The sequence below is a fragment of the Peribacillus frigoritolerans genome, assembly GCF_040250305.1.
GTDB lineage: Bacteria > Bacillota > Bacilli > Bacillales > DSM-1321 > Peribacillus.
Window position 1 is genome coordinate 3,514,188 of record NZ_CP158190.1, and the last position, 57,671, is coordinate 3,571,858.

56 protein-coding genes and 1 riboswitch (2 of these 57 cut by a window edge) are annotated in these 57,671 nt (G+C 40.5%); of the genes, 3 read left to right on the plus strand and 53 right to left on the minus strand.

The features are described 5' to 3' along the window. The 24 genes from ABOA58_RS17160 to ABOA58_RS17275 all read right to left on the minus strand — a co-directional run. On the minus strand, positions 1-22 hold the start of the coding sequence (locus tag ABOA58_RS17160) for a tetratricopeptide repeat protein (RefSeq protein ID WP_350299357.1). The gene continues 1,250 nt to the left of window position 1, outside the view; only the first 22 of its 1,272 coding nucleotides appear in the window; the start codon lies at positions 20-22; its stop codon lies off the left edge, out of view. A 368-nt stretch (positions 23-390) separates the two neighbouring features. Continuing rightward, entirely contained in the window at positions 391-1,677 is a 1,287-nt protein-coding gene (gene aroA, locus ABOA58_RS17165; RefSeq protein ID WP_350299358.1) for a 3-phosphoshikimate 1-carboxyvinyltransferase, read from the minus strand. Positions 1,678-1,700: 23 nt separating this feature from the next. Further along, positions 1,701-2,804 (minus strand): prephenate dehydrogenase, encoded by a 1,104-nt coding sequence (locus ABOA58_RS17170; RefSeq protein WP_350299359.1) that lies wholly within the window; start codon positions 2,802-2,804, stop codon positions 1,701-1,703. Positions 2,805-2,851: 47 nt separating this feature from the next. Further along, the gene (gene hisC / locus ABOA58_RS17175) at positions 2,852-3,964 is read right to left on the minus strand and encodes a histidinol-phosphate transaminase (RefSeq protein WP_350299360.1); all 1,113 of its coding nucleotides are present in this window, start codon (positions 3,962-3,964) and stop codon (positions 2,852-2,854) included. Between the two features lie 82 nt (positions 3,965-4,046). Next, positions 4,047-4,415: a chorismate mutase gene (gene aroH, locus ABOA58_RS17180; protein ID WP_101222417.1), complete on the minus strand. Its 369-nt coding sequence runs from the start codon at positions 4,413-4,415 to the stop codon at positions 4,047-4,049. 25 nt (positions 4,416-4,440) lie between these two features. Then, on the minus strand, positions 4,441-5,520 hold the full coding sequence (gene aroB / locus ABOA58_RS17185) for a 3-dehydroquinate synthase (RefSeq protein WP_350299361.1): 1,080 nt from the start codon (positions 5,518-5,520) through the stop codon (positions 4,441-4,443). A gap of 3 nt (positions 5,521-5,523) precedes the next feature. Then, positions 5,524-6,696, minus strand: coding sequence for a chorismate synthase (gene aroC / locus ABOA58_RS17190; protein ID WP_350299362.1), 1,173 nt, complete (start codon positions 6,694-6,696; stop codon positions 5,524-5,526). 254 nt (positions 6,697-6,950) lie between these two features. Beyond that, positions 6,951-7,724 (minus strand): CheR family methyltransferase, encoded by a 774-nt coding sequence (locus ABOA58_RS17195; protein ID WP_350299363.1) that lies wholly within the window; start codon positions 7,722-7,724, stop codon positions 6,951-6,953. Between the two features lie 190 nt (positions 7,725-7,914). Further along, complete coding sequence (ndk, locus tag ABOA58_RS17200; RefSeq protein WP_034308008.1) at positions 7,915-8,361, minus strand: nucleoside-diphosphate kinase; 447 nt, start codon at positions 8,359-8,361, stop codon at positions 7,915-7,917. A gap of 96 nt (positions 8,362-8,457) precedes the next feature. Then, positions 8,458-9,420, minus strand: a complete 963-nt coding sequence (hepT, locus tag ABOA58_RS17205; protein ID WP_350299364.1) for a heptaprenyl diphosphate synthase component II — start codon at positions 9,418-9,420, stop codon at positions 8,458-8,460. 34 nt (positions 9,421-9,454) lie between these two features. Continuing rightward, entirely contained in the window at positions 9,455-10,165 is a 711-nt protein-coding gene (locus tag ABOA58_RS17210; protein ID WP_350299365.1) for a demethylmenaquinone methyltransferase, read from the minus strand. A 3-nt stretch (positions 10,166-10,168) separates the two neighbouring features. Further along, positions 10,169-10,999 (minus strand): heptaprenyl diphosphate synthase component 1, encoded by an 831-nt coding sequence (locus ABOA58_RS17215; protein WP_350299366.1) that lies wholly within the window; start codon positions 10,997-10,999, stop codon positions 10,169-10,171. Positions 11,000-11,246: 247 nt separating this feature from the next. Then, entirely contained in the window at positions 11,247-11,495 is a 249-nt protein-coding gene (gene mtrB / locus ABOA58_RS17220) for a trp RNA-binding attenuation protein MtrB (RefSeq protein WP_137016024.1), read from the minus strand. Between the two features lie 20 nt (positions 11,496-11,515). Further along, positions 11,516-12,082: a GTP cyclohydrolase I FolE gene (folE, locus tag ABOA58_RS17225; protein ID WP_063233209.1), complete on the minus strand. Its 567-nt coding sequence runs from the start codon at positions 12,080-12,082 to the stop codon at positions 11,516-11,518. 299 nt (positions 12,083-12,381) lie between these two features. Next, the gene (locus tag ABOA58_RS17230) at positions 12,382-12,654 is read right to left on the minus strand and encodes an HU family DNA-binding protein (RefSeq protein ID WP_034308023.1); all 273 of its coding nucleotides are present in this window, start codon (positions 12,652-12,654) and stop codon (positions 12,382-12,384) included. A 503-nt stretch (positions 12,655-13,157) separates the two neighbouring features. Next, positions 13,158-14,636, minus strand: a complete 1,479-nt coding sequence (gene spoIVA, locus ABOA58_RS17235; protein ID WP_101222423.1) for a stage IV sporulation protein A — start codon at positions 14,634-14,636, stop codon at positions 13,158-13,160. Between the two features lie 232 nt (positions 14,637-14,868). Next, complete coding sequence (locus ABOA58_RS17240) at positions 14,869-15,591, minus strand: hypothetical protein (RefSeq protein WP_434547796.1); 723 nt, start codon at positions 15,589-15,591, stop codon at positions 14,869-14,871. 16 nt (positions 15,592-15,607) lie between these two features. Continuing rightward, the gene (locus ABOA58_RS17245; RefSeq protein ID WP_101222425.1) at positions 15,608-15,805 is read right to left on the minus strand and encodes a DUF2768 domain-containing protein; all 198 of its coding nucleotides are present in this window, start codon (positions 15,803-15,805) and stop codon (positions 15,608-15,610) included. Positions 15,806-16,521: 716 nt separating this feature from the next. After that, a complete protein-coding gene (locus ABOA58_RS17250) occupies positions 16,522-17,895 on the minus strand; it encodes a putrescine aminotransferase (protein WP_350299368.1) in 1,374 nt (457 codons plus the stop codon). Between the two features lie 304 nt (positions 17,896-18,199). Further along, the gene (locus tag ABOA58_RS17255; RefSeq protein ID WP_350299369.1) at positions 18,200-20,305 is read right to left on the minus strand and encodes a sigma 54-interacting transcriptional regulator; all 2,106 of its coding nucleotides are present in this window, start codon (positions 20,303-20,305) and stop codon (positions 18,200-18,202) included. Positions 20,306-21,016: 711 nt separating this feature from the next. Further along, positions 21,017-22,354 (minus strand): APC family permease, encoded by a 1,338-nt coding sequence (locus ABOA58_RS17260; protein ID WP_350299370.1) that lies wholly within the window; start codon positions 22,352-22,354, stop codon positions 21,017-21,019. 379 nt (positions 22,355-22,733) lie between these two features. Then, positions 22,734-23,786: an NAD(P)H-dependent glycerol-3-phosphate dehydrogenase gene (locus ABOA58_RS17265; protein WP_350299371.1), complete on the minus strand. Its 1,053-nt coding sequence runs from the start codon at positions 23,784-23,786 to the stop codon at positions 22,734-22,736. A 16-nt stretch (positions 23,787-23,802) separates the two neighbouring features. Then, positions 23,803-25,113, minus strand: a complete 1,311-nt coding sequence (der, locus tag ABOA58_RS17270; protein WP_137016033.1) for a ribosome biogenesis GTPase Der — start codon at positions 25,111-25,113, stop codon at positions 23,803-23,805. 464 nt (positions 25,114-25,577) lie between these two features. Beyond that, on the minus strand, positions 25,578-26,198 hold the full coding sequence (locus ABOA58_RS17275) for a YphA family membrane protein (protein ID WP_350299372.1): 621 nt from the start codon (positions 26,196-26,198) through the stop codon (positions 25,578-25,580). A gap of 112 nt (positions 26,199-26,310) precedes the next feature. Between ABOA58_RS17275 and ABOA58_RS17280 the strand changes: the two genes are divergently transcribed. After that, positions 26,311-26,442 (plus strand): YpzI family protein, encoded by a 132-nt coding sequence (locus ABOA58_RS17280; RefSeq protein ID WP_101222431.1) that lies wholly within the window; start codon positions 26,311-26,313, stop codon positions 26,440-26,442. A gap of 66 nt (positions 26,443-26,508) precedes the next feature. Here the strand turns inward: ABOA58_RS17280 and fni are convergent, their stop codons facing one another. From fni to ABOA58_RS17380, 20 genes are all read right to left on the minus strand, one after another. Then, a complete protein-coding gene (gene fni, locus ABOA58_RS17285) occupies positions 26,509-27,555 on the minus strand; it encodes a type 2 isopentenyl-diphosphate Delta-isomerase (protein WP_350299373.1) in 1,047 nt (348 codons plus the stop codon). A 19-nt stretch (positions 27,556-27,574) separates the two neighbouring features. Beyond that, the gene (gene rpsA / locus ABOA58_RS17290) at positions 27,575-28,714 is read right to left on the minus strand and encodes a 30S ribosomal protein S1 (protein WP_350299374.1); all 1,140 of its coding nucleotides are present in this window, start codon (positions 28,712-28,714) and stop codon (positions 27,575-27,577) included. A 214-nt stretch (positions 28,715-28,928) separates the two neighbouring features. Then, positions 28,929-29,516, minus strand: coding sequence for a lysophospholipid acyltransferase family protein (locus ABOA58_RS17295; protein ID WP_350299375.1), 588 nt, complete (start codon positions 29,514-29,516; stop codon positions 28,929-28,931). Further along, positions 29,513-30,187, minus strand: a complete 675-nt coding sequence (cmk, locus tag ABOA58_RS17300; protein ID WP_350299376.1) for a (d)CMP kinase — start codon at positions 30,185-30,187, stop codon at positions 29,513-29,515. Before cmk ends, ABOA58_RS17295 begins: the two co-directional genes overlap by 4 nt. 362 nt (positions 30,188-30,549) lie before the next feature. Then, positions 30,550-30,735: a YpfB family protein gene (locus ABOA58_RS17305; protein ID WP_133347608.1), complete on the minus strand. Its 186-nt coding sequence runs from the start codon at positions 30,733-30,735 to the stop codon at positions 30,550-30,552. A gap of 66 nt (positions 30,736-30,801) precedes the next feature. Then, positions 30,802-31,461 carry a flagellar brake protein gene (locus tag ABOA58_RS17310; RefSeq protein WP_350299377.1) on the minus strand — a complete coding sequence of 220 codons (660 nt, stop codon included), beginning with the start codon at positions 31,459-31,461 and terminating at the stop codon, positions 30,802-30,804. Positions 31,462-31,624: 163 nt separating this feature from the next. After that, positions 31,625-32,980, minus strand: a complete 1,356-nt coding sequence (ypeB, locus tag ABOA58_RS17315) for a germination protein YpeB (RefSeq protein ID WP_350299378.1) — start codon at positions 32,978-32,980, stop codon at positions 31,625-31,627. Between the two features lie 14 nt (positions 32,981-32,994). After that, entirely contained in the window at positions 32,995-33,834 is an 840-nt protein-coding gene (sleB, locus tag ABOA58_RS17320; RefSeq protein WP_350299379.1) for a spore cortex-lytic enzyme, read from the minus strand. Between the two features lie 126 nt (positions 33,835-33,960). Continuing rightward, on the minus strand, positions 33,961-34,647 hold the full coding sequence (gene prsW, locus ABOA58_RS17325) for a glutamic-type intramembrane protease PrsW (protein WP_350299380.1): 687 nt from the start codon (positions 34,645-34,647) through the stop codon (positions 33,961-33,963). Between the two features lie 97 nt (positions 34,648-34,744). Next, on the minus strand, positions 34,745-35,710 hold the full coding sequence (locus ABOA58_RS17330) for an asparaginase (RefSeq protein ID WP_350299381.1): 966 nt from the start codon (positions 35,708-35,710) through the stop codon (positions 34,745-34,747). Between the two features lie 27 nt (positions 35,711-35,737). Continuing rightward, a complete protein-coding gene (locus tag ABOA58_RS17335) occupies positions 35,738-36,706 on the minus strand; it encodes a YpdA family putative bacillithiol disulfide reductase (RefSeq protein WP_350299382.1) in 969 nt (322 codons plus the stop codon). Between the two features lie 152 nt (positions 36,707-36,858). Continuing rightward, on the minus strand, positions 36,859-38,136 hold the full coding sequence (locus ABOA58_RS17340; protein ID WP_048681753.1) for a Glu/Leu/Phe/Val family dehydrogenase: 1,278 nt from the start codon (positions 38,134-38,136) through the stop codon (positions 36,859-36,861). Between the two features lie 269 nt (positions 38,137-38,405). Further along, positions 38,406-38,981, minus strand: a complete 576-nt coding sequence (locus tag ABOA58_RS17345; RefSeq protein WP_101222440.1) for a genetic competence negative regulator — start codon at positions 38,979-38,981, stop codon at positions 38,406-38,408. 67 nt (positions 38,982-39,048) lie between these two features. Beyond that, complete coding sequence (locus ABOA58_RS17350) at positions 39,049-39,942, minus strand: MerR family transcriptional regulator (RefSeq protein WP_350299383.1); 894 nt, start codon at positions 39,940-39,942, stop codon at positions 39,049-39,051. A 98-nt stretch (positions 39,943-40,040) separates the two neighbouring features. Next, positions 40,041-40,856, minus strand: a complete 816-nt coding sequence (locus tag ABOA58_RS17355; protein ID WP_350299384.1) for a metallophosphoesterase — start codon at positions 40,854-40,856, stop codon at positions 40,041-40,043. A gap of 95 nt (positions 40,857-40,951) precedes the next feature. Continuing rightward, positions 40,952-41,410 (minus strand): YpbF family protein, encoded by a 459-nt coding sequence (locus ABOA58_RS17360; RefSeq protein ID WP_350299385.1) that lies wholly within the window; start codon positions 41,408-41,410, stop codon positions 40,952-40,954. A 142-nt stretch (positions 41,411-41,552) separates the two neighbouring features. Then, positions 41,553-42,347: a LysM peptidoglycan-binding domain-containing protein gene (locus ABOA58_RS17365; protein ID WP_350299386.1), complete on the minus strand. Its 795-nt coding sequence runs from the start codon at positions 42,345-42,347 to the stop codon at positions 41,553-41,555. Continuing rightward, positions 42,325-42,951, minus strand: coding sequence for a CPBP family intramembrane glutamic endopeptidase (locus ABOA58_RS17370; RefSeq protein ID WP_350299387.1), 627 nt, complete (start codon positions 42,949-42,951; stop codon positions 42,325-42,327). Before ABOA58_RS17370 ends, ABOA58_RS17365 begins: the two co-directional genes overlap by 23 nt. Next, positions 42,941-44,446 (minus strand): RecQ family ATP-dependent DNA helicase, encoded by a 1,506-nt coding sequence (locus ABOA58_RS17375; RefSeq protein ID WP_350299388.1) that lies wholly within the window; start codon positions 44,444-44,446, stop codon positions 42,941-42,943. The genes ABOA58_RS17370 and ABOA58_RS17375 overlap by 11 nt, the downstream gene beginning before the upstream one ends. Positions 44,447-44,448: 2 nt before the next feature. After that, a complete protein-coding gene (locus ABOA58_RS17380) occupies positions 44,449-45,510 on the minus strand; it encodes a helix-turn-helix domain-containing protein (protein WP_350299389.1) in 1,062 nt (353 codons plus the stop codon). Positions 45,511-45,800: 290 nt separating this feature from the next. On the opposite strand from ABOA58_RS17380, the gene ABOA58_RS17385 reads away from it, so the two are divergent. Continuing rightward, on the plus strand, positions 45,801-46,049 hold the full coding sequence (locus tag ABOA58_RS17385) for a ferredoxin (protein ID WP_034308087.1): 249 nt from the start codon (positions 45,801-45,803) through the stop codon (positions 46,047-46,049). Between the two features lie 119 nt (positions 46,050-46,168). On the opposite strand, the gene ABOA58_RS17390 is transcribed toward ABOA58_RS17385, so the two are convergent. Beyond that, a complete protein-coding gene (locus tag ABOA58_RS17390; RefSeq protein ID WP_101222448.1) occupies positions 46,169-46,750 on the minus strand; it encodes an ECF transporter S component in 582 nt (193 codons plus the stop codon). A gap of 164 nt (positions 46,751-46,914) precedes the next feature. Continuing rightward, a riboswitch (FMN riboswitch) is annotated at positions 46,915-47,051 on the minus strand. Positions 47,052-47,391: 340 nt separating this feature from the next. On the opposite strand from ABOA58_RS17390, the gene serA reads away from it, so the two are divergent. Further along, positions 47,392-48,966, plus strand: coding sequence for a phosphoglycerate dehydrogenase (gene serA / locus ABOA58_RS17395; protein WP_350299390.1), 1,575 nt, complete (start codon positions 47,392-47,394; stop codon positions 48,964-48,966). A 107-nt stretch (positions 48,967-49,073) separates the two neighbouring features. On the opposite strand, the gene ABOA58_RS17400 is transcribed toward serA, so the two are convergent. From ABOA58_RS17400 to rluB, 8 genes are all read right to left on the minus strand, one after another. Beyond that, positions 49,074-50,297 carry a hypothetical protein gene (locus ABOA58_RS17400; RefSeq protein ID WP_350299391.1) on the minus strand — a complete coding sequence of 408 codons (1,224 nt, stop codon included), beginning with the start codon at positions 50,295-50,297 and terminating at the stop codon, positions 49,074-49,076. After that, positions 50,263-50,823: an RNA polymerase sigma factor SigX gene (sigX, locus tag ABOA58_RS17405; RefSeq protein WP_098370848.1), complete on the minus strand. Its 561-nt coding sequence runs from the start codon at positions 50,821-50,823 to the stop codon at positions 50,263-50,265. Before sigX ends, ABOA58_RS17400 begins: the two co-directional genes overlap by 35 nt. A gap of 213 nt (positions 50,824-51,036) precedes the next feature. Beyond that, positions 51,037-52,830 (minus strand): ATP-binding protein, encoded by a 1,794-nt coding sequence (locus ABOA58_RS17410; RefSeq protein WP_350302907.1) that lies wholly within the window; start codon positions 52,828-52,830, stop codon positions 51,037-51,039. Next, complete coding sequence (locus tag ABOA58_RS17415) at positions 52,827-53,543, minus strand: response regulator (protein ID WP_101222452.1); 717 nt, start codon at positions 53,541-53,543, stop codon at positions 52,827-52,829. The genes ABOA58_RS17410 and ABOA58_RS17415 overlap by 4 nt, the downstream gene beginning before the upstream one ends. 295 nt (positions 53,544-53,838) lie before the next feature. Further along, positions 53,839-55,017 carry a c-type cytochrome biogenesis protein CcsB gene (gene ccsB / locus ABOA58_RS17420; protein WP_350299392.1) on the minus strand — a complete coding sequence of 393 codons (1,179 nt, stop codon included), beginning with the start codon at positions 55,015-55,017 and terminating at the stop codon, positions 53,839-53,841. Next, positions 55,010-56,659, minus strand: a complete 1,650-nt coding sequence (gene resB / locus ABOA58_RS17425; protein ID WP_350299393.1) for a cytochrome c biogenesis protein ResB — start codon at positions 56,657-56,659, stop codon at positions 55,010-55,012. The genes ccsB and resB overlap by 8 nt, the downstream gene beginning before the upstream one ends. Before the next feature lie 18 nt (positions 56,660-56,677). Further along, positions 56,678-57,208 (minus strand): thiol-disulfide oxidoreductase ResA, encoded by a 531-nt coding sequence (gene resA, locus ABOA58_RS17430; RefSeq protein ID WP_144478468.1) that lies wholly within the window; start codon positions 57,206-57,208, stop codon positions 56,678-56,680. A 208-nt stretch (positions 57,209-57,416) separates the two neighbouring features. Next, positions 57,417-57,671, minus strand: the final stretch of a protein-coding gene (gene rluB / locus ABOA58_RS17435; RefSeq protein WP_034308106.1) for a 23S rRNA pseudouridine(2605) synthase RluB. Its footprint extends 486 nt past the window's final position; only the last 255 of its 741 coding nucleotides appear in the window; the start codon falls outside the window, past its right edge; it ends in the stop codon at positions 57,417-57,419.

Below are 57,671 nucleotides of genomic sequence, written 5' to 3' on the forward strand. Positions count from 1 at the left end.
TAACTTGTTCCACTGTGTTCATTGTTGAATCCTTCCTTTTGCATGATAGACTTGGTCCCTAGTCATACACACTCACGCCATAATGTAACATATTCTGCCATTAAGAACAAAATGCCATATAATCGCGAGATGCATAGTAAACAGTATTCATTAGTTTACCATACTGTAGCCCTGTATTCCATTGATGAAGTCCCCTCCCATTCTCATTAAAAAAAGGTTACTAGTTAATTCTCCACACTATGGTAAATCTCCTTTTTGATCATTAACCCCATTTTCATTATTTTCATGATCAATACAGATAGAAAAAGCCCGGATGTTAGCGCTTTCAACGCTTTTCAGCATTTAAAAAAAGTTTACAGACCAAATAAGGTCTGTAAACTTTTTTTATATTCACTTTATCAATTGCGTCAAATGCCCAAAAAATTGTGGATATGATACATCTATGGCATCAGGGTCAGCAAGTTCCACTTCCCCATCCGTAATCAAAGCCGCTACAGCAAGCATCATCCCGATACGATGGTCCCCATGGCTTGTAACCTTACCACCATTCAAGGCTTTACGCCCTTTGATGATCAATCCGTCTGCTGTCGGGGTTATATCTGCGCCCAGGACGGAAAGCTCATTTGCAACGGTATCAATTCGATTCGTCTCTTTCACTTTAAGTTCTGCTGCATCCTTGATTGTCGTTATCCCTTCAGCCTGTGTCGCCAAAAGTGCAATTACCGGTATTTCATCGATGAGACGGGGAATTAAATCACCGCTGATGGTCGTTCCCTTTAGCCGGGAGCTTCTGACAGTGATGTCTCCTGCAGGTTCACCCTCGCTCGTCTTCTTCTCTATCGTAATATCCGCCCCCATCGATTTCATGACTTCGATAATTCCAGTCCTTGTCGAATTAAGGCCGACATTCTTTAATACCACTTCACTATTTTCCGTAATCGCTGCAGCCACCATGAAGAAAGCTGCTGAAGAAATATCACCCGGCACATGGATGGTAGTCCCTTTGAAGACTTGGTTTCCGCTTACTTTAATCGTTTGACCGTCTTTTTCGATTTTTCCGCCAAACTCTTGGATCATTCGTTCTGTATGATCCCGGGTCTCTTCCGGCTCGATAATGATCGTTTCACCTTCTGCCTGTAAACCGGCCAAGATTATCGCTGATTTCACCTGCGCACTTGCCACAGGCAATTCATAGCGAAACCCTTGTAACTTTCCTCCTCTTATGAAGAGGGGGGTGTATTCGGCTCCTTTTCGACCATCAATGACCGCTCCCATTTGACGAAGAGGGTTGACTACCCGGGTCATTGGACGTTTAGCTATCGATTCGTCACCTGCCAAAACGGCCGAAAATTCCTGTCCTGCCAAAATGCCCATCATTAACCTGATCGTGGTACCAGAGTTTCCGACATCCAGTACTGATTCCGGTTCCTTTAATCCATTAAAACCTTTGCCTGCAATTTTGACGTGCTGGCCATCTTGTTCAATATGAACTCCAAGCTGCTTAAAACAGGAAATCGTACTTAAACAATCGGCTCCTGGAAGAAAATTAGTGACTGTCGTTTCCCCCTCGGCAAGGGCTCCGAACATTATCGAACGATGTGAGATCGACTTATCTCCAGGTATTGCAATCGAACCACGTAATGATTGGATGTTCGTTTGTAATTTTTTTGTATTCATAAAACCATCCTTCCCTATAAATGTTATGCCAGGATCGTTTCATAATCTGTATGTCTTGAAATACACGCTGCAGCTTTTATGCGGTCAACATCCGTTTGGAAGCTGATGACCAGCACACCGTATATCTCTTCCCTGGTTTCAATGATCCTTATGTTTGTAATGCTGATACCTTCTTGTGCCAAATATCCGGTAATCTCTGAAATTATTCCGGCATAATCCGGTATATCGATATATAAATCATAAAACGCTGGTATGGCGCCTTTCGCATGCGTTGGCAAATCATCCCTGAAAATCTTGGCATCGGTAAAGAATCGAAGGATTTCTTCACTATCTTCATTCGCAACCAAGCCTTTTATATGCTCCATTTCATTCAGCCAATCATTCATTAATTCAAGTAACACATCCCGGTTATGTAACAAAATGTCACGCCACATTTCCGGACTGCTTGAAGCAATTCTTGTAATATCTCGAAATCCACCTGCTGCAAGCCTTGAGATCAATTTATTTTCCTTACTGTAATTTTCTGCCTGCTTAACGAGCCCCGATGCGACAATATGCGGGAAATGACTAATGACCCCAGTCAGCTTATCATGTGTGGCAGGACTCACAACCAGAAAGTTCGCTCTTGTTCCTTGCAGCCACCCTTTCAGCTGCTCGACTTTTTCTTCTTCGATGGAATCTCCAGGAGTAAGCAAATAAAATGCATGTTCGAATAAATGCAATTTGGCTGCCGCAGCACCGCTTTTATGGGAACCAGCCATAGGGTGCCCCCCGATGAAGGCCACCCCTTTATCTATCAATGGTTTTGCTGCCTTAACGACTGTATCCTTCGTACTTCCTGCATCCGATATGAGGACATCACTTTTTAAATCCATTTCAGCTAATTGAGCTAAAATCTTCACGGTTTCATTGACAGGCACAGCAAGTAGAATCAAATCAGCATCACATGCTCCCGCTTCCAATGATGATACAGAATCATCAATGATCCCCAATAGCATCGATAGTTGAATATTCTTTTCACTTAGGTCCGTACCAACAATCACGGCTTCAGGATGTGCATGGCGCACAGCCATGGCCAATGATCCGCCAATTAGACCTAGACCTATTACAAAAACCTTACCCTTCACTCTTCTCTCCCCCGCATCTTTTATGCTCCTCTAGGTTTGATGAAACGTTAAAGCAGCGAATCAGAAGGTGCCTCAACTTCATTCAAAAAAGCTTTAATAGCGTTAATCATTCCTTCATTTTCTTCCGTAGAACCAACCGTGACCCTTAGGCTGTTAGGAAAACCGAAAGATTTCCCCGACCTTGCAATGTATCCGCGCTCAAGCAAATATTGAAACACCACATCGGCATCCTGTTTAAAATGGATAAAGATGAAATTACCTTGTGACGGGTAATAAGCTAAATTTTCCTTATTGCAAAATTCATAGTACTGCTTGAGCCCTTTTTGATTTTCATCCTTGCATTTTTCAATGAAGGCTTGATCTTCCAAAGCGACGATAGCAATATTCTGTGCGAATGTGTTGACATTGAATGGTTCCCGGGATGGATCTAGTTTCTGGATGATATCCTCATCCGCCAATCCGTACCCTACCCTAAAACTGGCAAGTCCATAGATTTTTGAGAATGTCCGGAGTATGATCAAATTTTTATATTTATTGACCCATTGATTCGTTCTCGGGTAATCCTCAGCCGTTGCATATTCACAGTACGCTTCATCCAAAACGATAAGTACATCTTCCGGCACTCTTTCAATGAATGATAATAAGTCCTGTTCCGAAATGTATTTACCTGTTGGATTATTTGGTGTACAAAGCCAGACAACTGCTGTTTTTTCATCTATAACTTTAAGCATTCCTTCTAGATCATGAGCACCATCAATATGAGGAACTTCCCTGATTTCCGCACCTTCTAGCGTGGCATTATGGCGATACTGTGAAAAAGTGCCTGTTGCCATGACCGTATTCTTTCCAGCTCCCAATAGGCTTCGGGAGATGATTTGAATGTTCTCATCAGATCCATTTCCAAAAATAAGCTGATTTTCTTTCACACCTGTATGTTTTGCAACAGCTTCCCTTAGCATCGTTGCATACCCATCTGGGTAGATGGCAAACGAATGGGTTGAATTCCTAACGGACTCCTTTACTTTTTCCGAACAGCCGAAAGGATTTTCATTTGAAGCTAATTTCGTGATTTTTTCCAACCCGTATAATTTTTTCACTTCATCAGTGGATTTTCCCGGTTGATAAGACTTCAAGGAAAGGACCGCTTCATTCCATTTCATGTCAATCACCTCTATATTTTTTATCACTTTAAAGTAAGAAAGTGTGAGAATAGTATATCATATTCATAGATTTAAAATCATCTTATATCTGCTTTGTCAAATCTGGCCGTAATACCGTAGCCCCTGCCTGGTATACATGCTGTATCTCTTTTTGAGATTTCGTCGTATTTACATGGATCATGACCCGAATGCAAAATGGCAAGGAATTGCTGACCGGTATTTCTTTCATGCATGTAACCGGTACATAAGTCCAGCCTTCGAATTTCCTCAAGGCTTTGGCAGGGAAGACAGAACGAATCTCTTCCGTAGCAGAAAAAAACACAGAAGCTACCATTTCGGGATCAATCTCGTTGACCTGAATGATCTCTGCCATCAACTTTTCGGCAGCGGAAATCACTTCCATTTCCGTGTCTCTTTCTACAGTAGTGGCACCCCTTATTCCTCTTATCACACATAGTCCCCCCTTCTCCTGAACTCTATATCATATCCGCCATTTCCTCCATCAGCTCAGAGTCGGCTATATCCATTAATAGCGGTGACCCCACTTCGTTTAGCAGGACAAAAGTAGCTGAATCATTGACCGATTTTTTGTCTGTTTTCATTAATTCAAGCAGCATTGCATGTTCAAGCCTGGTTGGAATCGTTATTTGATAACCTAAAGAAGATACCCAGCTAATAAACTCATCCAGTTTAAAATCAAGATCCACTTTCTTTCTGCTTAATTTAAGGGCATAAACCATCCCGATTAAAATGGATTCCCCATGCGTAAAGTTTCCGTACCCCATTGAACCTTCCACTGCATGTCCGAGCGTATGACCAAAATTCAAAAAGGCACGAATGCCGTTTTCCTTCTCATCCTCTTCGACAATTTTAGCTTTAATTCCAATCCCTTTTGTAATCATTGTCAGGAATTGCTCATCCGTTATATCATTCAAATCAACAATATTCGACTTTAACCATAGATAAAACTCATTATCGGCTATCAATGAATGTTTAATGACTTCTGCAAAACCTGACCTTAATTCTTTAAGAGGCAGAGTTTTTAAAAATTCAAGATCATAAATGACCGCTTCAGGCTGATGAAAGGCCCCAATCATATTTTTCCCTAGCGGGTGATTGATGGCAACTTTGCCGCCCACTGCACTATCGTGGGCGAGTAAAGTCGTCGGAACCTGTATAAATGGAATCCCTCTCATAAAAGTAGCCGCAACGAATCCAGCCAAATCACCTACTGCACCACCGCCAAGGGCGATAATCAATGATTTGCGATTAATCTGTTGAGTTAAGCAGAAGCTTTGGCATTCATAAAACACATCGAATGTTTTAGCATGCTCCCCTTCTGGCACTACATGATGCAGGACAGGTTTCCCCGTCTTGATCAGGGCGTTTTTCACGGTCTGCAAATGAAGTGCCGCCACTTTCTCATCAGTTATGATCAGAATCTTGTTTAGATGATTTAATTCATGTGATATTAATTCGGGCAATTCATTTATTGCCTTCTTGCCAATTAAAACCGGATATTGCTTGGAAGCCGTTTTTATTTGGATGGATTCCATGATTTAAAACCCCTTTACTTCTTCCCGATATGATCTTACGTATTCCGCTAATTGCTCATAACGATCTGAAGGGAATTGATCAACGATGGCAGCCGCCAGTTCCCATGCTACTACCGCCTCAGCAACCACTGCTGCAGCAGGAACCGCACAACTATCGGAACGTTCGACACTTGCTTCAAACACTTCCTTCGTATCAATATCAACGCTTTTCAAAGGTTTATATAAAGTGGGGATCGGCTTCATCACACCGCGTACAACTATCGGCATTCCAGTTGTCATACCGCCTTCAAAACCGCCAAGGCGATTGGTTTTCCGGTAATAGCCCTGTTCTTCGTCCCATGCGATTTCATCATGGACATCACTGCCAAATAGATGGGCAGCTTCAAAACCAAGACCTATTTCCACCCCTTTAAATGCATTGATGCTCATTATCGCTGCGGCTAGTTTTGCATCAAGCTTACGGTCATAATGCACATAACTTCCTACACCCACCGGCATTCCTTCTACAATGACTTCAACGATGCCGCCGATGGAATCTCCTTTTTGTTTCGCTTCATCAATTGCATCCTTCATCTGCTGTTCTACGTTTTTGTCAAAACATCTAACAGAAGATTCTTCTGTTACTTGTTGCAATTGCTGAATACTTTCGTATTTTGGCGGTTCTGCCTTCACTCCGCCAATTTCCAAAACATGAGATGCCACTTCTATCCCCAATAAAGACAATAGCTTTTTAGCGACAGCTCCTGCTGCCACCCTTACTGTCGTTTCACGGGCTGAAGAGCGTTCCAGAACATTTCTCAAATCGCGGTGCCCATATTTAATCCCGCCGTTCAAGTCGGCATGACCAGGACGTGGCCGGGTGATTTTACGTTTAATTTCTTCAGCTTCCTCTTCTGAAAGCCCTTCGCTTCCCATAATCTTTGTCCAATGCTTCCAGTCATCGTTCTCAACCACCAAAGCAACCGGTGAACCGAGTGTGTAGCCATGTCTGATTCCAGAAGAAATAAAAGCCTGATCTTTCTCGATCTGCATCCTTCTTCCACGTCCATGCCCTTTTTGCCGGCGCCCTAATTCTTGATTGATATCCTCTTTCGAAATCGGCATTCCTGCCGGTAATCCTTCAATGATAGTAGTCAGTTGCGGACCATGTGATTCTCCCGCTGTTAAATATCTCATCTTCCAGCCCCCTTTTAGCACTTTAAAGTGTATATGTATCAATATACCACAATTTTATGAAATGTGGGTATATGTAAAACGTAAAAACCATATTGTTTGAATTTAATCACTTTTCTTTCTATTTTACAAGTACTTAAACATTTTCGATATAGTTTATTCTTTCAAATTAGAGTTCTACTGGAATTGCTATTACACGGCAAACGAAAAGGGACTGAATGCGCACGTGCAGGATCAGTCCCTTTTTTCTAAAGTATTTACTTTTTCTTATAAAAAAATGTGTCGATCGTTTCAAATTGATATTTCCCTGGGGTGAATATTTGTTCTGTACTCCCTACAAAAAATACCCCGTCGCTTTTTAGCGATGCACTGAATTTTTCATATAATAAATTCTTGGCTTCTTCAGTGAAATAAATTAAAACATTGCGGCAAACGATTAAATCGAACCCTTGGTCGAATCGGTCAGCAAGAAGGTTTTGCTTTTTAAATGTCACCCTTCTCTTGATTTCATCATCGACACGATAAAAATCCGCTTTTTTTTCAAAGTATTTCCTTTTAATTTCCTCAGGCACTTCATTTAAGGAACGTTCAGGATACATCCCCAATCTCGCTCGCGCCAATACATTTTCATCGAGATCCGTCGCCAATATCTCTATTTGGCTGAGTGGGACCAGATTGGATAATATCATGGCAATCGTATATGGTTCCTCGCCAGTTGAGCAGGCAGCACTCCAAATTTTCAACTTTTTTTTGCTTTCTAATAACCCAGGCAGGATTTTCCGTTCCAACACTTCCCATCTTTTCGCATTTCTATAAAATTCGGAAACGTTGATTGTCATTCTATCCAAAAACTCATTTAAAACACCGGGATTGGTTTGAATGTCTTTGTAGTATTCACGAAATGAATGATATCCTCTTTTTTCATATAGAGATGTTAGTCGCCTTTTCATTTGCCCTTCCTTATATAATGCCAAATCAATGCCTGTCAGCATTTTGATATTACGAATAAACTCTTCATATTCTTGAGGCATTCCCACGACTCCCCTGCACATAATTATTTTAAGCGGTTCTTCCCTTTATATATATCGGAGAGTGCCATATTTTCTTTAAACTAAAATAATCCCTTACGTTGCTGCTTGAAACTAAAAAAGCAATTAAAAAAAGCGGGTTCCATCGCATAATGACGATGGAACCCGCTTTTTTTTAAAGAGATCGTATTAATTAATAAACCCACTCGTTAACAAGTTTAGAGTACTCAACAAGTTCTTCTTCTTTGAAGAATAAACCGATTTCGCGTACAGCGCTTTCAGCCGAATCAGATCCGTGAATGATGTTTTTGCCGACAGTTACGGCAAAATCGCCACGAATTGTTGCTGCTGCTGCATCTTTAGGGTTAGTGGCACCCATCATTTGACGTGCAGTAGCGATTACGTTTTCACCTTCCCAAACCATTGCGAAGACAGGACCTGAAGTAATGAAGTCCACTAGTTCGCCAAAGAAAGGACGTTCTTTGTGCTCGCCATAATGCTGCTCAGCCAATTCTTGAGAAATGACCATTAATTTTGCTCCTGCAAGAAGGAAGCCTTTCTTTTCAAAACGGGAAACGATTTCACCGATTAAATTGCGTTGAACGCCGTCAGGCTTAACCATTAAAAATGTTCTTTCCATGAATGTCACTCCTAATATGTATCATTGTTATTTGCCTATATAAGGCAATACTTTTAGAATATTACCATTGTTTGATGAGTTTCGCAACTCCCATTATCAAAACTTTCTTTTTCCGATATTTTTCGCGATATCCGATAAAGTTTTTCTAGCTTTAATGGCAGGAAGACCTTTCAACTCGGTAAATGCCTTTTCTAAATACATATCACTGATCCTCGCTGCCTTTTCAATGGCACCGGAAGTTTTTATCGCATGAATTATATGGGACATTTCCTCTTTTGGCGTATCTTCCCGAACTGTTTCGATAAGCTTTTTTAACTTTGGATCTTCCATAGCAATCAATACGGGTAAAGTGATATTACCTTGAATCAAATCACTGCCGGCCGGTTTCCCAAGCTCTTCTTCCGAAGCAGTAAAATCCAATATATCATCAGTGATTTGATAAGACATACCGACATAATATCCGAATTTAAATAGCTTTTGGTGAATTCTCTCTTCAACACCCGCTGAAATGGCTCCCAACTGGCAGCTGGATGCAATGAGCAGTGCCGTTTTCCGTTTGATCCTTCTAAAGTATATCCGCCAATTCTGTTCGAAATTGTATTTATCTTTTATTTGTTCAATCTCCCCAAGACATAGTTCAACCATAGTATCAGCGAGAATTTGATGCGCCAGCGGAGACTCGATAACCGCCATCATTTCCAGTGCACGAGCAAAAATGAAGTCGCCTGTGTACATGGCGACACGATTATCCCATTTTGATTTAATGGTAGCAGATCCCCTGCGTAAATCCGCATCATCCACAACATCATCATGCACAAGGGAAGCTGTATGAATCAGTTCCAAAGTCGCTGCGACATGCTTTACGACATGAATATCATAGTTGCCAAACTTCGCACCCAATAGGACGAATACCGGACGGATCCGTTTTCCACCGGATTGCAGCAAATGCAGGGAAGCTTCCCTTAAAACCGTGGAATCCGCTTCGATTGCGGCTTCCAGTTCTTTTTCTATTAATTGCAAATCTGCATTCAAAAATGAATACATCATTTTAAATTTCATACATTCCACCCAGCTTTGTCCATTGCTATTATGCTTATTTTGAAGGCTTGTACCCGAAATGTGTTGCTGCTACCCCACCGAAATGGGCCTTATAACTGACATTTTCCATTCCCGCCTGCTTGAACATGTTTTCAAGCTTTTTCATGCCAGGGAAATCCCGAGCCGATTCCTGCAGCCATGAGTATTCGCTATAGCTTTTTGCGAATAATTTGCCAAACATGGGCATGATGAAACGGAAATAAAAATAATAGCCCTGTTTAAAGCCAAGCATCGTAGGCTGTGAAGTATCCAGGCAAACGATCATTCCACCCGGCTTGGCTACCCGGTTTAACTCTTTAAGCACTTTCATGTAATCGGGGACATTCCGCAGCCCGAAACCGATCGTGACATAGTCAAAGCTATCGTCCTCAAAAGGAAGCTCCATTGCATTCCCATGCATCAGGGACACTTGCTCCAGATTGAGTTCATTTACCTTTTGTTCGCCGATTTTCAGCATGTTCTTACTAAAATCCAGACCAACAACCTTTCCTTCTGGTCCTACTTCATTAGCAAGGGCAATGGTCCAGTCCGCTGTTCCACAGCATACATCCAGTGCATGGGCGCCTTTTGGGACATTCATGATGGCCATTGTAGCCTTCCGCCATTTAAGATGCTGTTTAAAGCTGATGAGGGAATTCATCTTGTCATAATTTCCGTAGATCTTTTCAAAGACATGATGAACTTTTTGCTCTTTAGACTGCTCCATGATTCACCCTTCTTTCACATATGAATTTGCTATACTCTCTGTTTGTTCCAAGATGGCCTTCACTCTTTCCAGAAGTTCATCATCCAACTTTGCCAGCTTCCGCATCGAGCACTGTACGGATTGCCTGGTATCCCTCAGGCACTTGTCGAATTGGGTGCGTACCTGTTCTTCTTTTTCCGAAATGGTAACTTCCCCGCCAATCGAGTCATCGAGAGGCATTTCCCTTAGGACATCAAAAACTATCGATTGCCCCGACTCCATATAACTGTTCTTCTCGGCATGCAACCGTTTTAAAAGCAGCAGATCTTCCGCTATTTCTATCCAGGCAGGCTCATTATAGTAATCCGCCAGTTTATGAATCAGCGAAGCCTCGATCGCTTTGATCGTCATTAAAAGCGTTGGGACATCATTAATGGACCCTTGTTGGTAAAGAATGATTTTATTGTCATTTATTTTTTTTATCGCGCTCGAAAGTATACGGATCATATCAACATTACCTACACTGGCAAGCACTTGATAATATAAGCCACTATAGTAATCACCGGCAAGCACTTGTAATTGACGATTTTTCAATACCTCGGGCAACTCGGTTCCTTCTCCTGAATTCGAGACGATTTCATGGGTATCCAGAGCTATTTGCACTAACATGGTTGAAATGATGTATTGATTTCGTTTTTCGCTTAAAACGTCCAAATCGTTAAACAATCCCCAAAGCAATATCAGTTTATCTTCGTCCAAGCTTGGCTTTTGTATATACTTCAATAAATATGGATGTTGAGCTTTCGTTTCTATTAATCGCTTTAATTGCCTTATGTCGTCCGTTATGTTTAACAATTGAGATCACCCTTGCATCCCCGAAAGATAATTTTTTTCATACATATTGGTTTCTGTCTGTGTAAAATACACATTATTATACCATAAAAACAATCAGATGAAATGGTCAACGTTTATAAAATGAAACTTCCAAAGGTAAGGAAACCATCGACTTTTGCTCTTCAAAAAATGGATGCGGGAAATTTACAGCTTGTTAAACGTGATATCAGATGATTGATTTACTAATTAACCAAGTATTGAGAAGCTATCATTTCTCAGGTGAATTCTTTTTGGAATCACTTTCTATCTCTCCGAATGGAGTATAGACTTTTGCATGGCCCCTGATTTTAATTGCCGAGGTATGTTCCGTGAATTGTGCGATCATCACCTCTCCTGAGTCTAGTTTTTCGGAGTGATGAAACTTGGTGTCCGTTCCCCTTGTCAACCCGATGACGTTCACACTATCCTCAATGGCTTTGATTACGACAAAATCATTCAAGATCTTTTTTTCATTCATTTTTTCCTGCCCCCATGTCCTTAGTCTTTAATGAATGCCAGCACTTCAGCTCTAGTACGATGATCCTTCGCAAACGTTCCCCTTACAGCTGAAGTCACTGTTTTAGATCCAGGTTTTTTTACACCTCGCATGGTCATGCACATATGTTCAGCCTCTACTACAACCATTACACCATGAGGCTCGAGCTTTTCCATTATCGAGTCAGCAACTGTGGAAGTGATGCGCTCTTGAAGTTGCGGACGCTTCGATACAGCCTCTACTGCCCGTGCCAATTTACTTAAGCCAGTCACTTTTCCGTTTTTCGGAATATATGCTACATGGGCTTTCCCATAAAAAGGGACTAAATGATGTTCACATACTGAGTAAAATGGAATATCCTTTACAAGTACGAGTTCTTCATGGTCCTCTCCAAAAACAGTATCGAAATATTCCTTTGGATCCTGATTAAGTCCAGAGAAAATTTCTTCATACATTCTGGCTACACGGCCAGGAGTATCCAGCAGTCCTTCCCTCGTTGGGTCTTCCCCTACAGCCTCAAGAAGCATTTTAACCGCTTCTTCCAATTTGGCATGATCAACATTAGCCATTTTTGTACCTCCTAAAAAATCAATAATATTATGTATTCAGATAAAAAATCCAAAGCGCGTTGCACCCGGATATCCATAATTGCAATTATTAAAGAAGACCCATACATTGAGCCCTTGAACGGCAGTTTCGCCGGAAGCTGTTTTTGGATGGGCATTTCCCTGTGACGGATTAACCATCTGCAGCGTTTCTAAAATATTCACTGTCTTTTATATTATCACAGATGGAAATTAAGAAGCAAAAAAAGGGCCGCGTTTTCACGCGGCCCTTTTCGGTTAAGCACCCGTATGTAATGGTAGAATTACTTCACTGCATCTTTCAGCGCTTTACCGGGTTTGAAAGCTGGCACTTTGCTAGCTGCAATTTCGATTTCGTCACCAGTTTGTGGGTTACGGCCTTTACGAGCCGCACGTTCACGAACTTCAAAGTTACCAAAACCAATCAATTGGACTTTATCACCGTTTTTTAGAGCTTCTAAGATTGTATCAAAAACAGCATCAACAGCTTTTGTAGCGTCTTTCTTAGAAATTTCAGTTGCTGTAACAACTTCATTAATTAATTCTGTTTTGTTCATGCCATTCACCTCCTCCCAAAAAGGAATCTTTATAAAAAATCATTATTACAACACTATAATAGTGATTTGATATTAGCTTTGGTCCAAAAATTTTCATTCCCTGGCAATCAAGGATTACCAAGCCGAATTAATTTCCAAATAATTCATCCGGAAATTTATAAATAGGTTGAAATCGCTGTTATAACGCGTTTTCTGTATGTAGATTATCACAAATCCTATTAGCTTAGCAAGGGAATTCAAAAAATAATGGGAATCTTTTCATTAATAATTGTATATATTATAAATTTTGTCTTTCGCTATTCATCATTTCCCTTTTTTATAGAAATTAAACTTATTATATTGCTGAAAATCGCTTAACCACAGGGTTTTTTCAAGATTATACTAAAAAACAGCAGATTATTTCAAATTTTAGCGTTCAAAATGAAAATTTTATTGTGATCCTGAGTATTTCGCATGCAAAAAGACCAATCCATAAATGGAGTTGGTCCAGCTTTTAAACGTTTTTATAAGATGATGGCAATCAATCCCCCACTGCCCTCATTAATAATCCTTTCCAGTGTTTCTTTCAATTTGTAGCGGGCATTGTCAGGCATCATCGCTAATTTCACCTGTATGCCTTCCCTTACATAGGAACTTAGGCTTCTGCCAAAAATATCTGAGTTCCAAATGGAAAGTGGATTGTCTTCGAAATCCTGCATCAGATACCGGACTAATTCTTCACTTTGTTTTTCAGTACCGATGATTGGCGAGAATTCTGATTCGACATCGACCTTGATCATATGGATGGAAGGAGCTACGGCTTTCAGCCTGACACCGAACCTGGCTCCCTGACGGATGATTTCCGGTTCATCAAGACTCATATCGTTAAGGGAAGGGGCTGCGACACCATATCCTGTTTGTTTGACCATTCTCAATGCATCGGCCACCTGATCATACTCTGCTTTGGCATACGCAAAGTCCTGCATTAAAGATAATAGATGATCCTTGCCCCGAATCTCCACACCGACAATTTCCTTCAGAATATCATCATAGAGTTCATCAGGGGCGTATAGGTCGATCTCTGCAACACCCTGCCCCATCTCAATGCCTGCAAGCGCTGCACGGTCAATGAACTCGAATTCATTGAAATGACCGACTACACGATCTACATCCCTCAGGCGTTTAATGTCCTTGACGGTCTCTTTAACCGCTTCCTGGTAACTTTCCCTTAACCAATGATCCTCGCGCAGAACCATTACCCAGCTCGGAAGATTTACATTGACCTCGAGAACTGGGAATTCGTACAGGGCCTCGCGGAGTACGCTGTAAACATCCGATTCCCGCATTCCTTCGACACTCATCGCCAATACAGGGATATCATACTTTTCCTGCAGGGATTCCTTCAGGGCTATCGTATTCGGGTGGTGAGGCTGAACGGAATTGACAATCATGATAAATGGCTTGCCAACCTCCTTCAATTCTTCGACAACCCTTTCCTCGGCCTCTAAATAATCACTTCGCGGAATTTCTCCTATCGACCCATCCGTCGTAACGACCACGCCTAATGTGGAATGATCCTGAATTACTTTGCGAGTACCGATCTCAGCCGCTTCATTGAACGGAATCGGCTCTTCATACCAAGGCGTGTGAATCATGCGGGGACCATTTTCATCTTCATACCCTTTAGCCCCAGGTATTGTATAACCGACACAATCAACTAAACGAATATTCACGTCGAGACCTTCAGCCACTTGAATCGATGCTGCCTGGTTCGGTACGAATTTGGGTTCCGTCGTCATGATCGTCTTTCCAGCAGCACTTTGAGGCAATTCATCCTGTGCCCTTGCGCGGTCCGCCTCTGACGGAATATTCGGAATGACGACTAGCTCCATGAATTTTTTAATAAATGTGGATTTCCCCGTCCTGACGGCACCGACCACCCCCAAATATATGTCGCCACCGGTCCGTTCAGCTATATCTTTAAAAATATCTACCTTTTCCAAGGTATCCCCTCCCGAATTAGAGTTTTGGGATTTCGTTTATCCATTTGCATTTATTTAGGACATTATATATCTATGATGTTGTCCTAAAAATTTATTCCAATTATTTCCCTGGTTCAATCCCTTCCTCCACCAGAAATTTTATATAAGGGTTGTTATTTTAAAAGTAAGATGAAATAAAGATAAAAGAAATAACCCTTCCCCTACAATATATTTTGCAGAAGAAGGGTTATGCCTATTTTGTAAGGAATATTGGTTTTTTTGTTTTTTCATCAATTGTATATGGCAAGGAATAGGCAGGGACGAACTCCGAACTCTGCACCAGCAGTTCCCGGATATCTTCACCTGGCTTCATTTCCCCCTCATGCTTCTTCAATGCCTCAATTAAATCCGGGGTATAATCAACAAAAATACTGCCTTGACCATCAACTACGAGATATAAGTCTTTTTGTGAAAATGGACTCGTGACCGTCGGAGCTTCCTTCAGGCCCATTTTTTCATAATCAAGCGTGAAGACATTATCGGATAACCTTTCCTTAAATGGCGGGTATCCGTTGCTTTGCTGATACGCAGTCAATCTCAAGGAAACATCCTGAATCTTCTGCGCCATCCTGACATCCAACAGCTTTACGGTCGGATCATTTTCAACATTAACGAGGATGTATTGAAAGACGCCTCCGGATTCAAATGCATTGTCCGGAGGTTCAGCCATATACCTCGGTGAAATCTTTGAAAATTTTATGACATATTTTTGATAAATCGGTGTACCTGCATCTTTTGTAACGATGGGCAGTATGCCCCCTTCATCTTTCTGAAATTGATCCACTGCACTTTGGACGGATTGTATTTGCTCTTTATAAGGCAATTGGTTTTGCATTTTTTGCTTCTCCGGATATAAGCAGCCAGATAATGATACAGAGATGCAAAATAAACATAATATTTTGAAAAAATTTCTCATCATTTCTCCTCACCTATCAAGTGGTTGGCCCGCTAAGAACAACGATAAGGATGATCAAGCCGGCCAGAATCATAAGTATGTATGCGATAATTGCTGTCAAGACTCTCCAAAAGCCTTTTAATTTATAGCGGCTTAAGTAGATTAGAAATATAGAGATAATCATAAAGCCCATTGCTATAAAGGATATCCACATTTTTTGCAGAGCTGGTGTCATATCTTCATCACTCCTTTTTCCAGAAATTATTATAACATACCAAATTACGTTAAAGGAATTAAATCCTTGTCCAATCTGTATAATTCCCGTTTTCATGACTCATTTTCATGAAAAAATATAAAACGAGAATTAAGTATTGTAAGTTATTAACATACCTCCTATCTCCAAGCAACAAAAAAACAGCCCAAAGGTTGTTTCAGTTTATAAACAAACTCGATAATAATTGAGTTTGTCGACAGTTTTTTAAGGTGTTTAAAATATGACCGTTGATTGGAACGTAGGGCACTCGCTTTCCGCGGGCGGTCCGGGAGCCTCCTCGGCGCTATTAGCGCCTGCGGGGTCTCCCTTGGACCCGCTTTCCCCGCAGGAGTCTCGTACACCCGCTCCAATCAACTTTGTTTTAACAGTAAGATAAGCTCCTTAATTAGAAGGATGAAAACTTGAGGTGATGAGGATACCTTTGATCAGCTTGAAATGTTTACTTTAGACCACCTGGTGCAACGAACCATTTGGTTAGTAAAATGGAGGCTGCCATTAATGTAAAGAAGATGGCCAACTGGACTTGACGAAGGGTAGAAATGGTCTAAATAATGACCTTGGAGAGTTCACTATTCTCTAAAACTGCTACAAATCAAAAAAAATCAAAAAGGTTTCGGAATGAGACCATTCCGAAACCTTTTTATCAAGCCCAAAGGCTGTTTTACTGCTTTTTTAAATTAAGATTGAAGCGTCGGTAAGACCTCTTTAAACGCTTTAATGACTGTATCGACTTCATCCAACTGAATAGTCAATGACGGCTCAATCCTGATTGTTTTGGAATTGATAAGCGTACCTGCCACCAAGATGCCTTTATCAAAGAGGGCTTTTGAGAATTCATAACCCACTTCATCTTTATGGAACTCAATGCCAATCATCAATCCTTGGCCGCGGATTTCCAAGACCTTATCTTTGTGTTCAGCAGCCACTTCCCTTAACCCATTTAAGAAGTATTCACCAACTTCTGCAGCACGCTGCGGTAAGTTTTCTTCCAAAAGTACGTCGATCGTAGCAATGGCCGCAGCACAAGCTAGTGGATTTCCACCAAATGTCGTAGTGTGCATGAATGGATTGTCGAACCAGCTTTTAAATACTTTCTCATTGGCTACGACAGCTCCTGCAGGCATTACTCCGCCGCCAAATGCTTTCGCTAAACAAATAATGTCCGGAACAACATCATATAGCTCAGAAGCGAACATTTTACCTGTCCGTCCCATTCCTGTTTGCACTTCATCCAAGATCAATAACGCATCATATTCGTCACACAATGCCCGAACCTGCTTTAAATAATCTTGCGGAGGAAGAATGACCCCTCCTTCACCTTGAATAGGCTCTAACAGCACAGCAGCAACATCTTCACCGACCAATGCACAACTTTCAAACGTTTTTCTCATCATATCCACATCACCGAATGGTACATGACGCACACCTGGTACCAACGGGATGAACGGTTTTCTGAACATGCCCTTTGCCGTTGCCGATAGGGAACCAAGGCTTTTCCCATGAAATGATTTTGTCGTGGAAATGATCGTGTATTTGTCACTGTACATTTTAGCCAGCTTAAGTGCAGCCTCCACGCTCTCGGTACCGCTGTTCGTAAAGAACGAGTATTTTAGATCTCCCGGCGTGATTTCGGCAAGGATCTTGGCAAGCATTGCACGTAATGGGTCAAGTAAGTCCTGGCTATGAAGGGCTTGTCTTTGTAACTGATCGGTTACTGCCTTTACTACTTTAGGGTTACGATGGCCAACATTATAAATACCAAACCCGCCTAAACAATCAATATATTTTTTTCCATTTACATCCGTAAAACAGGAATCTTGATCAGACCACTCCACCGAAGCGAATTGTGTGTCTTTAGTGACCGTCTTCCGATATTCCAAAAATCCAGGGTTTACATGGTTACGGAAATTCTCGACCGTTTCTTTTGTTACCCACTGCGCATCTTCTTTTGAAATTTCTTTTTGCTCGATTAATTGAAGCACTTTTTTAATATAATCTTGGGTTGCTGATTGGTTAGCTTGAGTGTTTTTACTTTCTACGTTAATTGACATTTTATAAGCTCCTTTTTTTTATAACTTTAGTGGATGGTTAACTGAGATTGCTTATTTTATAAAACTTTGATGCTTACCTCCCTTTTTTCTTATACTTACTAATCAAGCAAGAACCATGCCAAGTTAATTACCCAATAAAACCGCATTCTTTTTGATAAATTACGCTAAAATTATGCAAATTTGCATATCGATATTTCAATTTGCATAATCATCCTTGTAAATCATAAAAAAAAACTTCCCAAATGCTCTTATAAAATAAAAGCCGTTGACGAGTGATTTTTCATCACTCGGCAACGGCTTTTATTCAATATGCATTTTTTTCGATTTTCTTACTCTGTTCAGCTAACACTTTTTGATACTTCCTGCTCACTGACGATTGACTTATCCCGAGCGCTTTTGCCGCTTTGGTCGTGGTTTTATACTGTTTCATGGCAAGCATGATCAATTGCTCTTCGACATGATCCATTGCTTCCTGCAGCGGAAGGATTCTCGTAATGATGGGTTTCGATTGTTTAAAGTCACTGCCCACAGGTATGAACCTTTGAATGAAATCAGCATCGATCATCTCTTCATCTGCAGAAACAACCAATCTTTCAATCATGTTCTGCAATTCACGGATGTTCCCCGGCCATGTATAGACTTCCAGTATATTTAATGCATCGGGGGAAAAGTGGTAATTCCGCTGATACCTTTCATTCAGTTTTTGCAGGAAATGAAAGGCTAGCGGCGGTATATCCTCCGGCCTTTCCCTTAAAGGGGGCACATGTATGGGTATGACGTTTAATCTATAGAATAAATCTTCTCTGAACGTCCCCATCTCAACCATTTTTTCCAGACTCTTATTCGTGGCCGCAACAATTTGAACATCAATGGAAATGGGTGTAGTGCTGCCAATCGGAATCACTTCCTGTTCCTGGAGGACCCGCAGCAGCTTAACTTGCAGGTGTATGGGCATGTCACCCACTTCATCAAGGAATAAAACACCCTTATTGGCCTGCTGAAAGTATCCTACCTTCCCATTTTTATCCGCTCCTGTAAAGGAACCCTTCGTATAACCAAACAATTCACTTTCGAGGAGGTTTTCCGGAATCGCCCCGCAATTTATCTTAAGGAAAGGCTGCTTGGACCGCCTGCCCATTTTATGAATGGCTTCGGCTATCACTTCTTTACCTACTCCCGACTCCCCGTTGATCAATACAGTTGATGAGAAATGAGCGATTTTCTTGACTTGGCTGATGATCTGCTCCATTTTAGGACTTGCAAAAACCAACTCTTTATAAAATTGATCCTGTTTTTTGAATGAATCCAGTTCTTTCCTCATTTCATTTAATTCCGATTTCAATTGTGTCGTTTCCGTTATATCCCTTGATGCAATGACGATTCGATCTATATCCCCTTTTTCATTGAATACAGGGGTGCCGACGGAAAGGACTTTTTTATTCATTTTAGTATCTTGGACAATCGATACTTTCTTTTTTTGTTCAAGGACTAACCGGGTGACCGAAGGATTAAAAATCCCTTCATCTTCTAATTGCAAAAGATTCTTCCCGATATAATCTTTTAAATTCTTCCCCCAGAATCCTGAGATGATGCTGTCACTATAACGCAGCAGCTCTCCTTTTTGATTGACTACAAGTATTTCATCATAGATATTCGCTAAAATGGCATTCAAGTCTTTATTCGAGCTTTTAATCAATTCTATTTCCATGGCCATTTCCTCAACCATCGGTAAATCCTGAACGATGATGATCAGGCCTTCGACTTCTTTTTCATGGTTCAGAATCGGGCTATAGTCGACAAGCACACTCATGACATCAGTAATCTCCAACTGATTCAGAATACTGCTCCCGCTGGCAAACACGCTATGTATATGCTGCTTATTGAAGATGTCCGCAGCAGGTTCATTTAGAACTTGTTCAGAAGGCTTTTTTATCATCTTCAAGCCTGATTCATTGAAGTTCACGATATTTTTTTCTTTATCAGCTACAAAAATCCCCATAGGAATGGAGGTTAAAATAACATTTAGCAGGTCTAAATTTTGTTTGCTGTCCTGCTTGAATAATTCTGCTAACACATCTTCCCTTTTTACATAACCGGTAAGCAGGCCATCATCCGTTTTTATCAGCACGATAGGTTCACCGATAATTTGAAACAGAAGCGGCAAGGATATGTTAGGGGTTAATTTACAGACATTATCAATCGAAAAAGCATACTGTAAAAGCTGATCGACTGTCGTTATTTTTTCATTTAACGGGAGGTCATCCATGCGGATATACGCAAACACTTGATTTTCCTTCATAAGAAAGAAGAAAGGTTCCTGTATCTCATGAATTTTTTGGTCTGATAATGTAGGCTGATCAATTGTTATAGTTATGAATGGTCTTATTTTATCATCCGGAATAGATAACACAGTTTCACTCTCCTTTTGTAACCTAACCTATATTTTATCACAATTCTGAATTGCTAGATAAAAAATTACATGTACGATTACTCATATCCAGCATTTACCTTTATCCATTCCACAACAAAAGGGTCCTTTAACGGACCCTTTTGACCTAAAAACCTGCTATGCACCTTAGACTTATTTTATAAAGGACCGTTCACCTTTTCTTATTATTCCTGATCAGGATTGATAAAACGATGAATATGGCTATGAAAAAGCAGCCATAGTACAGAAGGCAGCCGGTTTCATCCCCATGATATCGATAACCGTCACAATAATCAGTAAATTCAGCACCCATGCAAAAGCCGGTACAAAAGGAAAAGCTGCTGAGAAGAAAAAATGCCGAAAACAAGAAATTGACCATTTAAATGGATAAAAAATCGATCTAAGAAAACCGGCATATGTATTGATAGAACTTTGCGCGTACGCATATACCTAACCTGCCGAAGGAATGACCTTTGCCATCTGTCCATAATATATGCTGTGAAAAGCATCATCATTAAAGCGAACAAGCAGGCCTCCGGAACCATTCCACGTGACATCTCTGCAGCAATTCCATAAGCGCTAAATCACTGTTGCTAATTCCATGACAAAAAACCGAATAGAAAGAGCGTTAAAGACCTTTTCATTTTCTCATCAGCCATATAACAGACTCCTTCGTTCATGAAGTGAGTAAATTCACTGTGCCTCTTCAAAACGGAATAGCGGGGGGGATTCCGTAAACCATTTTGTCCGATACAGAAGATAACCAATCCCAATTACCGCCCATACAATTCCTAGGATCAATGAACTCGTCTCGAGATTAAGCCAAAGGATGAAGACCGATGCAGCACCTAAAACCGGGGACAGAATAGTTGAAAGAAATCCTTTAATCGTTCTGAAGCTTTTGTTTCTTATTGAATGGACGATTACACAAATATTCACGAAAGTAAAAGCAATTAATGCTCCAAAGTTTATGAGGGAAGTGGCGGTAACCAAATCAAGGAATAAGGCAACCAATGATATGGACCCAACAAATATGACATTAAAAAATGGCGTGTTGTATTTTGGGTGGACAAACCCAAATAGTTTTTTCGGGATCATTTGGTCACGTCCCATGACATATAGCAACCTAGAAACACTAGCATGGGATGCAAGCCCGGAGGCAAGTGTACCACATAAAGTTCCTGCAAGAAAGAAGGCTTGAAATAACTTCCCGCCAACAAAAAGGGCAATTTCCGGAGAAGCTGCTTCTGGATCGCTAAAACGGGAAACATCCGGGAAAAATAACTGTGTAAAGAATGATGCCGTCACAAATAAAACCCCTCCGATAAGGGCGGTCAAAAAGATGGCCCGGGGAACCGTTTTAGCTGGATTCGGTGTTTCTTCCGATAAAGTAGTGACAGCGTCAAACCCCAAGAAAGAAAAACAAAGGATTGTAGCACCAGTTATGAGCGTCGACATTTCCATATGATGCCCGAAGAATGGCTGAACCGATAAGACCTCTCCAGTCCCTGCTCCACCCATGACCCCTTTAACGACAAGCGCCACAAATATAACAATCACCAACATTTGAAAAAAAACAAGGAAGCTATTAAAGTTGGCGGCAAAATTAACATTGAATAAGTTAATGCCTGTCATTAAAAGGACAAATGCCACCACCCATATCCACGGGTACACCTCCGGAAAAAGAGCTGTTAAGTATATTTTTGTTAATATGCCATTCACCATCGGTAAAAATAAATAATCAAGTAACGAAGACCACCCGACAAGGAAGCCTAAATGTGGATTGATCGTTTTTTGTGTGTAAGTATAGGATGAACCTGCCTGCGGATAAATTTTTACCATTTTCCCATAACTGGCGGCAGTAAACAACATCGCTAAAAGAGCAATGACATAAGCGGTTGGCACATGTCCCCCCGTTTTTTCGGAAACTATCCCAAATGTATCAAAAACAACCATCGGCGTCATATATCCAACACCAAGCAATACGATATGCCACAAGTTTAAAGACCTTTTCAGATTACCTGTTTGCATGTATCATTCCCCTTCCTTTTTTAGCGAGAAAAGTTAACCAACTTTTCTGGCCTCCCTTATAATTCTTTGGTCATATTACACCTCGCAATTTTCATACCAAAAAAAATAGTCGATTTATAACAAAAAACAAGGAAATATGTAGAATGCTTTATGCAAATTTGAATAACTTATTCAATTATTCATAAGAGAACAGGTAATTTTTTGCCCATAAAAAAAAGCAGAAGATATTAAATATCTTCTGCTCATTTGACTAAATCCCCCGTGCCGAGGTCAAATTACTAGTTTACTTTCGTTGCATTGTATGCTGATACACGGCAAGGCGCATCATCAAATGCCTAATTTAATGAAATTCTTTTATGAAAATCCTCAGATTCGGATTTCAATCCTGCTGTCTGCTATCCAAAATGTTATAAAGTTCTTCCATCTCATTCGTTTTTGAACGATTCATCAAGAGGTCAACTGCCTTTTTCACTTCTTCCCCATTGAATAAAACATCGTACAGGGCTTCAGTGATCGGCATGTTCACTTCGTACTTTTGAGCTAGTTGATAGGCGGCTTTAGTGGTTCTGACACCTTCAACGACCATACCCATGTTTTCCAAAACTTCTTCAAGCTTTTGCCCTTTTCCAAGCATATTTCCAGCTCTCCAATTACGGGAATGTACGCTTGTACAAGTGACGATCAAGTCGCCAATCCCAGCTAAACCTGAAAACGTAAGCGGGTTAGCCCCCATGGCCACCCCTAGACGGGATATTTCAGCCAATCCTCGTGTCATTAATGCAGCCTTGGCATTATCCCCATAGCCTAAACCATCCGTAATTCCGGCAGCCAATGCAATGATGTTCTTTAATGCCCCTCCGATTTCAACACCAATCAAGTCCGGATTTGTATACACACGGAAATTATTATTGATGAAGATGTCCTGAACCCTTTCGGCAGCCTTCATATTCTTTGAAGAAACGGCAACTGTTGTCGGGTGACGTAGACTGACTTCTTCAGCATGACTCGGTCCTGAAAGAACCACTATATCTTTAAGCCAATCCGCCGAAGAGACTTCCTCAATCATTTCCGATATACGAAGCAGGGAATCAGGTTCAATCCCCTTACTCACATGAACGATTGTCAATGGCTTATCATGAGCCTCTTTAATCTGACCAAGCACTTCCCGGTAAGCTTTGGTCGGCACAGCCAAAATTATTATTTCAATCCCGGCCAATGCTTCCTTAATCGAAGAATAACCTTTAATCCCCAAAGGCAATTCAATCCCAGGCAAGTATTTTTCATTCGTATGATTTTGATTTATTTCATTGATTTGATTCTGATTATGTCCCCACAATCTCACTTCATGCTGGTTATCAGCGATCACGAGCGCTAAAGCAGTTCCCCAGCTCCCTGCTCCGATAACTGCGATACTTTCTTTATCTTTCACCATGGTATAACCACCTTTACTATTTTCTCTGGCGTCCAAAAATTCGTATTGGTGTACCTTCAAAACCAAAGGCATCCCTAATTCTATTTTCTAAAAATCTCTCATATGAGAAATGCAATAACTCCGGATCGTTAACGAATACAACGAAAGTTGGCGGCTTGATCGCTACCTGAGTCGTATAATAAATTTTCAAACGGTTGCCATTATGTGTCGGTGTCGGATTCATCGCCACGGCGTCCATGACCACTTCATTCAATACATTTGTCTGAACCCGGATAGCATGATTCTCACTAGCCTGATCAATGACCGGTATTAAGGTATGTGTACGTTTTTTCGTTAAGGCAGAAAGATAAATGATTGGCGCATAATCCAAGAATAGGAAATGGGCACGGATTTTTTCTTCAAAATCCTTCATCGTTTTTTCATCTTTTTCGATGGCATCCCACTTATTGACGACGATGATGACCGCCCTACCCGCTTCATGGGCATATCCGGCAATTTTTTTATCCTGCTCACGAATACCTTCTTCAGCGTTCAGGACCACAAGAACAACGTCTGAACGTTCGATTGCCCTTAATGCACGAAGTACGCTATATTTTTCCGTGCTTTCATACACTTTACCTTTTTTCCTCATCCCTGCAGTATCAATAATGACATATTCTTTGCCATTGTACTTATACGGAGAGTCAATCGCGTCGCGAGTCGTACCTTCAATATCGCTTACAATGACACGTTCTTCACCTAACAATGCATTGACCAGAGATGATTTACCTACGTTCGGTCTTCCAATCAAACTGAATTTAATGACATCATCATCATAATCCTGTCCAGTGAATTTAGGGAAATGTTTGGCCGCTTCATCCAGAAGGTCACCAAGACCAAGCCCATGAGAACCGGAGATCGGGAATGGATCGCCAAAACCTAACGCATAGAAATCATAAATTTGATCCTTCATTTCTGGGTTATCAACTTTATTTACTGCAAGGACAACCGGCTTTCTCGATTTATAGAGAATCTTAGCGACTTCTTCATCAGCAGCCGTTACCCCTTCACGACCATTCGTCATAAAAATTATCACATCGGCTTCGTCGATGGCAATTTCAGCCTGCTGGCGAATTTGTTCCAGGAACGGCTCGTCACCGATATCAATTCCACCTGTATCAATAATGTTAAAATCATGTGTCAACCATTCACCAGAACTATAAATCCTGTCCCGGGTCACTCCAGGAACGTCTTCGACAATCGAAACCCGTTCTCCAACTATTCTATTAAAAATTGTCGATTTTCCCACGTTCGGACGACCGACTATCGCAATTACCGGTTTTGGCATTGCTATTCACCCTTTCTGCTACTATATCTCTGTCAAAGTCACGAAATTCATGAATGCATTTATACGGTTGCTTTGCATTATTGATTTTCATTATTTCCTTTTAAAGGAAAGAGCTGTATCCATCATCATTTAAAGGAATCTTTCATCAGTAAGAGAACTCGCAACTGATGTTCAGTTAAATGTATCAAGTATTCACGGACAGTTTGTCCACTTGACGCCCCAGTTCCTGAGGTGACGTGAAGCTGACCCCTCTGCATGCTCAAACTTGATTATAAACAGCCCAAAAAAATGAAGAAAGCTTCGGCATACGGCTTCCTTTTTAATTGTTTAGAGCATTTTACGATTATCTACAGACCCCTAACTATCCTATAGTAACAAATTTCTCGCCAATCAACAATGATTGTATGAATAAAAGCCTTCTAATTCCAGTTTGCACCATTTTGATATCTTTTTCACCATACTCTTCATTGATTAAAATTCTCTTTTCCTTGTTTTGATAAAAATCTCGATTGAGATATTGAATAAATGTATTGGCCAGCCAGTTCCAACATTCTCCACAGTATGTTTGCGCCCAAAACCAGCACTGCATTATCATGCCATGCGTAAGCAAGGGCCACATAAGGTAAAGAGTGGTAAGCAAGCAATCCAGAATATATGATATCTCCCATCATCATCCCAATTAAAAGGACGAACAATCGATGTTTCCAATTTTTAAAAAGTAATAGGATAAGATAATTCAGGAAAATACACAAAAGATAAGTCGGTTTCATGATGAGCCATATCGGATCAAGCAAAGAAAAAAGTTGAAAACTGGCATAACCGAGAGTGATAATAAGACTTCCGCTGATCAGTTCCATCATCTTGATGATGGATTTCTTCCTAATATACACACACAGTATAAAGAAAAGATACGGCCCGCTCAAATGCACGGAAACCAAGGGAGCATCCAGTTTATAACCAGCTAAAACCATAACGGCCAATAGATGAAATAAAAAATCAAAACGAAAGGGAACCGTTTTCGGAATAAAATACATGACAATGACCCAAACTATCCATGAAATCCAATAAAATATTATTCCATCCATGCAGCGCCCCCCCTTTTAGGAACATTATGGCTTGTTTATTCAAAGTATAAACGTATAGCACGGCATTTAATGAGGAAACCTTCCTCCTATCATTAGAAAAGGAGGTGTAAACATGGGAAAAGATCGGCAAGAGAAGAAATTGAAAGAAAGTAAACGGGTGGAGTCCGACAGGGACCAATCACTGGAGCATAAAGGGGCAACTAGAATGGAAAGCCCTGAAGAGGCCCGAAAAAGGAATAGTTAAGTCTATCCCTGAACAAAAAGAAGCATCTCAATCCGTTTCAATTGAGATGCTTCTTTTACTGGTCATTCATTTAGCATATGCCGAACAATCAATGCCTCTTTGAGATAACCAATGATAGGTATTGCCCTTGATGACTAATTTCGATTTCCTTAGCTCTGAGATATTACCGCACCCTAGTGCAGTCATGATGATCTTTAAATCTTCATGTATGTAATTTATTTCTTTAATCAGTTGTTCCAAGCCCAACTCTTTATAGAGCTTGAGGAAATGTCCGGCCAATCCGACACCTTTCGCTCCTAATGCCAGGCTTTTTGAAATTTCCAGAGGACTTTGAATGCCGCCTGATCCAATGACTGATAGCTGTGGTGAAACATTAACTGCCTCGACAATCGAAGCGGCTGTCGGTATGCCCCATTCGTTGAAATAACCGAGTATTTTTGCGCGTCTCTCATTCTCGATTTTAGCAAAATTCGTTCCGCCAAACCCGCCTACATCAATGATCGAAATACCAATAGAATGTAATTGCTGCACCGTTTCCATACTCATCCCAAATCCAACCTCTTTTACGATGATAGGGATTCCGATCGTTCTATTGATTTTTTCAATTCTCGAAAGGGTACCGGCAAAATCCTTGTCCCCTTCAGGCATCGTCAATTCTTGAATTACATTGATATGAATCTGAAGGGCATTTGCCCCGATCATATCGCTGGCCCGCTTAGCCTGTTCGACTGTTGCTTCGCCACCGAGATTACCAATCAACACACCATTAGGATTTTCCTGCCTTACAACTTTAAAAGAAGCCTGCTGGCTAGAATCCTTGATGGCTGCCATTTGAGATCCGACCGCCATGGCGATTCCTGTTTCCCGAGCAGCAATGGCTAGGTCACCATTCAATTTTTCGGTTTCAGGGCCTCCGCCTCCGGTCATGGCATTTATGAAAATTGGCGAACTTAATTCAAGTCCGCCAACTTCTGCTGTGAGGTTCACATTATTCAAGGAAATACCTGGTAAGCTTTGGTGAATAAACGAAATATCTTCTAGTCCGGTTTTATGCTGCTGCCCTGTCTTTAGCGCAAATTCTATATGATCTAATTTTCGTTGTTTTCTCTCCAAGGCCATCACCATTATTATCTTATTTTAGTTTTTTCAATTGATCACCGATCATTTCACCTAGCTGAAAGCCCTTCGATTCTTCAGGGATCTCATAATCCGATGTATTGTAATTGGCTTGAGGTTCTTCAAGTTCCTTAATGCTCAATGATAGACGTTGATCCGTTTCATTGACTTCCAGCACCTTCACTTCGACAGACTGACCTTCTTTAAGCACTTCTTGCGGTGTGGCAATATGCTTGTGGGAAATCTGGGAAATATGAACAAGCCCTTCCACCCCTGGAAAAATCTCCACAAATGCACCGAAAGAAACAAGTCGTTTGACGATACCTTCCAGTGTAGAGCCTTTGGCCGCTTTTTCTGCAATGCCTGCCCACGGTCCCGGAAGGGTATCTTTAATGGAAAGAGAGATCCTTTCATTATCACGATCGATGGATAGTACTTTAACTTGCACTTTATCCCCTTCGGAAACGACATCGGATGCCTTTTCGACATGCTGATGGGAAAGCTGGGAAATGTGGACAAGACCGTCTACGCCCCCAATATCCACGAATGCACCAAAATCGGTAATCCTTTGGACCACGCCCTCAAGCACTTGCCCGCTTTCAATCTTATCCAAAACGTTTGCTTTTTGCTTTTCCTTTTGTTCTTGGACGACTGCCCGATGTGAGAGGATTAAGCGATTCTTGTCTTTCTCAAGCTCAACGATCTTGAATGTTAAAGTTTTGTTTTTGTAATCAGAAAAATCTTCAACGAAATAGTCTTCTACTAGAGAAGCCGGAACAAAACCACGTACGCCTAGATCTACAACAAGCCCGCCTTTGACGACATCTTTAACTTCAGCCTCAAACACGTCTCCATTTTCAAATTTCAATTCCAGGTCATCCCATGCTTTAAGAGCGTCAATTTTACGTTTTGATAGAATGAGAGCTTCTTCTTCGACCTTAATGACTTCCAGCTCCAATGCATCACCTTCCGAAACGGCATCTGACGCCTTTTCGACATGAAGGCTTGAAAGCTCACTTATTGGTATGATTCCATCAGTCTTGCTGTTTTCCACATCGACAATGACCTGTTTTTCTTCTACCTTTGAAACGGTTGCTTTAACTTGATCCCCAACTTTGTAATTGTTCACTTCTACCTGGTTCATATCTTCTGTCATTACTAACTCCTCCTTAACCCATGACTGATCAGCAAATTTCCTCTTCATCGGCCACATATTTTATTTAAAGTGGTTCAATAAAAACACTTTCCCAATAAAGATAAAAACAGTTTTTTTAGAGTAATAGGGTTATATTCCTTTTTATCGGCAATAAGGAATAATACCCTTATTTTATAAATTCTAACAAAATCAGAAAATTGTCAAGTATGAAGGACTATTTATGCTCGGAAATCAATTTCCCAATTTGGTCCATGATGATTTTGGTAGCCTCATCGGCTGATATTTTCTGTTCGCGATATTGAGTAAAATTTATTGGAGGACCGTAAACGACCTTCAACGGGCGCAAAAATTTATATGGGCCGATGATTGCACACGGTATGATAACGGCATCAGACCGCAAAGCGAAAAATCCAGCACCCGCCAAACCTTCTCCCAATTCACCAGTCTTGCTTCTGGTTCCTTCGGGAAACAGACCGATCGCCTTGCCCTCCTTCAAAAGCTTTAAACCTTTTCTCAGGGATTCCCGATCGCTATTGCCCCGCTTCACGGGAAATGCATTTACTCTGGGTAATATACCCTTTAAAACAGGTGCTTGAAACAACTCTTCTTTCGCCATGAAATGAATATCCCTTGGAGATGTCATTCCAACTATGGGCGGATCCAAATTATCAATGTGATTGGCACAGATCAATACTCCGCCCTCTTTAGGGATATGTTCCTTTCCGAGCGCTTTAACCCTAAACGAAGGCGTTAAAACGCCTTTTACGATGTTCTTGGCAAATGTGTAAAAATCCAATGTCATCTTTTCCTCTCTTCTATTAAAGACATGATACTTTCTGCAACTTCCTGAATCGATAATGAAGTCGTATCGATTTCGATAGCATCCGCAGCCTTTTTCAGTGGCGATACCTCGCGTTCCGAGTCCAGCTTGTCCCTTGTTGCAATTTCCTCCCTTAACTTTTCGATATCTGAAGGAAAACCTTTCAATATATTTTCCTGATGCCTCCGCTGTGCCCTTTCATCCACAGATGCGATAAGAAATACCTTTACTTCGGCGTTGGGTAAAACATGCGTACCAATATCCCTGCCATCCATGACGACACCGCCATTTTCAGCAAAGATTTGCTGCCTGCGAACCAATTCTTCCCGGATGCTTCGGTGCTTTGCCACTTCCGAAACGGAACCAGTCACTTCATTATTCCTGATTTGGGCTGTCACGTCCTCATTATCCAAGAACACCAACTGTCCATTTTCACTTGGTCTTAATTCGATTTCCGTATTGATGAGAACTTCTGATAATGCTGGTTCATCATCAAGAAGAATCTTTTGGTTAAGGGCCTTATAGGTAAGGGCCCTATACATTGCACCTGTATCCACATATATGTAATTGAACTTTTCTGCAACAATTTTAGCAACCGTGCTTTTTCCAGCAGCAGCTGGTCCATCGATTGCGACTGATAATTTTTTTTCCATAAATCCTCCCAAGAATCATACAATCATGCTGATTATTTAGTACCCTTTCATTTTATCACAACTAGCGGGAAAATCATTAATAAAAGGGATGTGAGGTTCAAAATCACCTTTGTTCTTTTTTATCATTATAGCTATCAATAGTTATCCCTTTTTGAAAATCTTCATACAAAAAAGCGGATCACCGCTTCAGACTGTAGACAATTCATAGAAAAACGAGTTTGCCTGCAGTATTTTCATTAAATTCTTCAATCTAGGTAGGGTTTTTTCCATATAAAAAGGAAAATATATTTTACATTTAAATCACGGTTCGGAGGAGCATTCCTAATTTCATTTTGTCGACAAAATGAAATTAATCACCGCTTTTACTTATCGGTCCCATTGAATGTTTCAATGATTTTCGTATAATTATTGCTGGTGACACCTTCATACCTCGAGAGCTTGGTCAAATCAAAGATTTGATCCTCCCTGCTCAAAAGGAACTGGAAAAAAAATAAGCAGGCCAATTGAATGATGATCACTTTAATTAATAGTCTTTCAAATGTTTTCATAAGCCGCACCCTCCATCTGTTTATATTAGCAGTATGGATGGAATCGCTGTTTTTCATTCAATCATGTTAAACATGCAAACCTTTTTTCTTTAATTCGACCTGCTTTTCAAATATAAATCTCAATAATGTCTGTACATCATTTTTTGTAGGTTCAAGAAATTGAACGTGCAGCAGCATATTTCCATGCTCTTTTTCCGTTACGCGAATGACTTTGCTTTTTAACCTTAAATAATGAATCTCACCTGATTTAAGCGTGAGCGCCATCCAGAGGTATAAGTGGGAAACCGATTGTATATCAGTACCTTTTAAAAGCCTTATGGAAGCTCCGCCTGCACTTATATCCTCTGTTAATGCGCGAAAAGGGGGAAACTCGGAATGTTCTGGATGAACGGCTGTATCCAGGGTTACATCCAGGCGCACGTATTGCCTCCGTTGGATTTTCACAAACGTTTCTGCTTCGGGCAGCAATATTTGCATCATTGGTATCCTGCCTTTCACTTTTCCAAGCACTTCAGAATCAAATACATAAACAGCCTGCTCTTCATTGGAAAATGTGACGTTCAACTGTGTCCCATCCATAAGGAATGCAGTTTTACCAGTCTCTAAATTGATGGGAAAGTCGGTATAGACACAACCCTGTCCCATTTCGACAACCATACAATTGAACTTTTCCTTCTGTGATGAGTATTTCGGTTCGAGCATTAATATATCACCAATTTTAAACATCGTTATCCACGTCCTTTTGACAGAAAGGAAACTACATAATATTACCCATTAATTTCCCCATATTATCCAATAATCATTTACGTTATTATGTCATGAAATAAGAAAAAGGGAAAGTGACTAAGCACATTTCCCTACAACTAATGATTCACGATAACAGTTAACATTAAATTAAATTCTCGTATATCGGTTCGGAATTCTTTAATTTTTCCACCTTTTCTTCTTGACCGGTATCTGCATTAATGAAAATACGGTAGGTATCATCTTTAATCGTACCGAGAAATTCATAACATAGAACTTCTTCACCAATATCATTGGTGATTAACGCCTTTCCTTCTTCCATTATTTTTACATTACTGTTGATTTTGTCCTTAGCTTCTTTCTCGGATATGTTCGGATCCGCTAATTCCCTGGTTTTATGTGATTTTAAATACTCGTCGGCTGAAAATCCTATAATGGATCCATCATCCAATGCGACTTTAACCTTGACTGAATCCGGATAAATCTTGACGCCATTTTCTGATGTCACGAAATTCAATAATGCGATATTATCGTACTGAGCACTTTCAAATAATTCAAGTGAACTGAAATCATGTTCCTTTAAAAATTCTTCGGCTTTTGTATAGGCTTGATTCAAATCAATATTTGTTTTGTTCACGTCCCTATTATTGATATACCAAATAGGGTAACCGCCTTTTTTTGTCAAATCCATATTCAATTCGGTATTGGAATCTTTATCGAGAATGCTCACACTATAAAATCCAAAATCGGAACCTTTTCCGTTTTCCTCCACATTCACCTGCAAATTTTTGCTTTTTGAGTGTGCATAGTTTTTTGCTGTCGCAATGGCTTCTTTTTTTGTTATGGTTTCACCTTGCAAATTTTTAAAGTTTTCATCCCTCTGTTGTGCAGATGTAAAAGTCGGATTCATCTCATTCGTTTCGCCGTACCCAGATACTTTTTTCTCCACCGTCTTTAATCCGTCGATGATCGTGTTATCCGAATTTTCTTTCCCTGATGCAAGAGCCATTTCGACATCCATCCATCTTAAATTGTTTTTCAGGACTAGATACTGCACTTTTCTTAACTCGCCCTGGATGTCCCCAGCCTGTGTGTACAAGGATTGTAGAGTCGCATATTCCTTATCATTCAATGGTTCTTTTTCAAGGTCACGTACCGCTGTTTTATAACTGAAGTCTGCAATTTTCGATAAAAATTCTTCTGTCTTATTAAAAGGAAGCAAGGTCAATGGCAACTGCCCGACATCACTTTGGGCTTCGGAAGTGATACGCCAAACATCCGTTAAAGCCGGACTTAATGAATAACGTGAATTCATGGCCAAAGTACTGCCGACCTTATCATGCAATAAATCCACTTGATAGCTTAAATCATGAAAGGCTCGCTGATACGTATTTTCCGCGTTGATTAATACAGCATTTTTTTCCTTATGTTCTTGATAGCCCCAGAATGCAGTTCCCGCAACAACTACAACAAGCAGGGCAATCACTATATTCCTGATCATTTTCCTTCACCTCTTTACTTACAAAAGATATGTTTTCCGATTCTTTTAATTTGTTCCCTTGACCAGATCCATTTGCTTGTTGCCGTATCGGGGTTAAAATAATATTCTGCATTACCGCTTGGATCCCATCCATTGATAGCATCCACCACGGCTTCTTTCGCCCTTTCGTTCGGTGTCAGCCAAATCTGTCCATCCGCAACAGCCGTAAAGGCCCCAGGTTCAAAAATCACTCCTGAAATGGTATTAGGAAAAGCAGCACTTTCCACTCTATTCAGTATTACTGCCGCAACGGCAACCTGACCTGTATATGGCTCCCCTCGTGCTTCTCCATAAACGGCATTGGCCATCAGCTGTATATCGTTTTGAGAATATCCTCCTGGAAGATTGGCTGATGTCGTTGGTTTGGAAGGAGCTTTTCCGGAAGCGGCCCCTCCAGACGTAGTGCCATTTCCTTTCGCTTTTACCTGTTTTTCAATGGGGACTCCTCCATAATAGGTGAACTCGTTCCCTTTATTGATCTGCTCATGAACCCATGCTTTATTGAAATTAGACGCATTCGTCAACTTCTGTTTTGTTGTAGTCCCTGCCAAACCATCTATTGGAAGCCCGAAATCTTGTTGAAAATTTCGAAGTGCCCAATAAGTGCCCCATCCATAGGCTCCATCAATCTTTCCATTATAGTAACCGATGTTTTGTAGGCGTGCCTGCAGTTCAATTACATCGTCTCCAACCGCACCTTTTTGAATGATTTGGCTCGAAAAGGCATTTGTTCTTGTTTCCGGGTAAATTCCGAAACAAATAGTAATACACGAAAACAGCAAAAGCCATTTCCATTTTGACGAAATTCCTTTCATCAAAAACACTCCTCTTTTTCTTGAATTAATGTAATTCTATTTTCTTCTTTACTGGCTTTTTTATTCCAAACATCAAAAAAACGGAGCGGGCAAAATATGCCAGCACTCCGTTTTTGATAGTATTCTTCATTTACTAAGGTATTGATTTTGAGAAAGTTTTTCTGCATGAAAGTCAGACAACAAACGTGCTTTTTTTACTTTTTTCATGCCTAGCCACCATAAATAAATCATGAATGGCATGATAAAGTACACCCAAAATTTTTGGGAAACTAAAATATAATCGTAAACCCCATGTAACGAAATTGGTATGATCAATGCCAATGATAAATAGACCCTATTATTCGATGCTGAAAATTTAGCCTTGCCCAAATAATATCCCATGATCACACCGAACAAAGCGTGACTGGATACAGGGAGAACGGCCCTGAGAAAAGCATGTTCCACCCCGTTGGCCAACAAGTACAAAATATTCTCCATTGTTGCGAATCCAAGGGAGACTGCAGCTCCGTAAACTATCCCATCATACGGCTCATCGAATGCTACATGCTGATAAATGACATAAATGAGTATGAACCACTTGAAGAATTCCTCAAGCAGTGCAGCCCATAAAAAAGCATTTGCTAAATCGGTATTCAAGATATGTTCCGTTTCGAGCACATACTGTATGAACATAATCGGCAATACAAGAAAGACACCGAATAAAAATGTTTTGACCACAACCGATATCGGTTCGGTTTCATATTGATCTTTCAAATAGAAATAGCTCAGTAGCGCCAATCCTGGCGCAATGGCCGCTGACAACATGACCAGCATTAGCTGACCCTCTTTTCATCTTCGTTTCCTTAATCGTACCATGGAATGAAGAAAAACTGAATCCAAGAATCAAGTCTTCCAAATTTTATTTAATCCTTCAGTACTTAAAGAAGGTCTCATCTATAGTGTTTTCGCTTGCCAGCATGACAGCTAACTTAATCCGGGCCTTCTTGCTGTCATAGTCAGCGCCTAATATCACACCGCGTTGTTTTAGATCAAATGCGCTGCCTTCATAATCATAAGCTGGGTAAACTTTTCCTTCTTCCGCACTTGTAGTCATGATGATCGTTATGCCTTTATCGATTGCAGCCTGTATGGAAGTTACCATTACAGGGGTAACCTGTCCCCTTCCTACACCCTCGAGCACGATGCCTTTCGCACCTTTTGCAACCGCAGCATCAATAAAGAGGCCATCAGAGCCTGTATGGCACTTGATGATATCCACCCTTGGAATGCGATCCCGAATATCATAACACTCCCTATGTAATGGTTTTTGATAGATGCTGACGACATCATTATCAATTATCCCCAAATATCCATAGCCAAAAGATACGAAACCCTGCAAATTGGAAGCATGAACTTTTTTGACATACTTGGCTGAATAGATCCGCTCATTAAAAACGACTACTACGCCGACGTCCCTTATAAGATCACTCGCAGCGCATAATATCGAATTCCTTAGATTGGAATACACATCGGTGCCCACCTCTTGAGGAGAACGTTGTGAGCCGGTTATTACGATTGGACGTTGATCCTTAGTCGTGACATCAAGGAAATAAGCCGTTTCCTCAAGTGTATCCGTACCGTGGGTCACGACGATTCCCGTAACATCAGGATCCTCCAATTCCTTTTGAATGGCTGATTTAAGCTGCTGCATTTTCTCGAAGGACATGGACATGCTTGAAATCTGGAAAAGATCAACTACTTTAACCTCGATATCGTTGGGCAATTCGCAAAGTGATGCCAACTCATGGCCAGTCAATGCACCAGAGGCCAACATACCATTTGCAGTTGCTTTACTGGCAATAGTCCCACCAGTCGTTATTAATGATATTTTTTCCATACGGTCCCAGCTCCTTATTTATATAATTCACTTTTCTTTAACAGCCAAGTGATAAGCAATCAATCCACCATGGAACCTGCCGTTCTCGATGAAGATTTCGTTCGCATTATTTCCGGCTGCCAGAACTCCTGCAATATAAAGACCTTTAACGTTCGTCTCCATCGTTTCTTCGTTATATGCGGGCCTTCCAGTTTCCTTATCAATAGTAATGCCCATTGAAGCTAAAAATGAGTGGTCAGGATGGTATCCAGTCATAGCAAATACAAAATCATTTTTAATGACTTTTTCCTCATCACCTACATGATAGATGACGCTGTCTTCCGTTATACTGTCAACATTCGCATTAAACTCCATCTTGATCGTTCCATTGCGGACCAATGATTCGAATTCGGGAAGGATCCAAGGTTTGATACTTGAAGAGTAATCCGATCCTCTATAAAGGACTGAAACCCTTGCTCCTGATTTGACCAATTCCAGAGCTGCATCCACACTTGAGTTTTTGCCACCGATGACGGCTACATCACAATTAAAGTAGGGGTGGCCCTCCTTGAAGTAATGAAACACTTTAGGAAGCTGTTCACCCGGTATGCACATATAGTTCGGATGATCATAGTATCCGGTCGATACGATGACATGCAGAGCTGTATAGTCACTCTTCGATGTCTTGACTAAAAACTTCCCATCTTCACGCTTTTCCACTTTTTCCACTTTTTCGAATTTATTAACCCGCAATTCTTTCCTTCTGACTACCTCCCTATAATAGGCTAGCGCCTGGTTGCGGACCGGTTTACGGTTTTCGATTATAAAAGCGATATCACCAATCTCCAGTTTTTCACTCGAACTGAAAAATGTTTGATGTGTCGGATAACGGTATATGGAATCTACCACATTGCCTTTTTCAATGATCAGGGACTGTATTCCCACTTCTTTAAGAGCGATTGCAGCAGCCAATCCACAAGGGCCCCCACCTATGATAATGACTTCTTCAACATTCATCTTTATTCCACTGCCTTTCCATGCACTATGTAATTCGTTCGTCTAAATAATAAAAACTCCTATCAATACATGATAGGAGTTTTTACAAATCATTTCAATGATAAAGCAATGAACATGATTTTAACTATAAATTAATACATGAATTGAATCTTTTAGATCCAACCACGGAAGCGAGAAGCTTCAGCCATTTTTCTTACGCCAATCATATAGGCAGCAAGGCGCATATCTACACGTCTTGATTGTGCAAGTTCATAAATGTTATTAAAGGATTTCACAAGGATTTTTTCCAGCTTTTCGTCCACTTCTTCTTCAGACCAGTAATATCCTTGGTTATTTTGTACCCATTCGAAGTAAGAAACCGTTACACCACCAGCAGAAGCAAGGACATCAGGAACAAGAAGGATTCCGCGATCCGTCAGGATTTGTGTCGCTTCTATTGTTGTTGGTCCGTTAGCTGCCTCGACAACAATCGAAGCTTTGATATCAGCAGCATTTTCTTCAGTGATTTGGTTTTCAATTGCGGCCGGAACTAGAATATCACATTCCAATTCAAGCAGTTCTTTATTTGAAATTGTGCTTTTAAACAATTTCGTTACGGTTCCGAAACTATCTCTCCGATCGAGAAGATAATCGATATCCAAGCCTTCAGGATCATGAAGAGCACCATATGCATCCGAAATCCCAATAACTTTAGCACCTGCATCATGCATGAATTTAGCTAAGAAACTACCGGCGTTACCAAAACCTTGAATGACGACCCGTGCCCCTTTAATATCGATGCCGCGTTTCTTGGCAGCTTCATTGATACAAATCGTTACACCCTTGGCAGTGGCTGATTCACGACCATGGGAACCACCAAGCACTAGCGGTTTACCCGTAATGAATCCTGGCGAGTTGAATTCATCCATACGGCTGTATTCGTCCATCATCCAAGCCATGATTTGAGAGTTTGTGAACACATCAGGTGCCGGGATATCTTTAGTCGGCCCAACGATTTGGCTAATTGCGCGAACATAGCCCCGGCTCAGCCTTTCAAGCTCACGGAATGACATATTACGAGGATCACATACGATACCGCCTTTACCCCCGCCGTATGGCAAATCAACGATGCCGCATTTCAAACTCATCCAAATGGATAATGCCTTCACTTCACGTTCCGTTACATTAGGGTGAAAACGGATACCACCTTTTGTAGGCCCAACAGCATCGTTATGCTGTGCACGGTAACCCGTGAAAATCTTAACCGAGCCATCATCCATGCGGACTGGTATCTTCACCGTTAATAAGCGCAATGGTTCCTTCAACAGCTCAAAAACTTCTTCCGGGTAACCCAGCTTATCCAAAGCTTTATGTATTACAGTTTGGGTAGACCTCAGTACGTCGTGTTTTTCTTCTTCATTTACATGGCTATTGCCTTTTGCCGATTCCATTAAAGTACCTCCTAGAAAATCTCATCCATATATAAAATCTATAATGTACAAATAGTCCTCTTCATGTGCTAGTATACACCTTCGTTACAGATATGCAAGAGTAAAAATGGGAATTTAAAAGTTAGAAATATTCTAAAAATGAAAACGTTATCATATCAACTGTTTTCATACACTTTAACCGTATATCTTCTTCGGCCGAGAGTTGAGACAAATAAGGCAAACCGCATTGTTTTTTCCTAATGTGGCCGCCTTGTCTCATTCGTTTTACATCAACTGAAGTGTGTGAGCAAAACATGTATCGCTTCATTTTCGATTATACATGTTCCGTATTCATTGATGCGGCAGAGTGTCAATGTAGATGCATGGCCATACTCAGCCGCTAAAGATATGACCGTGTCATAGGTGGTGTCTTTAACATTTTCGATAAGTAAATAGTATCTTCCCTCAAAATGATAAAGAGTACTTTTAAGCAAACCTTGAAAAGATAATCTATGAGATAATTGGACGATATCTTCAAAGTCATTGAAAACATACAGAATATGGGGGAAGTCATCAATTTTCACTTGTAAATCCAAGTACTCCTCTTCATCTGTCAATAATTCCTCTTCGTCCTTTGTCACAATGATTATCAATCCTTGAGCAGGCAAGGAGAAAATTTCAATTGCAATGGAGCCACTCATTTTAAAGCTGAGTTCTTCGCATGCTTCTTCGACCATATCCTGAAATAGCTTGTGGACCTTTAAGGAATTCCCTAAAATATCTTCTTTGGTAATGCCTCTATCAATTAAATCATCAAGGGTCAAAAAAATCTTGATTTTATTATTAGTTAATCGCTCCAGCTTCATAAAAAAATGCCCCCTGGTTACCATCTTCATACATCATATGAAGCCTTGGTCGCAGGGTGCATATCCATTATTTCACCAGCCATTCCTCCCATTTAGATTGCGTGTCCCCCATTAAAACTTCGCTGAAGGCCGTACGGTTTTCTTCGGAAATAAGGCTCAGCGCCGCGCCGCCAAGACCCACCTTCAACTCCGGGAAATCCTTTATTAACGCTTCAACCAGCATGAATGTTCCATCAAGATTCTCTTTCAGTGAACATGACATGAATAGGTATGAGGGCTTTATGATGTTTAAAACGGTGAAAAGGTCCTTATCAGCAATGGATTCACCTAAATAAATGGTTTCATACCCTTTCCGCTTCAAAAAAATGGTGAAGACCAACAGTCCAAATTCATGTTTTTCACCGGGAGCACAAACGGTAAGGGCTTTCGGAAGGAAACCATTAGTCGGAATCGCATGCATGACTGAACTGATCCTGGATTTTAGGATGTTCGACGCAAAGTGTTCATGAGCGGAAGTAATTTCTCCCCTTTCCCACTTATCCCCTATCTGAACCAATATTGAACCGAGTATTTCAACTATGGTTTGTTCGATTGTATACATACTGAATGCTTGGCTTATCAGCATATGGGCTTTATTTTCATTGAAATTTAATAGAGCTTCGATCAATTCATCCGATAACTTAACCGTTTGTTCATCCTTACGGTTCGTTTCAGGAACTCCAATCGCTTTAGTGCCAGTACTTTCGAGAAGTGAAACGGCTTGGCTTATTGTAAAACCTTGCTCTGTTTTATTGATGAGCCACTTAAGGATTTGCAGATGTTTTTCTGTATAAAGCCGGTGCCCTGATTCATTCCTGACAGGCTCGATAAATTTATAGCGCCTTTCCCATGCCCTTAGGGTTCCCGGCTGAATGTCCAGCAGTTTTGAAACTGCCTTTATATTATATTTACCTTCTTGCATGGTTTTACAAGGCCTCCAATAACTGTACGATCATTTGTTGAAATTATAGTGGATTTTTCAAAGTCTGTAAAATCCCGATATGCTCGTCTAAAAGCAGCCTAATAGGTTTTTTCCACCGCTTCGCCTATTTCAGTGTCCGTCCCCCTTTTCAGGGTGAACAGGTGCGTTTCCGGCTTAGCCTCAAGCCTTAAAGGCACTGCGCTTGTCCCATAGCCATTACTCGTCATATATAAGCAATCCCCCTCTTTTTTAATGCTGCCGATCTGATAGGGCCCGAATCCGAATATGCGAATCTGCCCGCCATGGGTGTGACCTGACAGGACAAAACGAATATGGTGTTCCGGAGTCAACTGATTTTTGACCAATGGATTATGGCTCACCAAAATCCGAAAACCTTCATTCCCGCAATCCGACAGTGCAAGGTCAAGCCTATCACGTTCTTCCGATATATCATCAATGCCCAAAAGAGCTATTTTACTGCCATTTTGAGACTCAAAGGAAACAGCTGTATTATCAAGGATTTTCACACCATGTTTCAGAAGAGTCGCATCCAGTTCATGGAAGTCTCCTTCATAATCATTATTTCCCCAAACAAAATAAAGGGGGCCAAGTTCTTTTAGTTTCAATATATTTTTTTCCACACGTTCTAAGGGAACCCCGCTTTCCCTAATGTCACCGCCGATTATCACCAAGTCTGCCTTGTCACGAACTTCCTCAATTAATTTATCCGCAACAATCCGTCGATGAAGATCGGAAATGAAAAAAATCCGAACATCGCCAAAGCCTTCTGGAAAGTCTTTGAAATATAAGTCTTGAAAAATCACCCTATCTTGCATAGCCGTACGCCACATGTAAATGACCGTGGCAAATGACAGCAGAATGATGACTAAAAATAATCCAGATAACCAATACATCTTAGTTAAACCTTCTTTCCATCCTTATCCCAAACGTACTTTCATATAACCATAAAACCAAATTACCCGCAATTAAATATGATTTAACGCGCCCATCATTTATTTTCATGATATAAGTTAATATCATAATTCTTCTTCATCATTTCAAAAACCTTGTGGCGATTTTTCCATTCTTCCTCTTTTTCCCATAATTGCTTACTTTTATTAATGATTTCACAGCGTAGCAGTTGAAACTCCTTCTCAGCTTTATCAAGCTTTTTTTTAATTAAAACCATATATCCGTATAGGCCAATTGCTGCCGCCAAAAAAAGGAAATGGCTAAAATGATCGACGAAAACACTAAACATACTGAAAAAGGAATAGGAATAAGGTACAACGATATATAAATAAAGATAAATCATAAAAAGGGCAGCAACAATCATGGTTGCCCATAAGCTTTGCAGGTGCTTCTTTTTAAGTGCCTCGAATTTTTTCTTTCGATCCACGACATTCTGCAGCATTTGTTTTGTTGCTTGATCCGTTTTCTCATCCAATAAAATGATTGTCGATTCCATCGCATTTCCCCCTCTACTCTTTCAAATCATGATATGAAAGAATAGAGGAAAAAATGATTAAGTACCTGTCACGTTTGGCTTCATACCGGGCCATGTCAAGCAATTTTAAAAACACCCTGCCTATAAAGACAGAGTGCCATCGTTATTTCTTGATCGGAATTTTCAATACTTGACCTTTGGAAATTTCATTGCCATTCAGCCCATTCCACTCCTTGATCAGAGCAATCCCTTCCTGGGATTTGTAGTAGTTCATGGAAATGCGAAATAATGTTTCTTGACCTTGAACAGTATGTAAGACAACTTTGTATCCCTCTTTATCCGTTTTCGCGGCTTGAACATTTTCGGCAGATTTTTTCTTATCTGCTGCTGCCTTTTTTGCTTTTTCGTCAGCTATTTGCTGTGCTTTGGCTTTTTCTTCAGCCTCTTGCTCCGCTTTGGCCTTTTCCTCAGCTTCTTGCTTTGCTCTTGCTTTTTCCTCAGCTTCTTGCTCCGCTTTGGCCTTTTCTTCAGCTTCTTGCTTCGCTTTGGCCTTTTCTTCAGCTTCTTGCTTCGCTTTGGCTTTAGTCTCTGCTTCTTCTTTTTCCTTCTCCTCGTCAGCCTTTGCCGACTCTTTTCCCTTTAAATCTTCTGCCGTTGCTGTAGTAGGAATCGATTCTTTATCTTCCTCTTTTAAGACGACTTGGTCATTTTTCGTAACAGGTACAGGCCTATCCTGCAGATATGTATAAAGGGTATAAAATCCAATTGGAAGCAAAATAAAAAATAACGCTAATAATTGTATCATTGGGAACTTAATCTTCGCTTTACTTTTTTTCTTTTTATTCTGGTGGACTTTGCTGCGCTTGGGCAATGATGATTTAGCCTTCTGACGTTCAATTCGCGAACGAAGTTCACCAGCCTGATCATTTTCTTTTTCATTCTTTTGTACCCGGCTCATTCAAGTCACCCCCTTTCTTGCTCAACCCTCTTTGCTTTTTGTTCCTGATTAAAATACCAAGGATAAAGTCAATCAAAAAGTGGGCCGTAATCGTCACGATGATATTATTAGTCATTTCAAATAGAAAACCGATAAAGAAGCTCAAAACCAAAACATTTAAAAATAAAAACCAATTAAAAAGGTAACGATAATGAACGGCTGCAAAAATGAGGCTCGTAAGAAGCAAACCAAAATGTGTTTGCAGCACTCCACGGAATAATAATTCTTCGCTTATCGCTACCACTAAAGCTACGACAAAAATCATCGGGTATGACAAATTACTGAAAATGCGTTCGTTAATACCACCATCATCCTGATAGGAAGAGGGTGTCACTTTCATAAGCAATAAGTCTAATAGCACGACAATGACTCCTGCGGGAATTCCAATCAGCAAAATGTTCAGGTCATCATAGATAAATAAGTCGAAAAAGGCAGAACGGTCTTTAAATAAAATAATACCTAAAAAGATGGCTAACGTTAAGAGAATAATTTGTGTAAGAAACAAATTATATAGCAACTGTTTATCTGTAAGTTGTTTAATCATTTCAGCTTGCTTATTTTTCATTGCCATTTTCCTTCTTTAATAAGATATAAGCCAATTCCTTTTTCCACGAGGAAAAGGAATTAACCGGATCCACCTTGACTTCCGGCCATACATCAACCATTTTTTCGGTATCCATCCCGCAAATATCACAGCAGATGGGATTCACTTCCCGATGCTCTTCTCCAAAGTAGTCCAGTATTCCTAAACGTCGACATTCCGGTGCATAGATCCAGTGCAGGAATTTATGCAGTTTTTCTTGATTCCTGGATTTCCTCTTTTGACAATACTCTTTCATCTCAGCCACTTGATTCTGGTTATTGCCCGTAATAAACTGGGTAAAAAAACGCAGCTGGACTTCGTTTAACGAAAAGGATTGAGATAGCTGTTCTTTTTCTGAGAGGGTCAAATTCCCCGGCATCTTTTGTGATGCATTAAGGAAAGAACATACACCATCGATTTGCGAATCCGAAGGCAACTGTTGCTCCATCAAATGCAGCGGAAGCCCTTCATCCCCTTCGCTATATAATAAGACAGCCACACTTTGCTTCCGATCCCGTCCCGCCCTGCCTATCTCTTGAAGATATGATTCCATCGTCGATGGGATATGAAAATGGATAACATATCTGACATCGGATTTATTCACACCCATTCCAAAAGCACTTGTTGCACATATAATCTTTAACTGGCCGGAAATGAATTGCTGCTGAATGAGCAACCTTTGTTCCTGTTCCATTCCACCGTGATAATAATTGACACTATCGATCCCGTTTTCCTGTAAAAACCCTGTGACATATTCTGCCACTTTTTTAGAGGAAAAATAAATAATCCCGCTTCCGGTAAATTTCCTGACAAGCTCCAGCACACGTGCTAGCTTCTCATCGTAGCTGAACATTCGCTCGACAATAATTGCAATATTTTCCCGATCAACAGAAGAGACCGTTTCATTGACCGGCTCAATATTGAGTTTACCAACGATGTCCCTCCGGACCTCATCGGTTGCAGTTGCTGTCAGGGCAAGAGTCAACGGATTGCTCAATTCACGCCTCACTTCTCCTAAATTCAAATAATCCGGACGGAAATCATACCCCCATTGTGAGATGCAGTGTGCTTCATCTATGACGAACAAGCCTATATCTATGGATTTCAAGGATTTTATCACACCATCCAAGCTTAGCATTTCAGGAGATAAAAAGATAAAACGATAACTATGCAACCGGTCGAAAGCTTTCCTTTTTTGATTTAATGTCAAAAAAGAGTTGAGGGTCAATACACTTTTTTCGCCACTCATCTTCAGTTGATCTGCCTGATCCTGCATTAATGATAATAACGGGGAGACAATTAGGACAGTCTTATTAAAAAGATAAGCCGGCAGCTGGTAACATAATGATTTACCTGATCCGGTCGGTAGCATCGCTAAGGTATGATTGCCGGACATCAATGATTCAACCACTTCCTTTTGTCCAGGACGGAATTCATCAAAACCGAATTTTTCTTTGAGGACTCGTTCTATATTCATCATCACTCACCTATTTTCGCAAGTACAAGTCTTATTTGGAAAAAGCTTATCTGTTTATTATCGACCATCTGCTTGATTGCTTTAAGCTTTTTCGTTCCAAGTTCCTTAATTGCTTCAGCAATTTTCCGCTCATCCTCGATAGTCACATAATCTGAAATCGGAAAACTCTTGTCCGATAAGACAATTTCTACGAGGTGATCTTCGATGGTGTTGACTTTCAATCTGCGGATTTCAGCTATTTCACCCAGACTTTTCCCTTCCTGGATGTATCGTAAAGTAGTCTTTGTAGATTGTGTCAAATGAGGATTTCCACTACTTTTCCAATCATTTGTTAATGTGGACAAGAGAGGGTAATCCTTTCCCGTTTCCATTTCAGCAAGCATTTGATGCAATGAGTCAAGGAAAGTAAAGCGAACATACTCTTCTTCTACGTCTTTCCTTTTTGCAATCTGTTCAAAGGTAAGTCCAATCCTGTTAATCCCGGTTATTTTCAAAATGAAAATGTCTCGTTTCATATCACTTTGACTTTCTAAAAGGGATATCAATTCATCATATAGGTGTTGGGCAATCAACGCTCGATCCTGACGATTGGCATGTAAAAATTCCTTTACGAAGAATTGGATTTTAGGATTTCTTTGTATCGGATAAAAACGTCTTTCATTGTGGACAATATGGGATATGGTTTGAATGAGTAAGTTTAACCTTCCCCAGAAAACCGGGGTGATATTGTGATACTTCCAACCATTTATATACGCCGGAAAAGGATTATTTTTAAAGTAATCGACTAATATTCCCTCTCCTTGCATACTAATTTCATATGCATCTGGTTTATCCGTTAAATTAATCAAGTCATGTTTAAGTAAATGTTCAATGTTTTGATTTAATTGCTGACGGGTAAATCGAGGTATTGTCCCAAAAATATCCGTTAGCCCGAATAAATGGGCATCCTGGATTGTTTGTGACGATTTCTTCCCCTGCAGCATATGGTATATAGCATAAATGGAGCGTTCGCCTTGAAATTTTTTTATCGCATATAGAATGATGGCCTGTAGATAATTATTCATGGGACTCACATCCTTGTTTCATTTAACCAATAAACCCATTGTAACAAATAACTGCAAAAATCGCCGTTATTATTAATGAATACAAGGGAAATTATGTGACTAAATGACGAATCATGGAAAGAACCAAGTTAATTATTTCGATGTTTTCCGTTGACATTGTGCTACATGATAGTTATTATCAATACAATTTCTATTGAAAAGTTTGGCATTGGGTCTTACAATAAGAAAGAGATAATAATCTGAAATAAAAAGATTATCAGTTGTCAATCAACTTAGGAGGGGTTATATTCATGGCTAAATTTACTATTGTGGATAAAGAAACATGCATAGCTTGTGGGGCTTGCGGAGCAGCGGCACCAGATATATATGATTACGATGACGAAGGGATTGCATTTGTTACCCTTGACGATAACGAGGGAATCGTTGAAATTCCTGATGTACTTATAGATGACATGATGGATGCATTTGAAGGATGCCCAACGGATTCTATTAAAGTTGCTGATGAGGCATTTGACGGAGATGCACTTAAATTCGAATAACGTACAAGCCATTTTCAATCGAAAATGGCTTTTCTTTTGCCATCTCCCCATACCAAAATTAAACAGGCATAAAAAAACAACCGAATACGAATCGGTTGTTTTTTATATCGTCAATGCTATTAAGCATTTTTATATAATGTTTGCTTATTGATCCATGTCTGTAATTTAATGAACAGCAACATGAATACAGATGTGATGAGTACGCCTTTTATCACATTGAAAGGCAAGATTGCCGTCGTAACGAGCTTTCTTGACTCGGGTGCCGACATTGCATCCCATCCCATAAAGAAAGTATAAGCCGGTAAAAAGACATAATAGTTTAAAACACTCATGAATACTGCCATGGAAACTGTCCCCGCAAGTAAAGCGAATGTCATCCCTTTTTTTGAATTGATTTTCTGAAATACATAATAAGTCGGCAAGACAAACAGTATTCCGGCTATAAAGTTAGCGATATGCCCCACAGGTACAGCAGTCAAGGTCCCTGTCATGACTAAATCCAATAGGTTCTTAATGAACTCGACTAGAATTCCAGCCATCGGTCCGAAAATTAATGCCGCCATCAGTGCTGGTATGTCGCTAAAATCAACATTGAGAAAAGGCGGGAATCCCGGAAACGGGAAATTTAAAAGCATCAATAAATAAGAAATGCTTCCCATCATGGCAAGTGTGACCGTTTTTTTCACTTTGTTCTTTTTCATAGGTCTCTCTCCTTCTTTTCCGATCTACCTGAAAAAGAGGTTAGGGTTCCAAAATATGTTGATGCTCAATAAAAAACCTTTAATTCCAATAGAATTAAAGGGATAAATTAAAGGTTACATCAAACAAACGTTCAGCAAATAACTGTTGAAACGCAATCAGGAACCTCCATCTTCTCCCATCCAGACTATACTGTCGGCTTTGGAATCGCACCAAATCCTGCCTTGTAAGGCTCGCGGGCTTAGAAGAGGAATTTCCTTCATCACCGCCGGTGGGGAATTTCGCCCCGCCCCGAAGATAGATCTATAAAATTTTTTATACTCCCCATTATATCTGAATTACCTGTTTTTTGATAGCACTTTTTTTCTCAGTTGATTCATTCAGGATGAATATCGATCGTCACAGTGAATGGCTTAAAACAAATAGTGGAGGCACAAAATTAAAATTCATAATATTGAAAATTATTTTTTATATTATTCAATCCTTGATGAAGCCATTTATATCGCGACATTAAACAGATGATCAGAAGATAACCATCCTATTAAGCGCTTACATCCATTTAAGCCAAATTGACATATTCAGCATTTCAATTGTAAAATTAACTGAAATTTAAGATAATTTTTTCCTAGGAAGGTGTTTAGACGTGTATCGGATTTTAGTAGCAGACGCCATTAAACCAGAAGGACTCGGACCGCTATCTGAGGCATCCAATATTCATCTCATTCAAAAGACCGTAGAGGAAGCTGCAAACGAACTTGATCAGATTGATGCAATTCTTGTAAGAAGTGCTACGAAGGTTTCGGAGGATTTAATGAACCGTATGCCGCAGCTAAAAATTATAGCACGCGCTGGTGTCGGTGTTGATAACATAGATATCCCCTCGGCGACAAAACGCGGGATTGTCGTGGTTAATGCACCTGACGGCAACACCATTTCAACAGCTGAACATACATTCGCCATGATGGCTTCATTAATGCGCCACATTCCGCAAGCTCATGCTTCACTGAAGAATGGGGAGTGGAAACGTTCTTCATATACGGGTACTGAACTGCGTGGTAAAACATTAGGAATAGTTGGCTTTGGACGTATCGGAGGGGAAATTGCCAAACGCGCTAAGGTATTCGGCATGGATGTCATTGTCTATGATCCGTTCCTTACTGTCGATCGTGCAAAGAAAATGTCCGTAACGGCCCTGCCGTTAGATGAATTGCTTCCTAAAGCAGACATCATTACTGTTCATACACCACTTACGAATGAAACAAGAGGATTAATCAATAAAGAAAAACTGCTTACCTGTAAAAAAGGGGTTTATGTACTGAACTGCGCCCGGGGCGGTATTCTGGACGAAGATGATTTATATGAAATGTTAGTTCAAGGACATGTTGCAGGGGCTGCACTGGACGTTTTCGTCGAAGAACCTCCACTTGGCCATAAACTGCTTGAATTGGATAGCGTCATTGCTACACCGCATCTGGGTGCTTCCACTAAAGAAGCCCAATTAAATGTTGCCGTACAGGTTGCCCAAGAAGTATTGACCTTTTTCGAAGGAAATCCAGTCTCAAGTTCGATCAACCTTCCAGCCATATCTAAAGAAGTGTTTGAAAAGGTACAGCCATTCTATCAACTTGTTCAGCAAATGGGATCCATTGCTTCTCAGTGCATGAATGAAGGAATTCAGGAGATCTCCGTTACGTATGCAGGTGAATCATTGGATTTCGATACAGCGATTCTTACAAAAAGTCTAATCTCTGGATTTTTCAGATCAAGAGTCGATGCATCAGTCAATGAAGTGAATGCCTTGTTGATCGCTAAAGAGCGTGGCATAACCGTTGGTGAAAAAATCTCTACAGACTCTTTAGGTTACTCGAATTTGATCAGCCTTAAAGTAAAAGGTGACCACCGTGAATTAACAATCAGTGGGACCTATATCGAAAATTACGGTTCTCGAATTGTAAGTTTGAATGGTTTCAAAATCGACTTTCATCCAGAACCGAATTTACTTTATATCCAGCATACCGATAAACCTGGTGTAATCGGTAACGTAGGTAAGGTCCTGGGTGATCACGGAGTGAATATCGCCACCATGCAGGTTGGCCGAAAAGAAGCTGGCGGGGAAGCCATCATGGTTTTGAGCTTTGATTTACCATTGGAAGATAACATGAAACAATTTTTAATGGAAACAGAAGAAATTACGTTTATGGCCCGTATTTCATTATAAGAAAAAAAGTGCCCGTCAGCGCGGGCACTTTTTTCTTAATGCAAGGGGCTTTTGCCAAATAGTCAGGGTGTTGATAACGTACCATCATTTAGTCTTGGCTTCCTGCATCAATTCACCTGGTTCGGTGCTTCGGGCACCAATATGTCTTCAGTTAAATTCAGCTGGCCCACCTCTTCAATAGGAGCATTTTCAAATTTCACTTTTTCAAAGCCAAAATCCTTAGCTATGAAGAGTATGGCTTCTAAAGCTTGAAGGGATTCCTCACTATTTTCAATAGCAGCTTGATCTGATAATTGAATGATCACAAGATTTCCTTTAGAGCTTATCCTTTCCCATTTCAGGTCAGGCGGGATTGCAGGTGAAATTCCCTCGATGTCTGCCTCCCCTTTTCCAGCTTGCAGCGCCTCCTCAAAGTCCTGATATCCCATATTGCTTGGAACAAGAAACCTTGGGGAGGACTCATCCTTTTGGTAAAGCAGGTATGTGCGATTTTTTTGATGAGGTATATCCACCTCCTTTAAATATCCCGCATGCGCAAACATCGCACCTTGCTTACCATCTGTAGAAAATGTCATTTTCTCTATATTATTATAGGAAAGCGTTACCTCCATCGAATGGAGAAAAAGTGTATCTTCATCCAATAGTTGGCTTTTTTCTTGAAAATCAATATGAGCAGTTGCCGTATCGTTTCCTTGGCTTATCTTTATATCAAGTGGAAAATAGTCAGATAGCCCATATCGCTCTTCATTAATATCGGACATTTGATTAACTAACTGTTTCAATGTATCATTTTGATTATAATGTTTGAGTTTCATTGAAACGGGAACGATGAAATTCATTTGATCATCTGGGATACCCATCGTAATTATCGATGCATTGTTTAGGTCATCTTGATAGATCGCTTGTGCAAAGTTTTTTTCCTTTTTCCCTTTTCCGGGTTCCATTTCTGAAACCTCGTCTTTGGATTCGATTTTTGCTTGCTTACTCGAAAACTCTTGATAATCCTGTTTATCTTCTGGAGGATTTTCTTTGTTGCTTGCATCCTGCCGTTCATGATCTGCCGTTTCCTTATTTTCAGATAGAGATAATTTCCCACTACTGCCGCTGCCTTCTTGACTTGTCGTTCCTTTTTTTTCAATAATTAACGATGATGCCAAAACAACCATTAAGCATAAGGAGGCAACACCCGCAATTAGAGGTATCCAGTGTTTCTTTCTCTTTTTATCATGTATTCTCGCAAACACCTCTGACTTGGTTCGGTCATCTTTAAATTTCGGAAGCTCTCGGAGCAAGTCTTCAATTTCGCTTTCTTTCCAACGGGATCTTCTCAATGCGGTGGCCCTCCTTTCCTGATAAATCCTCCATCAACTTTTTAATAGCCTTCAAAGCACGGTGCTGGGTTGTTTTTACCTTACTTTCGCTCCAATTCAATACTTCAGCAGTTTCCGTAATGGACAATCCCTGAATATATCGTAAAATGATGACGGATCTTTGATTCGTGGTACACCGGTTTAAGCATTGATAAATATCTTGGATTTCATCGTTCATGATAGCCACTTCTTCGGGAATGGGTTCTTTGTCTTTTATCAATTGCCTATCCCAATCAAAGTTAGGAAAGATTTTGTCTTTCCACCCTTTTTGTTTCCGAAAGTAATCAATCGTCACATTTCTAGCAATCGAATACATCCACGTTTTTTCACTGCTCTTTCCTTCGAAGCGTTCATACGCCTTCATCACCCGGATATAGACCTCCTGAACAAGGTCCTCAGCCGTTTCTCGATTCTTTGTCATATAAAAAATGAATTGATAAATTTCCTGATGATATTTCTCATAAAGATCGTGGAAAACGGAATCCATCATTTCCCCACATCCGTTCATAAATATAGTCGTCAAACCTAAACAAAAGTTACATACTTCGGCTTTTATCTTATTATAAAATTCCGTTAATTTCCACAGATTCGGGACTTATCTGTTTCCTTAAAAAAACAAAGACAAGTTGGAAAGAAATCCAATTGCCTTTGTCTTCTCAGTTCCTTATGAAACAAGATTTTTTGGCAAGCCACCCGTCATTCATTCAGCATTCTCCATAATTCGAGGCAGGATAAAACTGAACGTTGTACCTTTATTAGGTAAACTGTTTACCGATATGAAGCCATCATGGGCATTGATTATATTTTTTACGATTGCCAAACCCAATCCGGTGCCCGAACGCCCGCGGGTCCTTGCTTTATCCGCTTTATAAAACCTCTCGAAAACAAAAGGCAGATCTTCTTCGGGAATTCCAGATCCAGAGTCCCTCACATCAATGATCAGACCCCTTCGATCACTTGTCCTCTGAATGACATCAATGTTACCTCCTGGAGGAGTATGACGAATCGCATTATCAATTAAATTGGTCAAAACCTGTTCAATACGGTCCGGATCGAAATGCCATTGAATTTGATCATCTTCAAGACTGGCTGATATTGTGATCCCTTTTTCTTTAGCCAGCCCGGAAAACTTACTTGTAATCCTCTTTAAATAAGGAGAAATAGGTACACATTCATAGCTAAGGTTCATTTTACCCGATTCCAATTTAGCAAGATCGAGCAGATCATTGACTAAACGTCCCATTCTCAAAGACTCATCATAGATGATGCGGGCCATTTCCACCTTTTCCTCTTCACTGCTCGCAATGTCATCTACAATCGCTTCACTATACCCCTGCAACATTGAAATCGGCGTTCTTAACTCATGGGAGACATTCGCTATGAAATCAGTCCTAAGTTTGTCCATACGTCTTTCATCACTCATATCCCGTATGATGGCCACCGCTCCCCGAATATTGTCGGCATTTGTATATAGCGGACTGACGATCAATCCCCAATCACGGCCCTGCAAGGTGATTTCACCGACCTTCTCCTTATCGAAGGATTCTGATTCATCAAAAAGATTCATTAAAACCAAAGGGACATTCACATTATCTTCCCGATTATAACCCTTTTCAAAGTACCAGGATTGCAGAAACCTTTCCGCGGGCGGATTCGTTTCAAGAATTGTGCCATCTTTATTGAAGGTAATGACCCCATCTGCCATACTGCTAAGAATGCTTGAAAGATGTTCCTTTTCCTGACTAAGTGCATTCATATTGAATTTCAGCTGCTTCCTCATCTGATTAAACGCTATGGCCAGCTCACCGATTTCATCTTGAGTCAGAATTGGAACCTTTGTATCAAATTTCCCTCGGGCAATCGCTAGGGCGGCTTCCCTCATCTTCACCAATGGGGCATTGATTCTTGTGGATAAAAAGAAAGCAAAAATCGTTGTCAAAATAATGGCGATGCCCGCTGCCAATAAAATGAACTGTGTAGTGGATTTTGTGGTTTCTTCCATGGACTCCAACGATTGAAATAGGAACACTTCATCCTGTTCCCCATTCAATTCAAGTGGAATGCCTACTACGATTGCTGACAATCCCTCGTTACCCGCATCATCGGAAAGCGCCATCTCCTTTTTCACAGTCTTTCTTTCCGTAAAAACCTTCAGTAATTCAGAATCTTTTTTTATGAGTTCCGGTGTGATTTCGAACTCATTATCTCCTCCGGTGGATGAGAATATCATTTTGTCATCATTTAGAATGATCATTTTCGCTTCGTTGCCTATTAGTTCCGAAGCTATTTGTAAAACCTCATTGCTGGATCCCTGATGTTCATTGGTAACCTTAATGATTTGTTCAGCGGTTTTGGTTAAATCATTTTCAATATTTTCAATTTGGAAATTCTCAAAGAATTCGACCAGCAGAACGGTTAAAACGATTAATACAAACGAAACGAGCAATAGGATCGTTGCCCATAGCTTCCCTACAACACTGCCCCATAGCATCAGTCATTAACGACTTCGAACTTGTAACCTACACCCCAAACGGTGACAATCATCTTGGCTGCGTTTTCGGATATGCGGTTTAATTTTTCACGTAAGCGTTTAACATGCGTGTCTACAGTTCGAAGATCTCCAAAGAATTCATAGTGCCACACTTCTTTTAACAATTGCTCCCGATCGAAAACCTTATCTGGGGATTTCGCCAAGAAATATAATAATTCATATTCTTTTGGTGTTAATGAAACCTCTTTGTTATCCGCAAGTACACGGTGGGCATCATTATCAATGGTTAGATGCGGGAAGACGATCACATCTTTTGCCGTCGTTTCCGTCTGCATGTAACTTGTGCTTGATGAGCGACGTAATAAAGCCTTAACCCTTAACACGACTTCACGGGGACTGAAAGGCTTTACGATATAATCATCGGTCCCCACTTCGAACCCTTGAACGCGGTTCACTTCTTCACCTTTAGCAGTCAGCATGATAATCGGTGTCGTTTTCTTTTCCCTTAACTCACGGCAAACTTCGATTCCATCTTTACCAGGCATCATAATATCCAATAAAATTAAATCATAATCATTTTCAAGGGCTTTTGTTAAAGCAACATCTCCATTTTCAGCTTCATCGATCATGTATTCTTCTCTTTCCAAATACATCTTTAGCAGCCGGCGGATTCTTTCCTCATCATCCACCACGAGAATTTTAATAGCATTATACATTATGTATCAGCCTCCTATTCATATATTCTACAAAATGAAAACTTCCATGACTAATACTTTTTCCTCACAAAGTACGATAAAAAGCGTATTTCGCATGGGTTCCATGAACCTTTCACCATTTTGTCACAAAAAAAGACTTCGACCGCTACTAAGAGTTCATAAATGCTATTTCAACGAAATATTGTTTTATTAAAGGGAGTGACGAAAAAAGGGATCATTTTCCAGAAAAATCGATAAACCAACTCATCGACGTTTCTATCAAAAGACCCCCTTCTCTAAATATTACAATACAGAATCAAGCATATGAATGCAAACCAGCAATAACTAGATTTACGAATATCAGGTTAAACATTATGATGGCAAAACCGATTACGGCAAGCCAAGCTGATTTTTCCCCTTGCCACCCCTTTGACATGCGCAGATGCAAGAAAGCCGCATAAAACAACCAAGTAACCAGTGCCCAGACCTCTTTCGGATCCCAGCCCCAGAATCGTGTCCAGGCCACTTGAGCCCAGATCATTGCAAAAATGAGGGCACCGAGTGTAAAGATCGGAAAACCGATAAGAACCGAACGATAACTAATCTCGTCCAATAAATTCAAATTCACATTTTTAACGATCGGTTTAATCAATGCTGCCACTCTTTTGCGAGCAATCAACCTTATTAAACCATACAGGACGAGTCCCGCACCGATTGACCAAATTACAGTATTCAGTTTCTTGGCATTGATCAGTGCAGGCATGTCCACCAGTGGTTCAAACCGATCCGTTTCGATAAGTTTCCCTTCATTTGGACCTACCAATGCCGGCAGGTTGAATTCCTGTTTGACCTCGGCACCATGTTTATCGACCCAATCAAAATTCGCCTTATAATCCATGGCAGCAAAAGAAGAAGTGATGATGACGAAACCGAGGGTGCAGACTAATGTAAACATGATGGCTTCAAGCCAGAACGTTCTTTTGCTTGATTGTGTCTGATCGACGAATTTGATTAAATAAATGATGGCAGTAATGAAACTTATGGCAAGGATTGACTGTCCTGCCGCTGCAGTCGTTACATGAATATGAAGCCAATCACTCTGCAGGGCAGGGATGAGTGGCGAAATCTCTGTAGGGAACATACTTGCATATGCGATTATCAATAACGCAATCGGCAAAGCGAATAGCCCAAGGGCAGGTGTTTTATAAAGAAAATAAATTAGTATGAAAGCACCGACCAGCATCATTCCGAAAAAGGTCGTAAATTCAAACAGGTTACTTACCGGGGCATGGCCGGCAGCAATCCATCTTGTGATGAAATACCCGATTTGCGCTGCAAATCCGATAATGGTGATGAAAATGCCCAGCTTAGCCCATTTGTTTTGTTTCTTTTCCTCCGCTCCGCGTTTATCCTTGATCGATCCCCCAAATAAAAAGGTAGCGATCAGATATAAAATGAAAGCCGCATATAAAAGGTTACTGCTTAGTTCAGCCATTTAAAACTTCCCCCTTACTAGAAGATTTCTCCTCTTCAAGTTGATCCATTGGTTCGGAAAGTGATGTTGATTCTATCGCTTGTTTTATATCTCTTTTAATGCCGTGCCAGTTTTTGTTTGTATGGCCGGCCAAAAGTATCTCATCATCTTTCCTCTTAATCCATATACGCCGGTGATTCCAATAAGATCCTTGGATAACGCCGATCATGAAGATGATTCCACCCGTGAATAGGATCCAAAGCGTTAAATCCTTCCTGACGGTCAAAGCCGTGACATCTTGGGTTTCCACACCATTAAAAGCCATTTTATAAGTGTTTTCCCCTAAAGGCTCCACAGTCTCCTTAATCGCCACGAAACTGACTTCACCCTCTGGCTTATCCGGAGTATGCATTTTAAAGATAAATGCTGGATTATTCGGAATCTTCGATATCGTTCTAGGCTCGCCTTTTTCATCGAACTCGAAATCGGGGAAGTAACTGATCAAGTCAACGGAATATCCTTCTTTCAACTCGTATTTCTTTTGAGGGTTGTTCAAATCAACCTTTAAGCTGCCATATTTCTCTTCAGTTTTTTTATTTATCAAATTAAAAGCCATCGTGCTGAGCTCGTCCAGTTTATAGTCTACTTGGTAGAGAGCATAATGATCATGTTTCAAAGGTTCGTTGACTTTGATTTTATAATCTTTAAGCTTTTCAAGGTCCACTTTTTCCCCTGGTAAGGTTTCTCCCTTGCGCTCATAGAGCGTAACATCGGATTGATAGGTTTTTGCGATCGTACCGGTTTTATCAATTGCAGCACTGTACTGCTCATCTTCTTCATTCTCTTTGTCATACACCTCTAAGGTAAATTCATTATTCTGGAGGTAGTATTCACCATTTGTACCCGGGATTTCTTTTCTCTCGCCTTCACGCAGCCAAAGTACTTTGTCGATATACATCCCAGGGACGGAACGCAATAATGCTCCAATTAAAAAAATGATAAGTCCAATATGATTTACATAGGGTCCCCAACGTGAAAAACGACCCTTTTCGGCAAGTATATGACCGTTTTCCTCACGTATATGATAACGCTGCCTTTTTAGTCTATCCTTTACTTCTTCAAGGTTTATATCTTGGTCTTCCAGCTTTGTCACCCCGTAAATCCGCTGACGTTTCATGAACCCGTCATGGCGTGTGACCCCTTGTTTTTTTAACGATCGATATAACGGAAAGAACCGGTCGATACTGGCAATCAATAGTGATATGCCCAGCATGCCTATGATAATCAAATACCACCATGAACTATACAAGTTATGAAACCCGAGTTCATAATACACCATTCCGAACCAACCGTATTCCAGTTCATAATGCTCTGCAGGCGTAGCTGTTGAAGGGATGTACATTTCCTGGGGTAAAATCGTCCCGATAGCTGAAGCGATCAAGGCAATGACAATGAGCGTCACCCCGACCTTAACGGAAGAAAAGAAGTTCCATATTTTATCGATGATCGTTTTTTTATATGTTTGTGAACGCCTGGCACTTCCTTCATATCTCATATCAATAAGCTTGTTTTCTTTTTCGTTATCAAGCACCATACCGCATTTCCCACAAATGTTTGTGCCAAACGCATTTACATGACCACAATCGCACTTTACTTCTTTCATGTCAAAAACTCCCCAATATTATGGTTTAATTCTCTCCATATGCTTTTGGATGCTCTCTTCTGTCAAAGCTCCGGTGATGATATCTATCACTTTCCCCTCTTTATCAACCAAAAAGGTGACAGGCAATATATCCACGCGATAAGCATTTTCCACTTCCCTACCTTTATCGATCATGACAGGAAAGGTAAGATCATGCTTTGTAATGAAATTATTGACAGCATAGTCAGATTCCCCGACATTAACCGCCAATATCTCAACGCCCTGGTCTTTAAAGTTTTTATATTGATTTTCCATATAAGGCATTTCATATTCACACGGCTTGCAATATGTACCCCAAAAGTTCAGGAAGACGCCTTTTCCCTTGTAATCGGAAAGTTTATGCTCTTTGCCTTCCATATCAGTCAAGACGAAATTGGGTGCATCGGATCCTTTTCTCAGACTCTCATTCTTATCTTTAGTGAAGTTCGTATAAAGGGCAAACACTAAAGCTGCACCTAAAAGCAGGAGAATGATGGTTCTGCTAATTAGGCGTCGCTTCTTTTTATCCATAGAGATCCTCCTAAGGCCACACTAAATTTAACCATACCATTATACCATTTAACGACATGTCCTTTTTATTTACATTTCTGAAGGTTTTGTGACATTCTTTCCCGATTCATGAAGGAAAAGGTATTTACAGGTTGTTTTCCACCACCCATTCTTCAAGGAGGGGAATGGGGTAGTGGTTTCAACCTATCAATACAGGAAAAGTTCTTATCTACATTCTCCGCTGTTTAGGCTCGGTCGTTGCTAATGTCCGCATTAATTTAACTTCATGTGGAGTCAGCTCCCGGGAATCCCCTGCTGTTAAACCGTCCAAGGTCAAGAAACCATATTGTTCCCTCTTCAATTTAATGACGGGATGGCCAATTGCTTCGAACATCCGGCGGACTTGCCTGTTCCTGCCTTCATGTATTGTGATTTCAACGATGGCTGTTTCCTTTTTCTTGTCGGTAGACAATACCCTTGTCTT

Bases quoted from the DNA above. Each gene is read 5' to 3' on its own strand.
- aroA (WP_350299358.1), bottom strand. From the start codon at position 1,677: ATGAATACAAAAAAATTACAAACGAACATCCAATCATTACGTGGTTCG.
- hisC (WP_350299360.1), bottom strand. From the start codon at position 3,964: ATGAAATGGAATGAAGCGGTCCTTTCCTTGAAGTCTTATCAACCGGGA.
- aroB (WP_350299361.1), bottom strand. From the start codon at position 5,520: ATGGAATCCATCCAAATAAAAACGGCTTCCAAGCAATATCCGGTTTTA.
- aroC (WP_350299362.1), bottom strand. From the start codon at position 6,696: ATGAGATATTTAACAGCGGGAGAATCACATGGTCCGCAACTGACTACT.
- ABOA58_RS17195 (WP_350299363.1), bottom strand. From the start codon at position 7,724: ATGCCTCAAGAATATGAAGAGTTTATTCGTAATATCAAAATGCTGACA.
- ndk (WP_034308008.1), bottom strand. From the start codon at position 8,361: ATGGAAAGAACATTTTTAATGGTTAAGCCTGACGGCGTTCAACGCAAT.
- hepT (WP_350299364.1), bottom strand. From the start codon at position 9,420: ATGAAATTTAAAATGATGTATTCATTTTTGAATGCAGATTTGCAATTA.
- ABOA58_RS17210 (WP_350299365.1), bottom strand. From the start codon at position 10,165: ATGGAGCAGTCTAAAGAGCAAAAAGTTCATCATGTCTTTGAAAAGATC.
- mtrB (WP_137016024.1), bottom strand. From the start codon at position 11,495: ATGAATGAAAAAAAGATCTTGAATGATTTTGTCGTAATCAAAGCCATT.
- folE (WP_063233209.1), bottom strand. From the start codon at position 12,082: ATGGCTAATGTTGATCATGCCAAATTGGAAGAAGCGGTTAAAATGCTT.
- ABOA58_RS17230 (WP_034308023.1), bottom strand. From the start codon at position 12,654: ATGAACAAAACAGAATTAATTAATGAAGTTGTTACAGCAACTGAAATT.
- ABOA58_RS17240 (WP_434547796.1), bottom strand. From the start codon at position 15,591: ATGAGAAATTTTTTCAAAATATTATGTTTATTTTGCATCTCTGTATCA.
- ABOA58_RS17245 (WP_101222425.1), bottom strand. From the start codon at position 15,805: ATGACACCAGCTCTGCAAAAAATGTGGATATCCTTTATAGCAATGGGC.
- ABOA58_RS17250 (WP_350299368.1), bottom strand. From the start codon at position 17,895: ATGTCAATTAACGTAGAAAGTAAAAACACTCAAGCTAACCAATCAGCA.
- ABOA58_RS17260 (WP_350299370.1), bottom strand. From the start codon at position 22,354: ATGCAAACAGGTAATCTGAAAAGGTCTTTAAACTTGTGGCATATCGTA.
- ABOA58_RS17265 (WP_350299371.1), bottom strand. From the start codon at position 23,786: ATGGTGAAAGATAAAGAAAGTATCGCAGTTATCGGAGCAGGGAGCTGG.
- der (WP_137016033.1), bottom strand. From the start codon at position 25,113: ATGCCAAAACCGGTAATTGCGATAGTCGGTCGTCCGAACGTGGGAAAA.
- ABOA58_RS17275 (WP_350299372.1), bottom strand. From the start codon at position 26,198: ATGGATGGAATAATATTTTATTGGATTTCATGGATAGTTTGGGTCATT.
- ABOA58_RS17280 (WP_101222431.1), top strand. From the start codon at position 26,311: ATGGGAAAAGATCGGCAAGAGAAGAAATTGAAAGAAAGTAAACGGGTG.
- rpsA (WP_350299374.1), bottom strand. From the start codon at position 28,714: ATGACAGAAGATATGAACCAGGTAGAAGTGAACAATTACAAAGTTGGG.
- ABOA58_RS17295 (WP_350299375.1), bottom strand. From the start codon at position 29,516: ATGACATTGGATTTTTACACATTTGCCAAGAACATCGTAAAAGGCGTT.
- cmk (WP_350299376.1), bottom strand. From the start codon at position 30,187: ATGGAAAAAAAATTATCAGTCGCAATCGATGGACCAGCTGCTGCTGGA.
- ABOA58_RS17305 (WP_133347608.1), bottom strand. From the start codon at position 30,735: ATGAAAACATTTGAAAGACTATTAATTAAAGTGATCATCATTCAATTG.
- ABOA58_RS17310 (WP_350299377.1), bottom strand. From the start codon at position 31,461: ATGTTTAAAATTGGTGATATATTAATGCTCGAACCGAAATACTCATCA.
- ypeB (WP_350299378.1), bottom strand. From the start codon at position 32,980: ATGATCAGGAATATAGTGATTGCCCTGCTTGTTGTAGTTGTTGCGGGA.
- sleB (WP_350299379.1), bottom strand. From the start codon at position 33,834: ATGAAAGGAATTTCGTCAAAATGGAAATGGCTTTTGCTGTTTTCGTGT.
- prsW (WP_350299380.1), bottom strand. From the start codon at position 34,647: ATGCTGGTCATGTTGTCAGCGGCCATTGCGCCAGGATTGGCGCTACTG.
- ABOA58_RS17330 (WP_350299381.1), bottom strand. From the start codon at position 35,710: ATGGAAAAAATATCATTAATAACGACTGGTGGGACTATTGCCAGTAAA.
- ABOA58_RS17335 (WP_350299382.1), bottom strand. From the start codon at position 36,706: ATGAATGTTGAAGAAGTCATTATCATAGGTGGGGGCCCTTGTGGATTG.
- ABOA58_RS17340 (WP_048681753.1), bottom strand. From the start codon at position 38,136: ATGGAATCGGCAAAAGGCAATAGCCATGTAAATGAAGAAGAAAAACAC.
- ABOA58_RS17345 (WP_101222440.1), bottom strand. From the start codon at position 38,981: ATGAAGCTGGAGCGATTAACTAATAATAAAATCAAGATTTTTTTGACC.
- ABOA58_RS17350 (WP_350299383.1), bottom strand. From the start codon at position 39,942: ATGCAAGAAGGTAAATATAATATAAAGGCAGTTTCAAAACTGCTGGAC.
- ABOA58_RS17355 (WP_350299384.1), bottom strand. From the start codon at position 40,856: ATGTATTGGTTATCTGGATTATTTTTAGTCATCATTCTGCTGTCATTT.
- ABOA58_RS17360 (WP_350299385.1), bottom strand. From the start codon at position 41,410: ATGGAATCGACAATCATTTTATTGGATGAGAAAACGGATCAAGCAACA.
- ABOA58_RS17365 (WP_350299386.1), bottom strand. From the start codon at position 42,347: ATGAGCCGGGTACAAAAGAATGAAAAAGAAAATGATCAGGCTGGTGAA.
- ABOA58_RS17370 (WP_350299387.1), bottom strand. From the start codon at position 42,951: ATGAAAAATAAGCAAGCTGAAATGATTAAACAACTTACAGATAAACAG.
- ABOA58_RS17375 (WP_350299388.1), bottom strand. From the start codon at position 44,446: ATGAATATAGAACGAGTCCTCAAAGAAAAATTCGGTTTTGATGAATTC.
- ABOA58_RS17380 (WP_350299389.1), bottom strand. From the start codon at position 45,510: ATGAATAATTATCTACAGGCCATCATTCTATATGCGATAAAAAAATTT.
- ABOA58_RS17385 (WP_034308087.1), top strand. From the start codon at position 45,801: ATGGCTAAATTTACTATTGTGGATAAAGAAACATGCATAGCTTGTGGG.
- ABOA58_RS17390 (WP_101222448.1), bottom strand. From the start codon at position 46,750: ATGAAAAAGAACAAAGTGAAAAAAACGGTCACACTTGCCATGATGGGA.
- sigX (WP_098370848.1), bottom strand. From the start codon at position 50,823: ATGGATTCCGTTTTCCACGATCTTTATGAGAAATATCATCAGGAAATT.
- ABOA58_RS17415 (WP_101222452.1), bottom strand. From the start codon at position 53,543: ATGTATAATGCTATTAAAATTCTCGTGGTGGATGATGAGGAAAGAATC.
- ccsB (WP_350299392.1), bottom strand. From the start codon at position 55,017: ATGGCTGAACTAAGCAGTAACCTTTTATATGCGGCTTTCATTTTATAT.
- resB (WP_350299393.1), bottom strand. From the start codon at position 56,659: ATGAAAGAAGTAAAGTGCGATTGTGGTCATGTAAATGCGTTTGGCACA.
- resA (WP_144478468.1), bottom strand. From the start codon at position 57,208: ATGGATAAAAAGAAGCGACGCCTAATTAGCAGAACCATCATTCTCCTG.